Source organism: Plesiocystis pacifica SIR-1, from assembly GCF_000170895.1.
In the GTDB taxonomy this organism is placed as follows: Bacteria; Myxococcota_A; Polyangia; order Nannocystales; family Nannocystaceae; genus Plesiocystis; species Plesiocystis pacifica.
The window spans coordinates 1-56,087 of sequence record NZ_ABCS01000027.1; the positions used below are offsets into that span (position 1 = coordinate 1).

Here is a 56,087-nt window from a genome sequence, read left to right on the forward strand (position 1 = left end):
AGCCGGTTCAGGGCCTCGCGGGCGACCTGGGCCCGGCTGTCGTGCTCGGCCTGGGTCCGCCGCAGGTCGTCTCGCTGCCGCGACAGGGTCAGCACCCGGGCGCGCTGGCCCGCGATGGCCTCGTCCACGGGCGCCGCGTGGGCAGCCGCGGGGTGCTCCTCGGCGCCGCACAGCGGACAGGGCTCGCCAGCGCGCAGATCGGCGCGGTGACTGGCCAGGTCGCGCACGGCCTCCAGCTGACGCAGGGCGCGCTGGGCCTCGTCGAACAGCAGCTCGACGGCGCCCAGGGCCTCGGCCGCCTCCCGGCTGGCCCGGGCTCGGTGGTCGCGCTCGAGCTCGAGGTCCCGGCGCTCGCCCTCGAGGCGCTCCGTGGCCTGCTCGCTCCGGTGGTGGCGCTCCTGCACGCGGCTGAGCGCGGTCCACCGCTCACGGGCCTCGTCGAGGGCGCGCCGACGCAGGCGCAGGGTCGCCAGGGGCGGCTCGGCGTCGATGTCTCGGTCGACCTTCTTGAGGGCGCGACGGGCCGAGCTGCGCTCTTTTCGGGCGACCTCGAACTCCGCCTGGGCCTCCTCGGTCTCGGCCGCCAGATCGCGCAGGCGGGGCTCGAGCACGGCCTGACGGTGCCGACCCTCGGCGCGCCGGCCCAGATCGCGCAGCTGGTGGTGGAGCAGCATCTTGTAGTGCCCCCAGCCGTCGGCGAGGCGAGCCAGCCCCGGGCGCGCGGCCAGCCAGGTCCGCCGCTCGTCCACCCCGGCCCGCGCGAGCGCCACGGAGGCCTCGACCTGCTCGAGCTTGGCCGCGTCCCGGACCCGCGCCGCCTCGAGCCCGACCCGGGCGCGCTCGGCCGCCTCGCGCTCTTCGGCCAGGGCCGCGGCCCGGGTGTCGAGCTCGCGGGCGCGCTCGAGGGCAGCGCCAGCCGGGCCCGCCGCTCCCGCGCGCGGATCAGGGCCTCCTCGCGGGCGGCCCCGTCTCGGACCAGGCGGGCGCGCTGCTCGACCATCCCGCCGAGTTCGCCGGTGATGAAGCGGCGCTCCTCCTCGCGCTCGTCGGCCTCACGGGTCCACTCGCCGCGCTCGGCCGCGCGCTCGCGCCAGGGCAGCGCCGCCTCGATCCAGCCGAGGGTGCGGGCGTCTCCGTCGAGGGCGCGCAAGGCCTGTTCGGCGCCCTCGACCTCGGCCTTGGCCCGCGCCGCGCCGCGCTCGAGCTCCCCGAGGCGGGCGTGCCAGGTCCGATCGGCCTCGGCCTGGGCGCGCGCTCGGGTCAGCTCCGCCCGCGCCTGGGTGAGCGCTTCGACCTGGGCCTTCAGCTGGGTCCGCGCCGCCTCGTCGAGGCTGTCGAGGCCGTCGAGCTCGCGGCGCAGCAGGTCGAGCTCGGCGTCGGCCTGCTTGGCGCGCTCGAAGGCCGCGCGCCCGAGCTCCCGGTACAACCGCGTGCCCGTCATGCGCTCGAGCAGCTCGGCCCGGTCGCTGCCGCTGGCCTCCAAAAAGGCCGCGAACTCCCCCTGGGCCAGGAGCACGGAGCGCCGGAACTGGTCGAAGTCCAGACCCAGCCGGGCCTCGATGGCCTCGAGCACGTCGAGCTTGCGATCGGCCTCGACCGCGCGCCCGGTCACCGCGTCGCTGAGCTTCATCTGCTGGCCCTGGATGCGCCCGTCGTGGCGCCCCCGGGCTCGGCGGACCTCCCAGCGCGCCGTCCAGACCCGATCGTCGACGCCCAGGAAGTCGACCTCGGCCCAGCCATCGACGGCGCCGTGGCGGAGGATGCCGCGGACGTCGTTGGCCCGCAGCCCGCCCTCCCCCGGCGCGCCGCCGGGAGCCCGACCGATGGTCACCCCGCCGCGGTTGGCGAAGCGAGGCGTGCGATCGAAGAGCGCCAGGCAGATGGCGTCGAGGAGCGTCGTCTTGCCCGCGCCGGTGGGCCCGGTGATGGCCACGAGCCCGGCGCGGTCCAGGGGCGGCGCCCGGAAGTCGACCTCGAAGTGGCCGTGCAAGCTGGCGAGGTTCTTGCCCCGCACGGCCAGGATCTTCACGGAGTCTCCCCCTCTTCGAGCTCCGCGGGCTCTTCGACCATCGGCGGCAGCACGGCCTCGCTCGCGTCCCCGCGCTCGACGGCCTCGCGCAGCTCGTGGAAGGCCCCGAGCAGCTCCGCCCCGGGCTCGTCGTCGTAGAGCCGCTCGTAGCAGTCGGCGAAGACCTGCTGGGGGTCGATGCGCTCGAGGGTCCGACGCTCGGGGAAGTCGGCCAGGCTCCCGCCCTCGCCGGCCTGGGTCACGGCGATCTTGAGCAGCCGGACCTCGCGGTTGCGCAGCGCCCGGTCCACCTGCACGCGCAGGTCCGGGACCGGCTCGTCGAGGCTCACGCGGACCTCGAGCCACGGCCACTGCGCCTTGTCCAGGGTCGGGTCGAGGGCCAGGGTGCGCAGCTCGAACAGCACGTCGTCGAGGGGCCGCGGGCCGTCCTTGGGGACGCGCAGCATCTGGACCGTGCGCGGCACCTCGAGGCTCTGGCACAGCTGCAGCTCGGCGCCCTCGAAGTGCGCGAGCAAGACCTGGTGCTCGTAGTCGGACTCGCTCAGCGACAGGGGAATGGGCGAGCCGCTGTAGCGCACCTGCTCGGACTGCTCGACGGCCTGGGCCAGGTGCAGGTGTCCCAGACCCACGTAGGCCCACGCGTCGCCGAAGATCGCCCGGGGAATGGCGTGCTGATTGCCCCCGAGGATCTTGCGCTCGGACAGCTCGGACAGCGCCGTGCCGCGCATGTAGAGGTGACCCGAAGCGATCAGCGCGTGGTCCGGCTCGGCCCGGGCCTGAGCGGCCTCGAGGACCTCGGCGTAGACGCGCTCGACCCCGTGGATCAGCGGGTCCCGGCGCCAGCTCGCCTGCTCGTCGTCGCTGTCGACGTCCCCGCCCCTGGCCGCGCGCGCGTGGGGCAAGTCGGCGACGCGCAGGAAGGGCACCGCCGCCAGCCAGGCCGCGACCGCGCCGCTGCGATCGTGGAGCGGGAAGACCATCTCGCCCCGGTCCTCGGGCACCCCACCCACGGCGTGGACCCGGGCGAAGGCCATCATCGGCGCCATCGCGTCCAGGCGCAGGGCCGAGTCGTGGTTGCCCGCGATCAGCACGATGTCCAGCTCCGGCATGCGCCGACGGGCCTCGGCCAGGAAGGCGTTGAGGGTGTGGATCGCCGACGCCGGCGGGTTGGCGGTCTCGAAGATGTCCCCCGCGACCAGCAGCGCGTCCGCCTCGACCCGCTCGAGGGTGTCGAGCAGCCAACGCAAAAAGGCCTCGTGCTCGAGGCGGCGATCACGGCCGTGGAGCGTGTGCCCCAGGTGCCAGTCGCTCGTGTGCAGGAGCCGGAGCATGGCGCGGGAGAGCCATTGAGACGGACCGCCGGGCTCCGGGCAAGGGGGGCCACCCATCCCCAGCCCCGCGCGAGCGCCGGATCGAGAAATCAGCTTTCATTTCAAGACCTTACAAACCTCAACACACAGCCTGTGGATGAGCTTTGCACAGCCTGCGGTGGATCCGTCGATGCGCCCGACGCCCCATCCGCCAGCCTGAACCCTGGGTTTGCCCCGTCCGGGCCGACTCAGGGGGCGCACTCGTCGAGGCAGTACTCCTCCACGCAGCCTCCGAGCAGCTCCGCGACGGCGCTGCCGAGGGGCGGCCCGCACTGGATGAAGCACGTCACGGACAGGCCGCCCTCGGCCACGCACATCATGAAGCAGGTGCACTTGCCAGGGTCGAGGGAGCAATACTCGTAGACCTCCTCGCAGCAGCTGTCCGCCGCGCACGCGTGGCAGCTGCCCTCTGCGAGCGGCACGCAGGCGGTCATGCCCTCCTCGAAGCCGGTGTCGACGGGGCCCTCCTCCGTGAAGCCCTCGTCGAGGGGGCCCTCCTCCGTGAACGGGCCCTCGTCGAGGGGACCCTCCTCCGTAAAGCCCTCCTCCGTGCTCGTCGAGCCCCCCGAGGTCGAGGTCGAAGCGCCGCTGGACTCGCCCGAGGAGCCCTCCGTGCCCGTGTCGGCGTCGCCCGTGGTCGAGCCCTCGCCCGTGCCGCTGCCCGCCTCCCCAGCGCTCTCGCTTTCGCCCTCGCTCTCCTCCTCGGCCCCCTCGCTCTCGTCCCCGCCCGCCTGCCCGAAGGCGGGGTTGAACTGCTGACAACCCACGGCCATCGCGGCGATCAGCGCGAGGTGATGCCCCCTCAAACCATCCAAGTGCATGTCCTCAGCTTCCCGCGAAGCTGCAGCCCACGCAAGCACCGCACGCGACGATGGGTGGTGCAAAGCCCAGCTTGCTCGCTTCGCGGGCGCCTCGCTATGGTCGCGAGACCATCGAACCCGCGACGAAAACTCGGCTCGCCATCCTCGCCGTACTCGCGGCGGTGCTCGTCGGCCTCCCCGCCTACCTGCACTTCGCCACGGACTACTTCGAGATCAGCCCCAACGAGGTCATCGAGCCGACGCCGTGCAACGTGTGTGGGGAGACCGTGCCCTTCAAGACCCGCCGGGGCCGGGCCCACGCGGTGTGCTCGAGCTGCGGCGCCTACGAGCGCCACCGCCTGCTGACCCACTACCTCGGCCAGGCCCCGGAGCTCAGCGCGGGCAAGCGGGTCCTGCACTTCGCCCCCAACAACGGCGTCGAGGCCTTCATGCGCGGGCGGGCCGAGGCCCTCGCCCTCGACTACGCGACGGCCGACCTGTTCGCCATCGAGGACCTCAAGCTCGATCTCGCCGACATCGAGCAGCCCGACGCGAGCTGGGACGTGGTCATCTGCTACCACGTGCTCGAGCACGTCCCAAACTCCGACGCGGCCATGTCCGAGCTGTTCCGCGTCCTCGCGCCCGGCGGCGTCGCCATCCTCCAGGTCCCCCTCGAGATCGGCCGGACCCAGACCTACGAGGACGCGAGCATCACCTCGCCCGAGGGCCGCCTCGAGCACTTTGGCCAGGAGGACCACGTGCGCATCTACGGCACCGCGGACTTCCCCCGCCGGCTCGAGGCCGCGGGCTTCGAGGTCGAGGCCCTCGACTACCTCGCGACCTTGCCGGCCGAGCGCGTCGCCGAGCACCACCTCGCCCGCGGACCCAGCGAAGACGGGGGTCCGCGCTTTGACGAGCGCATCTTCCTCGCCCGCAAGCCAGACACTCCATGACCGCCCCCCCCCAATCCCACTCTGCCACCGTCGACATGGCCGTCGATCAGGAGGCCCTGCTCCGCGGCATCGCCGACGCCTCTCTCGCGCTGCTCGACATCGAGCTCAACTACGCCGGGGCCATGGACCGCTGCCTCGGCGCGGTCGGCAGCGCCCTGAGCGTCGACCGGGTCTACGTGTTCGAGGCCCACCCCAACACCGCGGGCACCACCTGCGTCAGCCAGCGCTTCGAGTGGTCGCGCGATTCCATCGAGCCCCAGATCGACAACCCTGAGCTCCAGGACCTTCCCTTCGAGATCCTCGGCCCTTGGGAAGCCACGCTGCGCGCGGGCCAACACATGGCCTTCGTGGTCGCCGACTACCCGCATAAAGCGACCCGCGAGCTGCTCGAGTCTCAGGACATCATCTCCATCCTGGTCCTGCCGATCATCCTCCACGGCGAGCTGTGGGGATTCATCGGCTTCGACGACTGCACCCGCCCGAGGCGCTGGCGCGACGCCGAGCTCGCGGCCCTCAGCGCCCTCGGCGGGGCGACCGGCGCGGCCATCGTCCGCAGCCGGGTGCACGAGACCGTGCTCGAGATCAGCGCCCCTCTCCTGCAGGTCTGGGAGGGGGTCATCGCCGTCCCCCTCGTCGGTCGGCTGACCCCCGACCGCGCCAACCGGCTGATCGAGAGCGTGCTCGGGGCCATCCACGGCCGCGACGCACGAGACGTCTTGCTCGACATCACCGGCATGTCGGCCATCGCCCCCGGCGAGCTCGACATGGTCCTGCGCACCTTCCGAGCCGCGCGCATGCTCGGGGCACGCTGCGCCCTCGTGGGGACCTCCGCCGTCGTGGCCCAGGCCATCGTCAACGCCGACATCGACCTCGCTAGCCTCTCCACCCACGCCAGCCTCGAGTCTGGGCTCGCGCAGATCCTCGCGCGCCGCGGCCTCGAGGTTCGCCGCCACGCCTGATTCGAGGCCGTTTCCGCGCCTATACTGGGCGCATGTCTCGAAACTCGATTTTCTTTCTCGCGCCCTGGCTCGCCAGCGTCGCCCTCGTGACCGCCTGCGCGGACGATGGCGGCACCGACTCCGACACCTTCGGAGGTGACGAAATCGGCACGGAGTCCGAGTCGGAGTCCGAGAGCACCGACGCCGACACCGAGACCGGAACGGACGCCGGTACGGAGACGGAGACCGAGACCGAGACCGACTCGGGTACGGAGACCGAGACCGACTCGGAAACAGAGACGGAGACCGAGACCGAGACCGAGACCGAGACCGACTCGGAGACCGAGACCGACACCGGCAGCGTCTGCGGCGACGGCATCCTCGACGACGGCGAAGAGTGCGACGACGCCAACGACGACGACACCGACGCCTGCACCTCCATGTGCACCATGGCGACCTGCGGCGACGGCTTCGTGTGGCTCGACAACGAAGAGTGCGACGACGCCAACGACGACGACACCGACGCGTGCACCTCCATGTGCGCCGCCGCGACCTGCGGCGACGGCTTCGTGTGGCTCGACAACGAGGCGTGCGACGACGCCAACGACGACGACACCGACGCCTGCACCTCCATGTGCGCCGAGGCGACCTGCGGCGACGGCTTCGTGTGGCAGGGCAACGAGGAGTGCGACGACGCCAACGCCGACGACGACGACGGGTGCAACAACATGTGCGCCCAGAACCTGCTGACCGTCGACTTCCCCTCCCCGGGCGACCCCTTCTTCATCTCCTCGGGGACCAAGCCCTGGAACGCCGGCGACTACTACGAGGGCGAGCGCTCGACCCCCTTCGCGGCCATCGACCAGCTCGACATCCACCTGGTCCTCGACGGCAACAACCTGCTCGGGTGCGGCACCCAGACCGCCGCCGTCTCGGTCAACGGCGTCGAGGTTGGCACCTTCTCGGTGGTCCAGGGCGACGCCGTGAAGGACGAGAGCTACGCCATCGACCCGCCCATCGCCGGCCCGGACTTCACGATCCGCTACGAGACCTCGCAGACCGTGCAGGCCGGGTGCAGCTCCTCGGGCTACAGCACCAACGGGTCGACGGTGACCTTCTACCCCAACTAGCCGGGGCAGGCTGGGCGTGAGCCCGAGCGAGAGCTAGATCCGCGGGTGCGGGCACATGTCCTGGTCGACGTCCGCGACGACCATCGTGTAGCCCTGCCCCGCCAGCTGCGCGGCCTTGTTCGCCACCCGGTTCGCGCAGGTGCTGCTGTCGAACAGCGAGGTGAAGTGGCTGCAGCTGACCTTGCCGAGGTAGCGCTTTTTGTAGTGGTCCTGCTGGCCGGCGCAGCTGTGGTCGGACCACGCGTCGACGGTGTAGAACTCGATGTCGACGTCGAACCAGTGCGTGTCGAGGTCGAGGTGGCAGATCTGGCCGGTCGGCTGCGAGTACGCGAAGTCCTCGTTCGCGCAGGTGTCGTAGTCGTCGAAGCACTGGTCCACGCACCAGTTGAACTGCGCCTCGTCGTAGTAGGGGTGGTAGCTGCCCTCGCACTGCATCTCGCACATGTCGAGCTGGTCGCCGCAGGCGGCCTGGCAGCTGGCGCTGCGCTCCTCGACGTCCTCGAGCTCGGCGAGGCCGTCGAGGCCGACGCTCTCCTCTTCGGTGCAGGCGCCGGTGAAGCTCAGCGCGGCGGCGAACAGGACGATGGACTGGATGTTGATCTTGAACATGGGTGGTCGGTCCTTTCACCCGCGTCCATGGCCAAGCCCCGTCCGTCCGTCTCTACGAACACCCAAACCGTGCTCAAAACCGCCTGCTTTTTCATGACGGTAACCTGGGGCGTCAATTTAGATATTTTGGGCAACATCCGCCGCCCGATGACGGGCACCAAATGCAACGACGCCCGCGACCGAGGTCGGCGGGCGTCGTTGGTGCTCGAGGCGGCGCTCGGCTACTTGCGCAGCTGCATCAGCTCGCCCGGCGCCTTGAAGGCGCTCGGCGGCGCGCTCGCGTCGGCGTCGTTGCCCTCGATCTTGCACGCCCCCGGCGTCCCGGCCTCCTCGCAGGCGCAGTCCGTCCCCACCCCGCCGCAGGATCCCCGCAGCGGCTTGTTCGAAAAGATGACCCCCACGGCCATGCCGGTCATGAGCATGGCGAAGATGGCGACGGTCAGCAGGACGACGGCGAAGTTCATGGGTTCAGCTCCTGGTAGGCCGGGGTGCTCTGGGCCTCGAAGCCCTCGGCGGTGCGGATGAGGAAGTATGCAGCGAGACCCTCCCGAGTGGCCAGGGCGAGCCCCTCTTTTGGGCCCAGGACGTTCAGGGCGGTGGCCCAGGCGTCGGCGGCCGCGGCGGACTGTGCGTGGACCACGGTGACGCTGGCCAGGCGGTGGGTGATGGGCCGGCCGGTGCGCGGGTCGATGGTGTGCGAGTAGCGTACGCCGTCCTTCTCCCAATAGTTCCGGTAGTCGCCGCTCGTCGCCACCCCGGCGTCGGTCACGGGCAGGATCGACTGGACCGCGCGGGTGCCCGCGGCGTCGGCGGTGGGGCGCTCGATGCCCACGCGCCACGGCTCGTCCTGGTGGTTTCGCCCGCGCGCCCGGACCTCCCCGCCGACCTCGACCATGTAGTGGCGAAAGCCCTCGGCCTCGAGCACGGCGGCGACGCGGTCGCAGCCGTGGCCCTTGGCGATGGCCGAGAGATCCACGCGCAGCTCGTCGACGGTCTTCTCGAGCGTCTGGGTCTCGACGTCGACGATCAGCTTCTCGTCGCCCACGAGGCGGTCGAGGACGCTCAGGTCGTCGGCGCTGAGGCTCCGGCGGGCGCTGGGGTCGGACTTCGAGCCGAAGCCCCAGGCGTCGACCAGCGGGCCCACGGTGACGTCGAAGGCCCCGCCCGAGTCGGCGCTGACGGCCTTGGCCAGGGCCATGACCTCGACCAGGTGCGCCGAGGCGGCGATCGCCTGGCCCTTGCCCGCGCGGTTGAAGCGGCTCAGCTCCGACTCCGGCCGGTAGGTCGACATCTCGTCGTTGACGGCCTCGAGCTCGGCGTAGATGGCCTCGGCCAGCCCGGCCATGGCCTCGTCGCTGGGCAGCTCGACGGCCTCGCCGTCGGCGTCTCGACCGGCGACGACCACGGTGAAGGTCGTCCCCATGGTCGGGCCGAGGACCAGCGCCCGGCCCTCGACGCTGCGGGCCTCCCAGCGCAGGCCGTCCACGGCCTCGCCGGCGACCTCCGTCAGCGCCCCCGAGCGCACCGCCGGCTCCCGGGGCCACAGCAGGTAGACCATGCCCAAAAGCCCCAGGAGGCCGATGAACACGATCGACAGCCGGCTCCGCCCGGTGTTCACGGTCGAGGTGGTCCGCGGCTCGCTCATCCCAGCGAACCTACCCGAAAAGCGCGCCAAGCCAAGCCTGGTCCCCCAACCACTGCGCCGATCATCTCCGTCAGAGAGCGCCCCCGCTCGCGGGGGCGACCCAATGCCCGCTCGAAGGAACGAACGCCATTGCCCACCAAGCCCAAACGGAGGAGCGGCAGCGACGAAGTGCCCCCAGTCCGAGGCGCCTGCGGGGGCAAAGAAGAAAGGGGCGAGCCTCGCGGCGCGCCCCCTTTTGGGTTTGGTGGTCCGGACTCGGCTCAGCCGAAGTCGTCGAACATCACGTTCTCGGGCTCGACCCCGAGCTCGAGGGCCATCTGGATGACGGCCTGGTTCATCATCGGCGGGCCGCAGATGTAGAACTCGCAGTCCTCGGGGGCCTCGTGCTTGTCGAGGTAGAGCTCGCGGCACACGGCGTGGATGAAGCCCGTGGGGCCCTCCCAGTTGTCCTCCGGGAGCGGGTCCGAGAGGGCCAGGGTCCAGTTGAAGTTCGGGAACTCCTCGGCGATGCCGTCGAAGTGGTCGATGTAGAAGGCCTCGCGCAGGGAGCGAGCGCCGTACCAGAACGAGACCTTGCGCTCGGTCTTGATCCGCTTGAACTGGTCGAAGATGTGCGAGCGCATCGGCGCCATGCCAGCGCCGCCGCCGATGAAGACCATCTCCGCGTCGGTCTCGCGGGCGTAGAACTCGCCGTAGGGGCCCGAGATCGTGACCTTGTCCCCCTCTTTGAGGTTGAAGATGTACGAGCTCATCTTGCCCGGCGGAAGGTCCGGCTGACGCGGCGGGGGCGAGGCCACGCGCACGTTGAGCATGATGATCCCGAACTCCTCGGGGTAGTTGGCCATGGAGTAGGCCCGGGTCACGTCCTCGTCCACGACGGAGGTGAAGCGCCACATGTTGAAGCGGTCCCAGTCGCCCCGGTACTCCTCGCCGATGTCGAAGTCCTTGTAGTGGACGGTGTGCGGGGGGCACTCGATCTGGATGTAGCCGCCGGCGCGGAAGGGGACCTCTTCGCCCTCGGGCAGCTCGAGGATGAGCTCCTTGATGAAGGTCGCCACGTTGTCGTTGGAGCGCACGGTGCACTCCCACTTCTTGACGCTGAAGACCTCGGGCTCGACCTCGATCTCCATGTTCTGCTTGACCTTGACCTGGCAGGCCAGGCGGCAGCCCTCGCGGATCTGACCGCGGCTGAGCCAGCCCTCCTCGGTCGGCAGCACGGCGCCGCCGCCCTCGTGGACGTGCACGATGCACACGCCGCACGAGCCCATGCCGCCGCAGGCGGAGGGGATGAAGATCTTGTTGTCAGCGAGGGTGTTGAGCAGCGTGGCGCCGGCGGGGATCTTGAGCGCCTTGCTGGAGTCCTCGTTGATGAGGATGGTGACGTCCTCGGTGTTGACGAGGCTGTTGCGCGCGACGAGCAGGACCGCGACCAGGGCCAGGATGACGCCCACGAACATCGCCGTGGACAGGCCAACCATGGCGCCCTGGGACAGCTCCGCGGCCAGCAGCATGTTGAGTTCGAACATCGTCGTTCTCTCCTAACTGGACGGGTTCAGAGCGAGATGCCGCCGAACATCATGAAGCCGATGGCCATGAGTCCGGTGACGATGAAGGTGATGCCCAGGCCACGCAGGGCCGGGGGGACGTCGGAGTAGCGCATCTTCTCGCGGATCGCGGCGAGGGCCGCGATGGCGAGGGCGAAGCCCAGGCCCGAGCCGAAGCCGAAGAACAGCGAGTCGACGACGTAGTAGTCGCGGTCGACCATGAACAGGCTCGCGCCGAGGATGGCGCAGTTGACCGCGATGAGCGGGAGGAACACGCCCAGGGCCGCGTGCAGGGCCGGGGCGAACTTCTCGAGGGCCATCTCGACGACCTGGACCGCCGCGGCGATGGTGCCGATGAAGGTCAGGAAGTTGAGGAAGGACAGGTCGACGCCCTCGATGAGCGCGCCCTCCTTGAGGACGTAGTGGTACAGCGCGGCGTTGAGCGGGCAGGTGACCGTCAACACGAAGACCACCGCGGCGCCCAGGCCGATGGCCGTCTTGACCTTCTGGGAGACGGCCAGGAAGGAGCACATGCCCAGGAAGAAGGCCAGCGCCATGTTCTCGATGAACGTGGCTTTGACCAGGAGGCTCAGATAATGCTCGAACATCGGTCTACTGCTCCTCGACCAGGTCGGGGTTGATGGTGCGCATGATCCAGATGGCGACGCCGATCAGGAAGAAGGCCGCCGGCGACAGGACCATGAGGCCGTTGGGGGTGTACCAGCCGCCCTCGGTGACCAGGGGCATGACCGACACGCCGAACACCGCGCCCGAGCCCAGCAGCTCGCGGACGAAGCCGACGGAGATGAGGATCAGGCTGTAGCCCAGGCCGTTGCCGACGCCGTCGACGAAGCTGGGCCAGGGCTCGTTTTGCATCGCAAAGGCCTCGGCCCGGCCCATCACGATGCAGTTCGTGATGATGAGCCCGACGAACACCGACAGCTGCGTGGCGACGTCGTAGACGAAGGCCTTGAGCACCTGGTCCGTGATGATGACCAGCGAGGCGATGATCGTCAGCTGGACGATGATGCGGATGCTCGACGGGATGTAGTCGCGGATCAGGCTGATCGAGAGGTTCGACAGGGCCACGACCACCGTGAGCGCGATGGACATGACCACCGCGGTCTCGAGCTTGGAGGTGACCGCGAGGGCCGAGCAGATGCCGAGGACCTGGACCGCGATGGGGTTGGTGTTGAGCAGGGGATCGAGGAGGACTTCTTTGCTCTTGCTAGCCATGTCCTAGCTCCTCAGTGGGCCTCACCCTCACCGTGGCCGTCGGCCTTGGCGGGTGCGGGTTCGGGGTTGGAGTCGGCGTCGGCGTCGGCGTGCTCGCCGTCGCCCGCGGGCGCGGTCGCGCCGACGATGGCCGGCGGGCCGCTCTCGCGGACCTTGGCCAGGAAGGGCCCGTAGGCGTTCTCCCCGAGCCAAAAGTCCATCATGTTGCTGACGCCGCGGCTGGTGATGGTCGCGCCCGAGAGCGAGTCGACCTCGTGCTCGCCCGAGGCGTTCTTGACCACGGCGATGGCGACCTCGGAGGTCCCGGGGGTGAAGGCCTTCTTGCCCTTCCACAGCCCCTTCCAGCGCGGGTTGTCGACCTCGCCGCCCAGACCCGGGGTCTCGGCGTGCTTGTAGTAGGTGATACCGGCGATGGTCTGGCCGTCGGCCTCGAGGGCCAGGTAGCCGTAGAGGAAGCCCCACAGCCCGTAGCCCTCGATGGGCAGGATGAGCTTCTTGACCGCGCCCTTGTCGTCGACGAGGTAGTAGACTTGACCGACCTCGGGGAGGAAGCGGACCTTGGCCTCGTTGGCCGGGGCGGTCAGCTTGGCGGCCTTGGCGGCCTCCATGGGCTGGTACTCGGCCGGGCCCACGCCGTCGACGTCGGCGACGGGCTCGCCGGTCTTCAGGTTGACCAGCTGGGGCACCAGGCGCTCGTCGAACAGCGCCTGGACCTCGTCGTTGCTCATCTCCTGACCGGGCAGGAGCAGGCCGGCGACGTCGAGGACCTTCTTTTGGCGGTCGACGGTCGCGTTCACCTCTTGGCGCGACTTGAGCATGATCGCCGCGCTGGAGACGCCCAGCGAGCACACCAGGCACACGCCGAGGGCAAAGCCCGCGATGTAGACGGGGGTGTCTTTCTTAGCCATCAGTGAGCCTCCTTGGCCTCAGCCGACTGGCCCTCGGGGAGCCCGGCGGCGTAGCGCTCTTGGCGACGCTTGACGTTGGCCTGGACCACGAAGTGGTCGATGAGCGGCGCGAACATGTTCATGAACAGAATCGCCAGCATCATGCCCTCGGGGTAGCCGGGGTTGACGACGCGGACGAGGACCACGAACACGCCGATGAAGAAGCCGTAGATCCACTTGCCGGTGTCGGTGAAGGCCGAGGACACGGGGTCTGTGGCCATGAACACCATGCCGAAGGCCCAGCCGCCGAGGACCATGTGCCACTCGGGCCCCATGGCGAACATGGGGTTGGTGTCGGAGCCGATGCCGTTGAGGGTCCAGGCCATGATGGCCGTGCCGATGGTGACGCCCGCCATGGTCCGCCAAGAGCCGATCTTGGTGACGATGAGGATGGTCGCGCCGACCAGGCACAAGAGCGTGGAGGTCTCGCCCATGGACCCGGGGATGGCGCCCAGGAAGGAGTCCTTGAGCAGGTGACCCGAGGCGTTGAGCGCCTCCATGCCCTGGTTGGCGTCAGCCGCCACCGCGAGCCAGGTCGCGCCCGTGAACGCGTCGGTGTTCTCGGCCGCGACCCACACCGCGTCGCCGGACATGGCCGCGGGGTAGGCGAAGAACAAGAACGCGCGGGACACGAGCGCGGGGTTCATGACGTTCATGCCCACGCCGCCGAACACCTCCTTGCCCAGGAGCACGCCGACCGCGATGCCGACCCCGACCATCCACAGCGGGATGGTCGGCGGCAGGCTCAGCGCGAACAGGAACCAGGTGACCAGGAAGCCCTCGGTGATCTCGTGCTTGCGGATGACCGAGAAGGCCGCCTCGACGTGACCGCCGATGAGGCCGACGGTCAGCCACACCGGGAGGAAGAACAGGGCCCCGAAGATCGCGCAGGTCACGGGGTTGCTGGCGTCGTAGCCCATGCCCATGGCCTCGTAGAGCCACGCCTGCCAGCTGTGCAGCGGCGCGGCGCCCTGGCCGATGGCGAGGGCCGCCTGGTAGCCGGTGTTCCAGCACGCGAACAGGCAGATGGGCAGCAGCGCCGCCACCACCGTGATCATCATCCGCTTTTGGTCGAGCTTGTCGCGGACGTGAGAGGCGGCCTTGGTGACCGTGCGAGGGGTGTAGAGGATGGTGTCGGGCGCCTCGAAGAGGGGGAACAGGGCCTCGTACTTGCCCCCCTTCTCGAACTGGTGCTCGAGCTTGTCGAGTTGGTCGCGAAGAAAGTCCATTACCCTTCCTTCCAGATGGTTTCGAGGTTTTCGCGCAAGATCGGACCGTAGTCCTGCTTGCCCGGGCACACGAAGGTGCACAGGGAGACGTCCTCCTCATCGAGCTCGAGCAAGCCGAGCTCCTCCGCGCGGCCAACGTCTTTGACCATGATCGCGCGCAGCAAGAAGGTGGGGAGGATGTCGAAGGGGAACACCCGCTCGTACATGCCCAGGGGGACCATGTGCCGGCGGGATCCGTTGAGCGAAGTCGTGAACGCGAACTTCTTGTCCGGGGTCAGGGACGAGGCGTAGGCGCCGGAGGTCGAGTAGAACTCGAAGCCGGGCTTGAGCCAGCCGAACAGCTCGCGCTTGCGGCCCTCCTCGAGGGCCGAGATCTGGTTGTGGTAGCGGCCGAGGAAGCCGTGGATGTCGCCCATGGCCGTGCGCCCCGAGAGCACCGAGCCGGAGATGACCCGGTTCTCGACGTCCCGCAGGCCGCCCGCGACGATCTCGTCGACGCAGGCCCCGAGCCGCGTCCGCAGCAGGCGGGGCTCGTCGACGGTCGGGCCGGCGAAGCTGAGCACGCGCTCGACGTCGAGCTTGCCCGTGGCGAACAGCCGGCCGAAGGCGACGACGTCCTGGTAGCCCACGTGCCACACGGTCTTGGCCCGGCTGACCGGGTCGAGGGTGTGGATGTGGACGCCGACGGTGCCGGAGGGGTGCGGTCCGTGGAACTCCTCGACGCTGACCTTGGCGTGCTTGCCGGTCGAGACCTTCGAGCCCGCGCCCTTGCAGACGTAGACCTTGCCCTCGGTCAGCTGCGCGACCACGGCCAGGCCCGCCTGGAAGTCCTTCTCCCGGCCCTCGAGGGCCTTGTCGACCTTCGCGGCGTGGGGGTTGGTGTCGGCGGCGGTGACGAAGATGGAGCGCGGCGCGTCGCTGTCGGGGGCCGGCACGCGGCCGTAGGGGCGCGTGCGCAGGGCCGTCCACAGCCCCGACTCCTGAAGCAGCGCGACGACCTCGGCGCGGGACATCTTGGCCGCGTCGCCGTGCTTCGCCTCGAAGCTCTGGAAGTCGTCGGGGGCCGGCTCGCCCTTGCGCTCGCTCTCGGCGAGCTCGATGACGACGCTCTGCAGCGCCCGGTACTCGCCGCGGTTGACGGCGGCGACGGTGCCGGCACCGGGGGCCGTGAACATCACGCCCGGCGTCTTGCGGTCTTCGAACAAAATTTGACCGCGCTTGACCTTCTCGCCGACCTTCACGCGCATGCGCGGCTTCATGCCGGGGTAGTCCGCAGCCAAGATCGCCACGCGGGTGACCGCGGCGGCGTCCTCGATCCGCTGCTCGGGGTCCCCCGTGATCGGGAGGTCGAGTCCTTTTTTGATCGTGTGTACGGCCATGCTTGGGGCCTTCTCCTGACAGAGAATTTGGTTGGGCCGGAGCCCATGGTCAGTGGGCGAGCGCGGGCTCGCCAGCGGGCGCTTTGTACCTGGTCGCAAGGCCCAACGGAAGCGTCCTCGGCTGGTGTTTCGCCCAGGTCGAGAGCGCAGGCACCGCGAACCGTGCAACTCCGTGCCCGGCCATGGTCCGGCGAGAGCGGAGCTTCGCGGGTCCGGCCTCGGACCCCTCGCCAGGCGTTGAGCTTGCTCACCGGAGCAGGGGCCGGTCCAGGCGAGGATCCCATCCCGCAGCCCGAGCCTCGCGCGGTACTGATCGCGGCTGATGCCGAGCGGCCCCGAGTCCATCGAAGCCATCCGCGCCGCGCGAGCGGCCATCGCCGAGTGGATCGACGAGACGCCCCTGTGGCGGGCGCGAACGCCCTCGCGCCTGGTTCCCGACACCGCTCCCACGACGCAGGTGTGGCTCAAGCTGGAGCTGTTTCAACGGGCCGGGAGCTTCAAACCACGCGGCGCCCTGACCGTGATGCGCGCCCTCGACTCCGAGGCCCTGGCCCGGGGCGTGACGGCGATCAGCGCCGGAAACCACGCGATGGCGGTCGGCTACGCCGCCCAGGTCCTCGGGACCAGCGCCAAGGTGGTGATGCCCCGCTCGGCAAACCCCGGGCGCGTGGCCGGCTGCCAGCGCTTCGGCGCCGAGGTTGTCCTGGTCGAGGACGTTCACGAGGGCTTCGCGCGGGTCGAGGCCATCGCCCGAGACGAAGGCCGAACATTCGTGCACCCCTTCGAGGGACCGTCCACGGCGCTCGGCACCGCGACCCTCGGCCTCGAGCTCGTCGAGCAGCTCGCGCGGTCGGTGCAAGGCACGCGCGAGCCCGACCCAACTCTCCCCTACCCCGCGCTCTTGGATGCGGTTGTCGTGCCCATCGGCGGCGGCGGTCTGTGTGCTGGGGTCGCGGCTGCGATCAAGCTTGCTCAGCCACAGTGCAAAGTTTTCGGGGTCGAACCGGTGGGTGCGGACACCATGCACCGCAGTTTCGCCTCGGGCGCCCCGGAGTCCATCGACGCCGTGCGCACCATCGCCGACAGCCTCGGCGCCCCCCATGCCGCGACCTACTCCTTCGAGCTGTGCCGGCGCCACGTCGACGAGCTCGTCCACGTGGACGACGACCAGCTCCGCGACGCGATGCGTCTGCTGTTCACCGAGGCCAAGCTCGCCGTCGAGCCGGCGGGGGCGGCCACGACCGCAGCCCTGGCAGGACCCCTTCGAGACCGCCTCGCGGGCGAGCGGGTCGCGCTGATCGTGTGCGGCAGCAACATCGACCCGGACACCTTCGCCGGCATGCTGGGACAGCGCGGCCCGACCACCGACGCGATTTGATGCGTCGCGGTGCCTCCCGGCCGAGGCGAGTTGCAACGCCGGGGGCTCCCGAGGCCGCGTGATCGCGCCTTGGGTCCCGGCCTGTCCCTGGCACCGCGCGTGCAGTCGTTTCGGGCATGACCGGACTCGCGCTCGCGTTCGCGCTGCTCTTCCACCCGCCTTGCTCCGAGTCCGCCCAGGACCTCGAGGCTGCCAAGGCCGCGAACGCCGCGGGGATCGCCTTCGACGAGCCCGTCGACCCCGCCCGGGCCAACGCCGATCTCGTCGACCCCTTCGGCAGCGCGAGCACGCCCCCCGCGCGGCCGCCCACGGGTCGGGGGCCCCACCGGCTCCTCGATCCCTTTGGCGAGGGCGGTGAGGGCAGCGGCTCCCGGACCCCTGTGCCCCACCCCCGGCCCCGCGCGAGCCCGACGCTCGTCGACCCCTTCGCGGGCACCGAGCAGAGCCAGCCCGTCGACCCCGCGACCCTCCTCGATCCCTTTGACCTCGGCGCGCCCCCAGAGCGTCGCGCTGTCGATTCGGCCCCGCCTCGCCCACGCCCAGCCCAGACCCTGGTGCTCCAGGATCCCTTCGCCGGCTGACCCAAACGAGTTCGAGCCTAGCCTTCAAAGCTGGGCTCACTCGTTTGATATCACTCGCCTTTTCAAACTCGACTGACCTTCATTCGAGGGCGCCGTGATCGTCGCCATTGCAAGGCCCCCCGCGCCGACGCAGGGTTGGCCGCCATGACCGAGCGCAAGCGCTTCCAGATCCTCGTGTGCGACGGGCCTAGCTGCGGCATCACCCACGAGAGCGAGACCCTCGTCGAGCACATCGAAGGTCGCCTGGATAAAGAAGCTGCGCTCCAGGGTCGGGCCGAGTGCGCCGCGCTGACCTGCTTTGGGCGCTGCGACGAGGGGCCGAACCTCATGATCCGCGAGCTCGCCCCCGGCGAGGACGGGTCCACGGAGCCCGACTTCGACCTCCTCTATGGCGTCCGCGGCCTCTACCTCGGCGTCGACCAGGCCAAGGTCGACCGCGTCCTCGACAGCCACGTCGCCAAGGACGAGGCCGTCGAGGCGTGGGTCGAGAGCTACGAGTAGCCCTCGCTCGAGCCGTTTTTTTGGACCTGAACATGGGTGCCCTTAGCGTGCGCCCATGGCAGAGGCCCTCGCTGTCCGCTCGTCCATTCGCCGACCGCGTACACACGCGGCGCAGGGCTCGAGCTGCGATCTCCTGATCGAGCTCGCGGCGCGTTCGGGCGGCGTGGCCGAGATCCTCGGCGAGGTCGGCGTGGAGCCGAAGTCCCTCCCGGAGCTGCGCGATCAGATCAAGACCCGCATCGAGCCCGAGCCCGCCGACTGGCGCCTGCGCCTGCAGCAGCGCGGCGGTCGGCCCGGACCCGACGGCGATCTCGACCAGCTCCTGGCGATCGTGCGCAGCGCGGACTGCCACGCCTACCAGGCCCTGCGCCTCGCCGGCGCCGACATGGTCCGGCTGCGCAAGCTGTTGATCGAGCGCGTCCGCGAGCGCGGCCGCGAGCGCGCGACCCGAGGACCGGTGCGCGGCCGCAGCCACCCCGGCAGCCCCAGCTCCAGCTCGCCCGTGCGCATGTCGAGCACCCGCCGGAGCGCGGCGCTGTCGAGCCGCCCCGCCCCGCCCTCTCCGCGCCAGAGTCACCAGCACGGAGCGCCCTACCCCGCGCAGCCCGAGCCCGCGCCGAGCCAGCGCGAGCCCATGGCCCTGCGCCCCGACGCCTCCGCGTCCACCCTCGCCAAGGCCACGCCCGCCCCCGAGGTCCACGAGCGCAGCGCCCCGCGTACGCAAAAAGGTCCGGCCGAGCTGCGCTCGATCCACCCCGGCAGCCTCCCGCCCCTGGTCGGCCGCGAGCGCGAGCTGGCCACCCTCGCCGACGCCCTGCTGCGCCGAGGCCCCCGCCCGCCCCTGCTCGTGGGCGAGCACGGCAGCGGCCGGACCTGCGTGGCCACGCACCTGGCCCGGGTCCTCGACCGCCCGGTGTTTCGGCTCGAGGCGCCGCACTACGACGAGGACGACAACCTGCTCGGCGAGGACCTCGAGCTCATCGCCGAGGCCCAGGGCGTGGTCGTGTTCGACGACCTCGATCGCGTCAGCTCCGACCAGCCCCCGGCCATGCTCCCCGCCCTCGCGCGGGCCTGGGCCACCGGTCAGCCGCGCATCTTGACCGTGGTCTCCCACGAGAGCCGCGCGCGCCTCGAGGCCTGGATGCCGGGGATCCTCGACACCCTCGACGTGCTCCCGCTCAGCGCCCTCGAGGGCGGCGACGTCCACCAGGCCGTCAAGCTGGCCGCGCCCGCGGTGCTCGAGCAGCACGGCCTGGGCCTCGACAACGACGCCCACCTCCACGAGCTGACCCGCATCGCCGAGCGCTTCCTGACCGGCCTGGCGATGCCCGGCCGCGCCCTCGACCTGCTCGATCTGAGCTGCGCCCGGACCACCCGCGAGGGTCGCGCGAGCGTCGGCCGGGACACCTGGCTGACCATCGTCTGCGAGCGCACCGGCCTCCCGCGCAGCCGCGTGGAGGGCTCGAGCGAGCGCGACCTGCTCGACCTCGACGCCGTCCTCGCGCGCCAGGTCGTCGGCCACGAGCACGTGCTCGAAGCCCTCGCCAGCTTGGTCCGACGCAACCGCGCCGGCTTCTCGAGCGGCCGCCCGATCGCCTCGGTGTTGCTGCTCGGCCCCTCTGGCGTCGGCAAGACCGAGATCGCCAAGGCCCTCGCCAGCGCCCTCTACGAGCGCGACGACGCCCTGCTGCGCCTGGACATGAGCGAGTACGCCGAGGCCCACGCCGTCGCCCGCGTGGTCGGGGCCCCGCCCGGCTACGTCGGCCACGAGCAAGGCGGCGCGCTCACGGATCCGCTGCTGCGCAACCCTCACCGCGTGGTCCTGCTCGACGAGATCGAAAAGAGCCACCGCGACGTGCACCAGCTGCTGCTGCAGGTCTTCGACGAGGGCCGGCTGACCGACGGGCGCGGGCGCACGATCGACTTCCGCCACGCGGTGGTGATCATGACCTCGAACCTCGGCGCCGAGCTGATGTTCGACCTCGATCTCGGCCCCAACGGCGACGGCGACGCCCTGCCCGACGACGCCGAGGTCCTCGACCGCGCCCGCAGCCACTTCCCCGTCGAGCTGTGGAACCGCATCGAGGCCCCCCTGGTCCTGCGCCCGCTGACCCGCGAGCAGATGCTGGCCATCTCCCGCCGGCTGATCGCGTCGAGCTCCAAGCGCCTGACCCGAGACCGAGGCATTCGCTACCGCGTCGAGGACGAGGTGCTCGAGCGGCTGATCGAGCGCGCGGGCATCGACCCCGCCCTGGGCGCGCGACCGCTCCGACACCTGATCGGGCGCGAGGTCGAGAGCCTGGTCGCCGACGAGATCCTGCGCGGGCGCGTGCGCGCGGGTGAGGAAGTGGTCGTCCGCTTCGACGAGCGCGGCGCCCTGATCTGTAGCTGACTGGCAGCCTGGGTGCTGCGCCTTGCGCTTTGCCAGCGGGCGTGCATCGTTGGTTGGCATGTGGCCCGGAGAGCGCGAGAGCTTGGCCGTGTGGGCCGACCAGCGCATGGCGGCGGGCGACGCCGTCGGGGAGATCGTCGCCCTGCACCTGCGCGCCGGGCCCGAGCTGGCCCCCGCCGACCGCGAGGAGCTGCTCGCGCGGGCCGAGCAGCTGCGCCTGCGCCACGCCGAGAGCCTGCTCGGGCCCTTGGTGGGTGAGCTGCCCCGGCTGCGCCTGCGCTGGCAGTACGGGGTCATCCGCGGCATCAGCCTCGACCGCCCGTCCACCCAGCGCAGCGCCGGCTCCGAGCGCCCCCGGCCGCGGCTGGTGCTCGAGGTCATGTGCCAGCTCCTGCGCCGCCCGGCCCTGGCCTTCCTCGACGACCTGCAGCTCGACCTGGGCGAGTACGACGACGAGCTCGAGCTGGGCCTGCTCGCCGAGCTCGGATCGGAGCGCTGCCACGCCCGCCCGCGCCGGCTGATCCTCGGCGGCATGCCCCGGCGCTTCCGCGACGTCCACGGCCTCGCCCAGCGCGGTCCGGCCCAGGCGGCCCGCCACGCCCGGGAGGACCACCTGCACGCCGACCTGCTCGCCCCCGCGACCGCGCGCGGGCTGACTTGGTTTTGCCGCTGGGGCCGACCCCAGTCCCTGCCCTGGACCCCCGGCGACGCGGGCTCGCGGGTCCAGGCCCTCCACCGCCTGCTCGGCCAGCCGTGGACCGAGGGCCTCGAGCGCGCCCTGGGCTGCGCGATGTGGGACACCAGCGTGGCCGTGCGCCGGGACCTGTTCTTCGCCCTCGACGACCTGCCCGACGCCGCCGCCCCGCTGTGGCTCGCGGCCCTGGCCATCGAGGGCGACATCCGCCACGGCCTGCGCCCCGTCCTCGAGCGCGGCCTGACCCGGGTCAGCGGGCGCCCGGCCGTGGTCGCGGCCATCGCCCAGAACTTCGCCGCGAGCGAGCCCTGGGTCGCCACCTGGCTCGGCGGCGTGAGCATCAAGAGCCGCGCCCGGGCCCAGCTGGCCGCGCCGCGCATCGAGGCCATGCTCGACGGCCCCGTCGGGCGCCACGGCCGGGGGGTGTTCGAGCGCAGCCTCGTCGCCCTGAGCCGGCGCGCGGCCAAGGACGCCGGCGCCAGCGGCCGGGGCGGGGCCCTCGAAGAGAGCATCGCCGAGCTCCTCGACAAGCGCGGCGATCATGAGATCTGAGAGCCGGTCCGTCTCGGGCGCCCGACACCGCGTCCCCGTCAAACAGCCGGTTAAATATGATGACTTCATTCGATGTAGGTTGGGGCCCTAACCGGGGGTCGGGGGTCGCTGGTCTGAGTCGGGCATCGAGCCGCTAACGCTGCGCAAAAGAGGCGAAATCGTGACCCCCCGAGGGGTGTCGGGAGGATGGTCGGAGGCCACCATCCGCGGGTATGCATATCGAAATTCAACACATCTCCACTCGAATGAGCGCGCTCGTCGGCTGCCTTTTCCTCGCCCCGCTCCTGATGGCTTGCGGTCCAGAGGCGGACACGGCGAGCGAGGCAGGGCCGTCGCTGCGCGCGCTCGCGGACTCCGAGGGCTTCGTCGTCGAGACCCAGCTCACCAGCTTCGGCGGCTGGGAGGGCCTGTGCGTCGTCTACGTCCTCGACGATCACGGATGGACGGGGTTGGCGGTCGAGCGCAACCTCGACGACGGGCCGGCGGAGCAGTGCGGCCCGCTGCAGCCCTACCTCGATCGCATGGATCTGATCGTCGGCTGGGGCCCGGAGGCGCTCCCCCCCATCGCTGACCAGGGCCTCGTTCAGACCCTGAGCGAGACCTACGATCAGCCGACCGGTCGCCAGGTCGACTACGCGTGGGCCTGGGGCAGCCTGAGCGCGGACTTTTGGGGGACGATCTACGGCGAGGTCGAGCAGAGCAGCGTCGCGGGCCTCGGTGAGGTGTGCGCGCGCTACCTCGAGACCGACGAGGGGACGCCCTTCGGCCTGCTGGAGCCCGAGGGCGCGGGCGGGGCGTGCCCCATCCTCGACACCCTCCCCAACTACGCGACGGTACGGACCCCCCTCGAGGGGCTCACGGAGCTCACCGACGCGGGCGTCATCCAGGCCCTCGACGCGACCTTCTTCGGCAGCGCTGAGGCGCGCTACCTGCTCTTGAGCGAGGCCCCGACCCAGCTGTGAGCCTCGCCGCTGGGAGGCCGCGGCGAACACCCGACGCGCGGCGGGGTTGAGGGTCGCCGCGCGTCTCTCAGCTGCCGCTGGGTAGTATCTTCAGCCTGGGTCGCATCAGGCGCTCCGAGGTCTTCCACGATGACGTGGTGGCCCGTCGTGCCCAGGCCGCGAGCGTCGAGCTCGGGGTGAAGGTCTGATCGTTCGAGGTCACGACACGGCCCCCTCGCTGCCCGCGGCTCGAGGCCCCAACAGCTCGGCCAAGCGCGCGCTCAGGCTCGCGTAGAGCGCTCCCGCGGCCGCCCCCCTGTCCCCGAGGCCGCGCAGGGCCTCGACGTGAGCGGCGACCGTGGCCGTGTCCCCGCGCGAGAGCGGGCCCGTGACCCCAGCCGGGACCCCGAGGGCGAGCAGGTTCTCGAGCGAACCGAGCATCAAGTCCCCGAGGGCCGCCCGAGCCGTCGCAGACTCGGAGGCGCCCACGAGGGTCGTGAGCACCTCGGCCGCCCCAACCTGGAGCACGGCTTGGTGGTTGGCCACGAGGGCACAGGCGCCGTGGTAGGCCAGCCGACCCTCGGCGTCGAGGCTGCGCAGGTCCAGCCAGCGCTGCTCGCCGACCAAGGTTCGCGCGAACGCATGGGCCTGCGCGTCTCCGCCGATGCCAAAGCCCGCGTGTTGCAGGCGCGAACCCTCGCGCTCGTTTCGAAGCGAGCAGATCGGGTGCAGGGATCCGACGGGGTGACCCGCCGCGGCCAGGGGCGCGAGCACCTCGCTGGCCAACTTCGCGCCCGCGCCGTGGAGCACCGGCACGCCCGGCGGCAGCCGCCCCGCGAGGGCCTCCGCGACCGCGCTCAGGGCCCCGTCGCGGGCGAGGATCCAGACCCCCGCCGGCGGCCCTTCGTCGATGGTCGGCAGCTCCAGCGGCGTCGCGCCGGGCTGCGCCCCCTCGACGAGGGCCCGGGCGCCGATGGTCTCCACGCGAAAGCCCCGGTCCCACAGCCAGGGCACGGCGTGGTGCGCCACGTGACCCAGGCCGACGACCCACACCCGCGGCTCGCCCCCCGCGATCCACCGCAGCAGGGCCTCGGCGACGGCCCGCGGGACCTGACGCTCGAGCAAGCTCCGAGCCTTGGCTGCGCCCGCCTCGTCCCCATCGGCGACGTGGCGGCGCAGGCGATCGAGCTGCTCTCGAACCACGGTGCTGCTGACCTCTGGCAAGCTCGCCGAGCCGGCCTCGCACCAGCCCGCCCGGGGCACGACGATGGGCTCGAAGCCCGCGACGATGTCGGACCAGCGATGCCAGCGCTCGGTCTCGCCGCTCTCGATGATGTCCGAGCCCACGACCAGCCGGACCCGGTGCCCGGGGTAGCGCGCGGCGATGGCCTCGAGCAGCTCGAGGCTGTAGCTCGGCTTGCCGTCGCGCGCGGCCGCGAGCTCGCCCTCGATGGCGCTCACGATCACGCCGCCTCCGCCGGCGCGCAGCTCGGGGGCGAGGGCCAGCCGCGTCCAGCTCATGCGCCGGGCGAAGGGAGTCAGGCGCTTGCCCAGGGGGTGGTCGGCGCAAGGGCAGACCAGCACGGCGTCGACCTCTCCCGTGCTCAGCAGGTAGCGGGGCAAGAGCGCGTGGCCGACGTGCGGGGGGTTGAAGCTGCCGCCGACGACGGCCAGCACCGGCTTGGGGCGGGGCACGGCCCGACCATACCGCGCCACCGCTCGGTCTCGCTCGCCCTGCTCGGGACGGAACCTCCCCGCTTCAGCGTTGCCCAGGCGGCGTGCTGCCCTCGACCTGGCCCCGCGCGTCCGCGCTCGCCGTGGCGTCCGTCATCGGCTGCGCCTGTGTCATCGGCTGCGACCCTAGGCCACCGCGAGAGCCCTCCCCAGCGCCCGAGCTCGCCGTCGGGCCCACCCAGGCGCCGTGGCGCTTCCCCGACCAAAGCTGCCGTACAGACGACGACCGCCCCCACCTCGCCCGGCTCCACGACGAGGACCAGACCGGCCGGGCGCGGGAGCGCCTCGTCGTCCCCCTGCGCGTCACCCCCGAGCTCGAGGTCCCGGCGATGTGGGTGGTCCGCGGCTCCGAGGAGGTCGACATCAGCCCCTTCACCTGGGGCCGCTGGGTCCACGAGGACCCCGAGACCCGCTACCCACGACCGATGCGAGTCGGAGTGTGCCACGAGCAGTCGGGCGCCCTGAGCGTGGACGTCTTGCCCGTCGAGTACGGCACCGGCGGCTACGTCGTGCGCGCGCTCCTCGAGCCCCCGACGGACGCCGAGCCCGAGCCCACCGCCACCATGTCTGGCTATTGGTTCACCGACATCCCGCCCTACGGCGGCTACTCGAGCCGACTCGGCGGCGAGCTCCGAAGCTCGGCGGCGAGCTGGTCGGCGGGCTCCGAGCTCGCGCTCCAGCTCGAGCTCTCGATCGCCCACGGGCGGAGCTGCGCCGGCGTGCGCGTGACCGTGCCCGCGCAAGGAGAGTGCGAGTCGGTCCGCGTGCCGATCACCATCGGGCCGCGGCCAGGAGACTGAAGGATCAGGACCCGATCAGGACCCGATGCTCACGAAGCCCTGCTGGATCAGCCACAGGAACACCGCGACCCTGGGGATGCGCAGCAGCGAGACCACGATGAACTGCCAGTAGGGCAGCTCCGTGGCCCCCGCGGCCCAGCAGGTGATCGAGTAGGGCACGGGGGTCACGGCCGCGACGGCCAGGAACCACCGCCCGCCGCGGTTGATCTGAGCCCGCATCTGGTCCCCGCCGCGGCGGCGCATGAACGCGGCCAGGCGCTCGCTCCGGGCGATGAAGTAGCGGCCGATCAGCCAGCCCACGCTCCCGCCGCACAGGCTGCCGAGGCTGCCCCACGCGACCACCTCCCAAAAGGGCATGCCGCCCCACAGGCCGAAGGCCGTGAACGCGTCGTTGGGCACGGGCACAGTGAAGGCGTCGGGGAAGAAGAAGCCCACGGCGATGCCCGGGCCGCCGAAGTTGTCGACGAACCATCGCCCGACGCTCAGCAAGGGCTCGCGGAACAGCCAGCCGAGGATGGCCACGAACACGGTGAAGCCGGCGACGCCGAGCGCGGCCGTGATGACCACCTTGCGGATGCTCAGCTCCTCGACCTCGACCTCGGGCACGACGACCTCGCCCTCCGCGCTGCGCTCACGGGCGTCGCCAGCGAGGTCGGCAGAGGAAGGAACCATCGGGCATCCGATAGCTCCCTCGCCGCCCGCGGTCAACGACCTCCCTGCCCAGAGCCCTCGGTCCCGGCTGAGCAGGCCCCGGTGTCCGATCCAGGCCCGTGCGAGCCTGACGGGTGCTCCCCTATGGCCGCCCCGCGGAGCGCGCTATCCTGTGCTCATGGCTTCCACGACTTCGACGCCGAGAACACGCCGCCTCGCCCTGGCCTCTCTCGCCCTGGCCTCGCTCGCCGCCCTCGCTTGGTACGCCCTCGGGCAGCGCCCTCCCCACGCCTCGGCCTCCGTCGCCGAGCCAGCGGAGGGAGAGGACTCGGGTAGAGAAAGCTCGAGCGACCCCCGACCCCGCGCGAGTGACCCTGCCGGCCTCGGCGCGCTCGCCAGCGCGCCCACGCTGGAGTCGCCCCCGAGCCCCGCGCCTCCCAAGCCTCCCCGCGCCCTGACCCCGCGTGAGCGGGAGATCGCCGACGGACTCGGCGCGCTCCTCGACGACGAGCTCTCGACCCGCGCCTTCGTCGATCGCAACTTCGACGCGAGCGCCACCCACGTCCACGACTGGCTCGACGAGAACCTGGAGTTCCTGCGCCCGCGCATCGGCGAGTGCGGGGAGCCCGAGCCGATCATCGCGGGGTCCGAGCAAACGCGCCTGCTCTACCCCTGCGGAGACGCCACCGTCGAGGCCGCCTTCTTCATGGAGGAGGACGGCGACAAGCTCCGCCACATCGTCCTCGGTGGCCGCGACCTCGAGCCCAACGCCGCGGTCACCGAGGCCGCGGAGCTGGTCCTCTCGCTGATCGTCGAGTGGCAGCGCGAGCGCTTCCTCGAGGGCTTCACGGAGGCCTTCGAGGAAGACGAGACCCGGGACTTCTTCGCCTCGGTCCGCGCCGAGCGGGGGCGCTGCACCCTCGGCTCCGTCGACCTCGCCTCGCCCCAGGGCGCGCTGTGGTTCATCGAGTGCGAGGACGGACCCGGGCTGCTCAAGGTCAGCCTCGACGACGACGACCGCATCCGCAAGCTGCTGATCCGCGACCGACGCAACATCCGGCTCGATCCTTGAGCTCTGCTTTGCCCCCACGGACGCCTTGGGACCGGGGGCGTGCGCTATGCTGCGAGCGTGGCTTCCACGAGTTCGACGCGGAGCGCCTCCGCGCTCCTCCTGGGGGGCCTCGCCCTGGTCTGCGTCGGCGCCCTCGCCTGGTACGCCCTCGGGCGCCCCGCCGACGCGTCGGCGCTCGCCAAGGACACCGCGGCACCCAAAGCCTCGAGTCGAGACAGCTCGAGCGAGCCCCAGGCGCGCACGAGCGATCCCGCCGGATACGCGGGACTCGACGGCGCCGACGCGGCCGACTCCTCCCCTCCCCCGGCGCCCCAAAAGCCCGTCCGGGCCCTGAGCGCGCGGCAGCGCGAGCTCGCCGACGAGCTCGGCCGCCTGCTCGACAACGAAGAGTCGACCCGCGCCTTCGTCGAGCGCAACTTCGAACGCGGCGGCGTCCACGACTGGCTCGACGAGAGCCTCGAGTTCCTGCGCCCGCGGATCGGCGCGTGCGACCAGCCCGATCCCATCGTCGTCCAGGGCCCCCAGCGCGCGCGCCTCCTCTACCCCTGCGAGCGAGGCAGCGTCGAGGCCACGCTGATCCTCGAACAGGGCGGCGGCAAGCTCGAAGGCATCCTGTTCGGCGGCCGCGACATCGAGCCCAACCCCGCCGTCACCGAAGCCGCCCAGCTCGTCCTCGCGCTGATCATCCACTGGGACCGCGAGCGCTTCCTCGCCGGCTTCACCGAGGCCTTCGACGAAGGCGAGACCCGGGACTTCTTCGCCTCCGTCCGCGGCGAGCGAGGCCGCTGCGTCCTCGACGGCATCGACCTCGCCTCGGCCCAGGGGGCGCTGTGGTTCATCGAGTGCGACAGCGGGCCCGCCCTGCTCAAGGTCAGCCTGGACGACGATGATCGAATCCACACCTTGCTGATACGCGCGCGCCGCAAGGTCCGCCCCGGGCCGTGAGCGCGTCGAGCTCGGGGGACCAGAGAGCAGGGATCAGATCAGGGCGAAGCCGCACTTGTGGTCGAAGGCGGTGCACGCCTCGACCCGACCATGTCCACGCCACGCCCTCACCGCGCCCCCCTCCTGATCCTCGCCAGCGTCGGCCTGCTCGGCTGCGATCCGATCGTCATCGAGTGCGACGGCGTCAGCGATCAGACCCCGGAGATCCAAGCCGCCTTCGACGGCGCGGATCCGGGCTCGGTGATCACCTTCACCACCGACAAGGCCTGCCTCATCAGCGAGAGCATCGACGTCGAGAAGTCGCTGATCATCACCTCGGACCTCCAGAGCACCGACCGCGCCGAGCTCGTCCGCATCGACGACGGCGCGGCGCTGCCTCGCTACAAAGCCTGCGAGGGGAACGCAGACGGAGCCATCTTCAACGTGGTCGCCGACGACGTCAGCATCGCCAGGCTCCGCCTGACCGGCGCCGAGTATGGGCCCGTGGGCGCCCGCAACACCCACGGCATCTGGGCCGCGGGGCCGGACCAGGGACGCATCAAACACCTCACCGTCTCCGACGTCGAGATGAGCAAGTTCCGCGGCCGGGGCGTCAGCCTGGTCCGGGTCGACGACTTCGTCGTCGAGCACAGCGCCATCGAGGACGTAGGCTACGCCGGCATCGCCGTCGAGGACAGCAAGCGCGGCCGCATCCACGGCAACACCGTGCTCGACATCGGCAACCCGGACGTGTGCCAGCAGGCGCCCGAGTGCTCCCTCTGCGACAAGTGCGAGTGCCAGGAGACCACCCCCGGCCAGGCCAGCGTCTACGGCATCGTGGTCACCGGTTGCACGACCGAGACCAACTGCTCCGAGGACATCGTCATCTCGAGCAACACCGTGCGCGAGAACATCCACTGGGCGGGGATCATGAACCACGGCGCCCAGCGGGTCCTGATCGTCGACAACCTCGTGGAGGACGCCGAGATCCTCTACGCGAACACGGTCAGCGCCCCCGCCCAGGGCCACGAGCGCCAGGCCTCCCACGAGACCTGGTTCGTCAACAACGTCGGCGACGTCCTGCCCAAGTCCGCGGGCGGGCGCTACGACCCCCGCCTCTACGGCCTCGCCCAGTGGCTCGTCGGCACCAACGAGACCCTGACCACGGACCTCGGGGTGATCGGCAACATCTACCGAAATTCGGGCTTTCGCTTCAACCCCACGGACGATCACGTGCCCCTGTCGAGCGCGATCGTGTTCCCCGTCGACGACCTGACCTTCACCTACAACGAGTTCACGACCACGACCGAGCTCCCGAGGCAGGTCGTGCGCATGCTCGAGCACTTCCTCGAGCCCGCGGGCGTGCCCGTCAGCAACGCGACCTTCGCCCACAACCTGTTCTCCGACGCGACGAACGCCGCGGTCAAGAGCGAGTGTACCCCCGAGAACATCCTGGTCACGGACAACGTCACCGAGGCCGACACCCTCGCCAACATCACCCTCGGCGGGACCTGGACCTTCGACGCCAACTCGTTCGTGGCCCAGGAGGTCGTGGGAGCCTACGACGAGGCCATGCTCGCCGACCACGGCGCCCCCCCGGCCCCGACCCTCACGGCCGTCGCCACCACCCCGGGGACGGTCGAGCTGCGCTGGGACGGCTACCCGAGCACCACCACGACCGACCACGACAGCTTCTTCATCGCCGACTTCTTCGGCGGCGAGTTCCATCGCATCGCCCATCGCCCGGCCAACGACCCGCGCTGGAGCTTCGCGTCCTCGAACCCCCAGTACCAGGCCTTCGACACCCTCGGCTACGTCGCCGAGGACCTGCACCCCGGCGAGCACTGGTTCATGCTCCGGGCTCAAAACGGCAACGCCATGTCGGGCTGGTCCGTCGCTCAGGTGTTCGTGAACTGACCCGCTCCGCGCCCGGCTGGGCTAGCCTCCCCCCATGCGCGACCCCGATCGCATCCCCGAGCTGTGCGCCCTGCTCGAGCGAGCCTGGCGGCTGGATCCCGACATGCGCCTGGGCCAGCTGATCGTGTGCGCCATCTGCCCGAGCACCCCCTGCCCGCAGATTTTCCACCCTGAAGACAGCCACACCCAGCGGGGCCTCGAGCACTTCATCGCGAGGTGCGAGGGCAAGCTCCCCGCGGCCTACGCCCCCCGCCCCGATCCCGACACCTTCGCCCTGAGCTGGGCCGAGCGCGGCCCCGCCGTCGAGTCCACGGTGCGCCTCGAGAGCGCCCGCGAGGCCCAGTTCGACTGCACCGTCCCCGGCCCCCACGGAGCGCCCATCGCCAGCGCCGGTCACATCCTCGAGCTGCGCTACGTCGGCGAGTACCGCCCGGGCAGCCAGGGCAAACCCGACGCCGCGGCCATGCGCGCGGCCATGCTGCCCCACGTCCTCGAGACCTGCCCCGACGTGGTCCTGTTCGACTTCTCCGAGCTCGACTACAGCTGGGGCGACGGCATCCTCGGCCTGCTCCAGACCCTCGCCGAGCTCGACCGCGACGAGCCCATGCACGCCGTGGTGCTCGCGGGCGAGGGCAGCTGGCGGGGCCTCGACGGCCTGCTCGTGGGCGCGATGTTCCGCGACCGCCAGCACGCCGTGAACGAGGCCAAGCGCCTCGCCTACCAGCGCTGCGTGCAGGTGGGCTGAGCGTGCTAGCGTGATCCGGTGCGCGTGGTCCAGCGGCCAGTCCGAGCCGAGCTCGCCCCCTTCGTTCGCTCGATCTGGCTGTTCGAGGCCGAGCTCGCCCACGGCCGCGAGCACATCTTGCCCGCGGGCGCGAGCCAGCTCCTGGTCAACCTCGTCGACGACGAGCTTCGGGCCTGGCGCGGCGACGACCTGAGTCGGCTCGGGGCGGTCGAGGGCGCAGCGTTGACTGGGGTGACCGACGAGCCCTTCGCCATCGACACCGCCCAGCAGCGGCGCATCGCTGGCGTCGCCTTCCGCCCCGGCGGCGCGCGGATGTTCTTCGCGCTGCCCATGTCGGAGATCCGTGATCGGGACCTGAGCCTGAGCGCGCTGTGGGGCCCGGCGGGGACGCGGCTGCGCCTGCGCATGCTCGAGGCCTCCGACGACTCAACCCGTCTGGCGCTGCTCGAGGAGGCCCTGCTCGCGCACCTTCGGCCCGACCGAGACCGCGCCATGGAGCTCGCCGTCGCCGCCCTCGAGCGCGGCCAGAACGTGGGCAGCCTCGCCCGCGTCCTCGACTCAAAGGATGTGCCGCGATAGGTCGCGGTCCTCGAGCAAACCACCGATGCGCTCGCGGACGTAGCTGGCCGTGATCTGCACCGTCGCGTTGCCGACCTCCGAGGCCTCGAAGCTGAGCTCGTCGAGGACCTGCTCGAGCACGGTGTGCAGCCGGCGGGCGCCGATGTTCTCGAGCTGGTCGTTGGCCGTGGCGGCGACCTTGGCCAGCTCGGCGATGGCGTCCGCGCCAAACTCCACGGTCACGCCCTCGGTGCCGAGGAGCGCGGCGTACTGCTTGAGCAGGGAGTTGTCGGTGTCGCGGAGGATCTGCACGAACTCGGCCTCGCCGAGGCTGTCGAGCTCGACGCGGATCGGGAAGCGGCCCTGGAGCTCGGGGATGAGGTCGCTGACCTTGGCCATGTGGAAGGCCCCGGCGGCGATGAACAGCACGTGATCGCTGCGCACCGGGCCGTACTTGGTCGACACGGTGCTGCCCTCGACCAGTGGCAGCAGGTCGCGCTGGACCCCCTCGCGGGACACGTCGGCCCCGCGGGCGTTCTCGCGGGAGCAGATTTTGTCGATCTCGTCGAGGAAGACCACGCCGAGCTCTTCGGCTCGACGCACGGCCTCGCGCCGGACCTCGTCGCGGTCGACGAGCGAGCGCGCCTTTTGCTGGGCGAGGAGCTCCCGGGCCTCGGCCACGGTCGTCTTGGTCTTCTTGGTCCGCTTGCCCAGGCCGCCGAGGAGCTCGCCGAGCTGGTCGCTGAGCCCGTCCATGCCGCCTCCCGGGCTGCCGCCGCCCAGGCCGGGCCCCCCGAGGCCGCCGGGCAAGCCGGGCAGACCCTGGAGTCCGCCGCCCTCTTCCTCGATCTCCACCTCGACCTCGCGCAGGTCGAGCTTGCCCTCGGCCAGCAGCTTGCGCAGCTTGTCGCGGCTGGCCGAGTTCTTGGGCTTGGCCGAGGCCTTGGCCGCGTCATCGGGGCGCTGCGTGTAGCCGTGGTTGCCGTAGCCCGCCTCGCCCTTGCCGGAGCTGGTTCCGGTTCCGGGCGAAGGCGGGAGCAGGATGTCGAGGATGGCCTCGTCGGCCTCGGCCCGCGCGGCCTCCCACACGTCGCGCTCTTTCTCCTCGCGCACGAGCTTGGCCGCCATCTCGACCAGGTCGCGGATCACCGAGTCGACGTCGCGGCCGACGTAGCCGACCTCGGTGAACTTGCTGACCTCGATCTTGACGAAGGGCGCCCCGGTCAGCTTGGCCAGGCGCCGGGCGATCTCGGTCTTCCCGACCCCCGTGGGCCCGACCATGATGATGTTCTTGGGCGAGATTTCGTCGCGCAGGTCGCCCTCGACCTGCTGTCGCCGCCAGCGGTTGCGCAGCGCGATGGCCACGGCGCGCTTGGCCTTGTGCTGGCCGATGACGAAGCGGTCGAGCTCCTTGACGGCGCGCCGCGGGGTCAGCTCGCGGGCGTCGAAGGTCTTCGAGATGGGCGTGTCGCTCATGGGTTGGCCTCCAGCTCGAGCACGGTCGCGCTGTGGTTGGTGAACACGCAGATCTCCCCGGCGACCTGCAGCCCGGCCTCGACCAGGCCGCGGGCGTCCATCTCGCTGTGGCGCAGCAGGGCCCGGGCGGCCGCGAGGGCGTAGTTGCCCCCAGAGCCGATGGCGAGGATGCCGTCCTCGGCCTCGATCACGTCGCCGGTGCCCGAGAGCAGCAGCGAGCGGTCCTTGTCGGCGACGATCAGCAGGGCCTCGAGGCGACGGTAGCGACGATCGAGGCGCCAGTCCTTGGCCAGCTCGACGCAGGCCCGGGTGAAGTTGCCGCCCACGGCCTCGAGCTTGGCCTCGAGCAGCTCGCACAGGGTCAGGCCGTCGGCGGCCGAGCCCGCGAAGCCCGCCAGGATCTTGCCCCGCGCCAGCGCCCGCACCTTGCTCGCGCTGCCCTTGACGATGGTATTGCCCATGGACACCTGCCCGTCGGCGCCCAGGGCCACGCGGCCGTCGCGGCGCACGCACAGCACCGTGGTCGAGCGGATCACCGTTCCTGGTGCCAGGTCAGGCACCCCAGCGGGGTTCGACGGAGTCGGGGGGGAGCTCATGGCCGGCGAGTATAGAGCCCAGGCCGCGCTTGGGGTATGAGCTCCGGCGATGGTCGACGCGAACGCGCCCTCCGGTCCCGCGAAGCCTGCGCGCCTCGCCGTGCTCGCGTCCGGAGGCGGCAGCAACCTCCAGGCGCTGATCGACGCCCACGCCCGCGGCGACCTGGCCTGCCCCGTCAGCCTCGTGATCTCCAACAAGGCCTCCACCGGCGCCCTCGAGCGAGCGCGCCGCCACGGGATCCCCGCGCACCACGTCGGCCGGCGGACGGCCCCCGACCCCGACGGCCGCATCGTCGAGCTCCTCGCCGAGCACGACATCGACGTCGTCGTGCTCGCGGGTTGGCTCAAGCTCGTCGACGCCCGGATGCTCGAGGCCTTCCCCGATCGCGTGGTCAACATCCACCCTGGACCCCTGCCCCGCTTTGGCGGCAAGGGCATGTACGGGCACCACGTGCACGCGGCGGTGCTCGCGGCGGGCGCGTCCCACTCGGGCCCGACGGTGCACCTGGTCAACGCGCGCTACGACGAGGGTCCAATCCTCGCCCACGTCGAGGTCCCCGTCGTCGACGGAGACACGCCCGAGACCCTCGCCGAGCGGGTCCTGCGCGCCGAACACCAGCTGTTTTGGCGGGTGATCCAGGACCACTTCGGCTCTTGACCCAGGTACCTCGCAGGTGGGGTGCGTACCGGCGTGATCGATCCGCCTCGGCGGTGTGACACCCACCTTGGATGGGCGCGCGCAGCCACAGCCATCGAGACAGTTTCGCCGAAGGATTCGACCGTCGGCGGACATCCATGCAGTCGGAGCTCTGCGCGGCCCTGGAGCCTGCTTTCACCCCCAACTTCGCGTTGGGTCCCGCTCTTCGCTTTCCAATTGAGGTTATGCCACCATGACCGCTGCCATGTCCTCGTCCAAGCTTCGCTCGATCCTTGGTCCGCTCTCGCTCCTGCTCCTGACGCAGGTCAGCTGCGGACGCACGGACGGCGTCCTGATCCTCGACCCCAACGCCAGCGACGGCGACACCTGGACCTACGAGGAGACCAACGACGACGAGGCCACGACCATCGCCGACGACACCACGGAGGACGAGACCGACGACTGGCAGACCGGCGACTGGGGCGACGAGGCCCCGGACACCTGGGGCGAGGACACGGACTCGGTCGACTGGGGTGACGAGAGCGACTCCTTCGACTGGGGCGAGGAGACGGAGTCCGTCGACTGGGGCGAGGAGACCGACACCTTCACGGACACGACCGATACGACGACGGACACCACCGACACGTCGACGGATACGACCGACACCACGGACACGACCGATACGACGGACACGACCGACACCACGGACACGACCGATACGACGGACACGACCGATACGACGGACACGACCGACACGACCGACACGACCGACACGACCGACACGACCGACACCACGGATACGACGGACACGACCGACACCACCACCGACACGACGACGGACACCACGTCGACGACGACGAGTAGCGGCGGCACCTGCTCGGAGGCTTCAGAGTGCCTCGTGGACTGCGGCAACTTTGGCAACGCGTGCGTGGACGCGTGCACCACGGACCTCGGCGACGACGAGTCCGACGCCCTCTTCGACCTGCAGATCTGCGCGATTCAGAGCTGCTTTTTCCTCGGCGAGTGCTCCCTCGATGACTTCAACACGCCCGAGTGCCTCGCGTGCCGCTTCCTCGTCAACGAGGACCCAGGCGGCTTCGGCTGCGCCGACGAGGGTGCCGCCTGCGGCATCTGAAGCGACTTCCCCCAACAAAGAAAGGACGCCCTGCTCGCGCGGGGCGTCCTTTCTCGTGGGTCCGGTGACCTACTCCGAGCAGGGCTCGGCCTTGGGCGCGAGGCCGCACAGCTCGTCGAGCACGGCCTGGGTCGCGGGCTCGCCTTCGAGGCCCGCGGCGACCCGCGCTTCGACCACGGCCCCGAGGGTATTGGCCGTGCGCCAGCTGCCCTGCGCGAGAGCCTCGGCGTCCTCGAGGGCCGCGTCGAGGCGACCGTCGGCGAGGTAAGCCCGGACGCGGTCGGCCCGGGCGTCGCCGTTGGGACGCAGGGCGAAGTTGGCCTCGGCCAGCTCCACGGCCCGCGCCGAGGGGCCAAAGTCGATGTAGTGGCCGAGGGCGTGACCCACGGCCAAATCGGGGTGCGCGGCGAGCTGGGCCTCGTAGGCCGCGGCGGCCTGCTCGATCCACGGCTGGGCGTCGGCCGGGTCGCCGTGCTCGAGGTGCAAGCTGGCCACGGCGTCCATGAACTCCGGGCTCTGGGTCCGATCGATGACGTCGAGGTAGAGACCCAGGGCCTCCTCGGTCCGACCCAGCCGCACCCAGACCTCGGCGATGTGCTCCTCGACGAGGTAGTAGCCCGAGAGCTCGGCGTTGGCGGCCATGAAGTCCGCGAGCGCGGCCTCGTCGTCGTCGCGCTCGAGGTCGAGGATGCCCAGCTGCAGGTGCGCCCACGCCCGCACGCTCGCGTCGGGGCCGTGGTAACGCGCGAGGCTCTCGAGGTAGCCGGCCTCGGCGCTGGCGTAGTCGCCCCCGCGCCAGCGCACCTGGGCCAGGCGCGACATGGTCGTCGGCGAGGCGTAGGTGGCCTCGGCCTGGCTGATCAGCTCCAGGGCTTGCTCGACGTCCCCGCCCTGCAGGCGCAGGTCTCCGCGCAGGCCGTGGATCGCCGCCCAGGTCGGGTCGTCGATGAGGATGCGCTCTTCGGCCTGGTCGAGGGCTGCCTCGGCGGCCGCGAAGCGGTGCAGGGAGAAGTCGACGCCCGCCTGGCTCAGGAACGGCCCGGCGCCCTCCCCTGCCCTGGCGAAGGCCTCGGCCAGGGCCGCCTCCGCGGCCGTGTAGTCCTCGACCTCGCCGGTCAAGCGCCCGCGCCGGGCGTGCGCGTTGGCGAGGCGCTCGAGCACCATGTAGCTGTTGGGCTTGGCCTCGGCCTCGGCCTCCAGCGCCTCGATCTGCTGGTCGAGGTCGGCGAGCAGCTCGTCGTGGCGCGCGGCCCCCTCGGGCAGGGAGTAGGCCCCGGGCTCGAGGGCGCTGGGCGGCGCGTCGCTGGAGCCGGGCGCGGGGCTGCACGCCATCGCCGACAGGGCGAGGGGGAGCGCGAGGAAGGGAGCGTGGGCGGGCTTGGTCATGGCGTTCGGCAAGGGTCGAGGGGAAAAGTCAGGGGGCCCGGCCGCGCGCGGCCGGGCCTCGGGGAGCCCTCAGTTGGGGTCCGCGAGATAGGGGAAGTCGCTCTGGAAGGGCACGTCGTTGGCCTCCGGGTTGAGCACCCCGACGAGCGTGGTCAGCTCGTGCACGTTGAGGTCGAGGAGCACCACGGCGAGGGTCACGTCCATGACGGGGTCCTCGAGGCCGCGCCCGTTGGGGAAGCCCGCGGCCGCCTCGAGGTCGAGGGTGAGGGTGTCCGGGATGACCAGCGGTCCGGCCTGGGCCACGCAGTCGGCGGCCACGCATGGGGTCAGGCTGAAGCCGAGCAGGTCATCGTCGAGGGCGACGTGGAGCGCCGTCACGTTGGCGATGATCTCGTCGACGTAGTCGCCGTTGATGTCCGACTCGGGGTTGTCGGCGTTGTACTCGTCCTTCGAGGTGATCACCGCGGTGTTGACCGCCGGCATGCCCATGCGGTCGACCTGCGCGTACTCCGAGGGGTCGTTGTCGGCGAAGGAGAAGGGGTCCTCGCCGGTCGTGGTCTCCTCCTCGCTCGTCGTGTCCTCCTCGGAGGTCGTGTCCTCCTCGCTCGTCGTGTCCTCCGAGGTCTCCTCGGTCGTGTCGTCGGTGGTGTCGTCGGTCTCGCCGATCTCGTCGTCGCCGGTGCCGTCGTCGCTGGGGCAGCCGGTCACGACGAGGGCGAGGGCGAGGGCGAAGCTCGTGCCGAGCAGGCGGGTCATCTTGGTGCTTTCGATGGTCATGGTCGCAGTCCCGTGGGTGTCGTCGGCGCTCACAGGCGCGAGCTCGTGGCCCAGATGTCGATCACCGAGCTCCCGTCGCCCACGGCGAGGGCGTCGGTCTCGATGACGATGGAGGTGACGTTGGTCCCGGCGAAGCTGTCGTTCATCGGGTTGAACATCACGGTCCCCGTGTCGAGGGTGGCCAAGAAGCCGTCGAAGTCGAAGAAGAAGGGATCCTCGCGCAGGCCCGCGTAGACCATGGAGCCGCCGGGGCTGGTCAGGACCTCCTCGACGGGGCCGGAGAAGGCCTCCTCGCCGGGCAGGCCGATGACCTGCACGCCCCAGTCGCCGCCGCCGTTTTGGCCGAAGCGGACCCAAAAGTCGTGGTCCGAGACGCCGTCCTCGTCGCGGTCGACGTGGATCCCGTAGAGCAGCTCGCCGTCGTAGGTGGCGCTCCCGCCCGCGCCGGTCAGACCGGCGAAGTTGAGGGCCAGGACCAGGTTCCCGCCGCCGTCGTGCCAGGCGTAGAAGTCCGAGATGTCCGCGGCCGGATCGGCGGAGGCGCTCGGCGAGTCGGTGTGGTCGGCACCGGTGGCGGTGCCGGGAACGAAGGACACCGCCAGCATGACGGCGCCCAAGCCAAGGAGGGGCGTGATGGTTCGTTTCATGGTCATCCTGTTCCGCGTCGTCGCGGTCGACACGTCTACGAAGCTCGCGCGCAGGCGGATCACCGGAGAGTTAAAAAAATCGACGTGCCCGCGCGCCGGTGCCCGGCCGTGGTCAGAGGGACAGCCCCGAGGCTCGGAAACGACCCCTCCCCCACCCCGAGCCCGGTGCCAATTTGGATCCCGAGTGATCCATGTGCCCAAGCGACACGTAGCTCCAGAGGTGCTCGTCCTCGCACACTCGCGCCCCTGCTCCATGGTGGTGTCCAGCACACGGCAACGATCCGGGCTCGCCCGCCTCGTGCTAGCGTGGCCGACCTCTCCCATGGACGACGCGACCTTGCTCGAGGCCATCGGCCAGCGCCGGGACACATCGGCCTTCGAGGAGCTGTGCCGGCGCTACGCGACCAAGCTGCGCCGCTACGTCGCCGGCCGCGGGGTGGGCGACGCCGAGTCGATCGTGCAAGAGGTGATGCTCGTGGTCTGGCGCCGGGCCGACCGCTTCGACCCCGGCCGCGCGAGCGTGGCGACCTGGCTCTACACCATCGCCCGCAACCGAGCGACGGACGCCCTGCGCAAGCGCGGTCGGCCCGTGCCCGACCCCCGCGACCCGGCCTTCGTCGTCACCCAGGCCCGCACGCCAGACCCTGCGCCCGACGCCGCGACTGCCCGCCACCAACAAATCGCCGCGATTCGCTACGCGATGACCCACCTGCCCGCCGAGCAGCGCGCGCTCTTGAACCGCGTCTATATTGATGGTCAGACCATCGCCGAAGCCGCCCGCGCCATGAACGTGCCCCTGGGCACCGCCAAGTCCCGACTGCGCCTGGCCCTCGCCAGCGTGCGCACCCAGCTCTCCGTCAGCCATGGCTGAGTACCACCTGCCCGATGCGATCCTGCTCGAGTACGCGACCGGCGTCGCGGACCCCGGGCACGCCTTGATCGCGGCTTGTCACCTGACCCTGTGCCCGCGCTGCCGGGCGCGGGTGGCCGAGCTCGAGGCCTTCGGCGCGGCCTTGGTGCTCGGCGACGACGAGGGGGCCCCCGCCGACCCCAGCCCCGACGCGTTCGCCGACCGGCTGCTCGCCGAGGTCTTCGACACCAGCAGCGCGGCGCAGCTCGACGCCGCGAGCGAGGCCCTCGGCTCCGACCTTGACCTCGTCGAGCCCGCCCTCGCCCTCGAGCCCCCGGAGCAGCGCCCCCGCGAGGGCGTGTTCCCCTGGCCCCTCCAGCGGGTCATCGGCCCCTTCGAGGACATCCCCTGGCGGACTCCCCTGCCCGGCCTCCAGACCTTCGACTTTCAGCTCCCCGGCGCGACCACGATCACCCGCATGACCCGGGCCCGGGCTGGCATGAAGGTCGCGCGCCACGACCACCGCGGCCTCGAGCTCGACCTCATCCTCGCGGGCGGCCTCCACGACCGCACCCGCGGCGGCGAGTTCGAGCGCGGCGACATCCAGAGCGCGAGCGAGGGCGTCACCCACTCCCTCGAGATCCTGCCCGGCGAGCCGTGCCTGATCCTGAGCGTCAACGAGGGCAACTTCGTCCCCGACGGCCTGGTCTCGCGCCTCCTCTACCGCTACCTCGGCTGGAGCTGAGTTTCTGCTTTGCCCCCACAGGCATTTGAGGACCGGGGGCGCTTCGTCGCTGTCCGCTCCTCCGCTTTGCTTGGTGGGCAATCGAGTTCGTGCCTATGAGAGGGCATCGGGTCGCCCCCGCAAGCGGGGGCGTGGACCGACCCTCTGAGTCGAAGACTGGCTCCCGCTAGCCTTTGGCGTCTTCCCAGTTGGCCCCAGCGCCGCCCTCGACGAGCAGCGGCACGTCGAGGCTCGCCGACTTCTCCATGGCCGGCTTGACCAGCCCGATGAGCTCCTGAACCTTGTCGGTCTCGCACTCGAAGATCAGCTCATCGTGGACGGTGAGCAGCATGCGGGCCCACGGCTTGTCGTCGAGCAGGCGCTCGACCTCGACCATGGCGATCTTGAGGATGTCAGCGGCGCTGCCCTGGATGGGCGTGTTGCGGGCGATGCGTTCGCCGTAGCTGCGGGCCACGGCGCCGCGCCGGCGCAGCTCGGGGATGCGTCGGCGCCGACCGAAGATGGTCTCGGCGAAGCCGGTGTCCTTGGCGGTGTCGATGAGCGCGTTCATGTAGCTCGACACCCCGGGGATTTTTTTGAAGTAGGCCTTGATGTACTTGCCCGCCCGGCCCTGGGGGATGCCCAGCTGGCGGGCCAGGCCAAAGGCGCTCTGGCCGTAGATGACGCCAAAGTTAACGGCCTTGGCGACCCGACGCTGCTCCGAGGTGACCTCGGCCTCGGGGACCTCGAAGACCTCGGCGGCGGTGCGCCGGTGGACGTCGGCCCCGTCGGTGAAGGCCTTGACCAGGTTGGGGTCCTTGGACAGGTGGGCGAGGACCCGCAGCTCGATCTGCGAGTAGTCGAGGGTGACCAGCTGCATGCCCTCGGGGGCGACGAAGCCGCGGCGGATGCGTCGGCCCTGCTCCGTGCGGATCGGGATGTTCTGGAGGTTGGGCTCGCGGCTCGACAATCGCCCGGTCGCGGCCACGGCCTGGCGAAAGTGGGTGTGCAGCCGGCCCGTGTTTGGGTTGACCAGCTTGGGCAGGGTGTCGAGGTAGGTGTTCTTGAGCTTGGCCAGGCTGCGGTAGTCGAGGATGACCTTGACGATGGGGTCGAGCAGGCTGAGCTCCTCGAGGGTCTGGGCGTCGGTGCTGTAGCCGGTCTTGGTCTTCTTCTTGGCCGGCAAGCCGCGCTCTTCGAACAGCAATTTGCCGAGCTGCTTGGGCGAGTTGGGGTCGACGGCGTAGCCCGCTTCTTCTTGCAGGGTCGACTTGAGCGCGTCGATCTGCCCGCCGAGCTCGTCGTTTTGGCGCTGCAGCTCGGCCTCGTCCAGGAGCACGCCGCGGCGCTCGAGCCGAGCCAGGACCCGCGCCAGGGGCAGCTCGACCTCGGCGTAGAGCTTTTGGGTCTGCTCCCCGGCGGCCTTGGCCGCCGCCACCATGTGCGGCCCCAAGGTCGCGGCCAACCCGGCGCGCTCGCCCGCCCACGGGCCCGCGACGGCCACGGCCACCTGGTCGAAGCCGACGCGCTTTTTGCCCTTGCCGACGATCGACTCCCGGTCCCCGACCAGGCGCCCGCCGATGTCCTTGGCCAGGCCCTCGAGGTTGTGGTCCGAGCGGGCCGGGTCGAGGGTGTAGGAGGCCAGCAGGGTGTCGCCGACGACGTTGCGGACCTCGACGTTCAGATCGGCCCGGGACAGCACGACCTGCTGATCCTTGAGGGCGTGGGTGTACTTGGGCAGCTTGGCGTCGCTCAGCAGCGGGCCGACCTTGGCCAGGACCTCGCTGGGCTTCCACTGCTGGACCGCGCCGTCGCTGAGGCTGCGGTGCGCCATGGGCAGGTAGATGGGCGCGCGCTCGAGGGCGCCGGGGGCCTCGGCCTTGGCCTTGGGGATGGCCAGGGCCAGGCCGATGGGGTCGGCGCGCAGCGGGTCGTCGCCGGACAGCTCCAGCTCGAAGGCCAGGCCCTCGGCCGCCCGCGCCTGGGCCAGGAAGGCGTCGAGGGTGGCCACGCCCGCCTCGTCGGCGTTGAGCACCTCGACCGCCTCCCGATCGACCTCGAGCTCCTTGATCTTGGCGATGGTCTCGACCAGGGTCCGCGGCGCCACGCGGCGCGAGCCCCCGCCCGCGCGCACGGCCCCCGTCAGCGTCGCTTTGAACCCCAGGGGCGTGAAGAAGGCCTCCATGGTCGCCCGCTTCGGCCCCTTGTCCGCCACGTCCTCGATGGGCCGAGGCAGGTCGTAGTCGGTGCGCAGCGCGACGAGCTTGCGGCTCATGCGGGCGTCCTCGGCGTAGGTCTCGAGGTTCTCGCGCCGCTTCTTTTGCTTGATCTTATCGGTGTTGCTGAGGATGCCCTCGAGGTCCCCGTAGGTCTCGAGCAGGCTCGTGGCGGTCTTGGGCCCGATGCCCTTGACCCCCGGGATGTTGTCGGAGCTGTCCCCGGCCAGGGCCAGCAGGTCGCCGAGCTTCTCGGGCCCGACCCCGAACTTGGCCACGACCTCCGCCGGCCCGACCCGGCGGTTCTTCATCGTGTCCCACAGCCGCACGCTGCCCTCGCGGACGTCGTCGGGCCCGGCCACGAGCTGCATCAGGTCCTTGTCGCTCGACACGATGACGACCTCGAGCTTGGCCTCGACCCCGGCCTGGACGTAGCGGGCGATGAGGTCGTCGGCCTCGTAGCGCGGGTCCTCGAGCCACGGGATGCTCAGCGCGTCGGTGGCCTCGCGGACCAGGGGGATCTGGGGCTGAAGGTCCTCCGGCGGCGGCGGTCGGTTGGCCTTGTACTCGGCGTAGAGCTCGCGCCGCCAGCCCTTGGAGCCCGAGGCGTCGAACACCGCGAGCAGGTGCTGGGGGGCGAACTCCTTGCGGATCGCCTGGACCATGCGCACGTAGCCGTGGACGGCGTTGACCGGCCGCCCGTCGGGCGCCGTCAGCATGGGCAGGGCGTGGTAGGCCCGGAACAGGAAGTTGTTGGCGTCGACGAGGAACAAGCTCCCCGCCCCACCTCGAGGTCGGCCGCTCATCGCCGACTTGTACCATCTTGCCCTCGCAGGCGCCTTGGGCCGGGGTCGCTCCGTCAGCTCGCCCGCGATGCCAAGCTCTCGGTGAACGACGCGAAGCCCTGACGCGGCGATGCTCGGGCCGGGTCACCGCCCGCGCCTTTGCACCCGCCGCGGGGGCGGCTCACACAGCGCACGAAGTGCCTCGGGAGTTCGCACCCAAACGCAGAGCCGGCGCATGCGGGAACGCCGCATGCTAGCGTTTGCCGGCGGGTCGCGCAGGTCCGCGGAGGAGACGATACGTGGCACACCTGATCCGTGGACACCGCTGGCCGAGCAACCGCATCGCCTACGACTTCACCAAGAAGCTCGAAGGCAACGCCAAGATCGTAAACAGGATCGATGACGCGATCGAGATCCTCGAGCGCGACACGATCGCTCGCTTTGAGCGGCGCTCGACGTCGAAGAGCTCGCTGCTCTTCGACGAGTGGGATCGAGGCTTTTGCCAGAGCCCCGTGGGCCACCAGGGCAAGCGTCAGAAGATCCTGATCAGCGAGAAGGGCTGCACCACCGCCACGGTCGTCCACGAGATCGGTCACTCGATCGGCCTGTGGCACGAGCAGCAGCGCCGCGACCGGGACGACTTCGTCACCCTCCACGAGGATCGCATCGCCTCGGGCCAAAAGCACAACTTCGCCACGAAGAAGGCCAAGCACAGCGAGCACTATGGCGTCTACGACCACGGCTCGCTGATGCACTACAAGTGCGGGACCTTTGCCAAGTCCTGGACGCGAAACTGGACGACGGGCTGGAGCTCGCTGCGTACCTTCAGCGTCGGCGGCCAGCTCTACCTGCTGATGGTCAAGGCCCGGGGCTACAGCGGCTCGGGGCACAACGTCCACATCCACCGCATCAACGGGGACGGGACGATCGGCGCCGCCGTCCGCCGCTACCGCTGGAGCGAGGGCTGGACCAGCGTCGAGCCCTTCGTGGTCGGCGGCAAGCCCTTCCTGTTCCTGCTCAAGAAGCAGGGCCGCTCCGACTCGGGCTACAGCGTGCACATCCACCGGCTCGAGGGCGGCGGCAAGATCGGCGCGCGCGTGGCCGGCTACGGCTGGACCGGCGGCTGGACGAGCGCCCGCTTCTTCCGCTCTGGCAGCAAGGTGTTCCTGATCCTCGTCAAGGCCCGGGGCCAGAGCGGGGCCGGGCAAAACTTCCACGTCCACCGCATGACGGGCCAGGGCAAGGTCGGCGACAAGGTCGCTGGCTACGACTGGAGCGAGGGCTGGACCACGGTCGAGACCTTCGTGGCCGGGGGCAAGCCCTACCTCCTTTTGCTCAAGAAAAAGGGCTACTCCAACGACGGCAAGAACGCGATCGTCCACCGCCTCGGGTCCGACGGCAAGATCGGCGCGCGCAGCTGGACGGCGCGCTGGACCGAGGGCTGGACCGCGGCCCACTTCTACGCGGGGCGCATGCTCTTGCTGCGCTCGAGCGGCAAGAGCGCCTCTGGCCACAGGGTCCACGTTCACGGGGTCAACGGCAACGGCACGATCGGCGGGAAGCGCTGGGGCGACAGCTGGAGCGCCGGCTGGACCCACGCGCTCCACTACAGCCGCGGCGGGACCGATCACATGCTGATCGCCAAGCAGCGCGAGGGGAAGTTCCAGCTGCGCGTCGTGGAGAACGGGGAGCCCCGCGAGGCGCTCAAGCTCGAGCCCGTGATGGAGTCCAAGAACCCTGAGGGGGCGACCCTCGGCGGCAACGCGCTCTCAACGACCGATCGCCGCGCGATCAACTACGCGCTCGGCCGCAACGTGACGATCCACCGGGTGAACGGCAACGGGACGGTCGGCCACTGGGTCCGGGACTACCGCTGGACGGAGGGCTGGACGAGCCTCGCCACCTACGAGGTCGGCGGCAAGCCTTACCTGCTCATGCTCAAGCGCAGCGGCGAGAGCAACTCGGGCAACAACGTCCACGTCCACGAGCTGATGACCAGCGGCAGCGTCGGGCGGCGGGTCTACGACGCGAAGTGGACCGAAGGCTGGACCACGGCCCGAGGGTTCGAGGTCGGGGGCAAGCCTTACCTGCTCTTGATGCGCAGCAAGGGGCTGAGCGGCTCGGGCAACAACGTCCACGTCCACGAGCTGAAGGCCAACGGCGCGGTCGGCCGCCGCGTCGCCGGGGAGCGCTGGACCTCCGGCTGGACCTCGGCGGCCTTTTTCGAGGCTGGCGGCAAGACCTACCTGTTCGCGCTCAAGCGCAGCGGCACGAGCAACTCGAACCACAACGCGATCGTCCACCGCATGAACCCGAACGGCTCGATCGGCCCTCGCGTCGACGCCCGCGACTGGACCAACGGCTGGTCGACGATCGAGACCTTCGTCGCGGGGGGCAAGCCCTACCTCTTCATGCTCAAGAAGCAGGGGACGAGCGGCTCGGGCCACAACGTGATCGTCCACCGCCTCGGGACGACGGGGAAGATCGGCGCGCGGGCTTTCCAGGACCGCTGGACGGAGGGCTGGACCAGCGCCTGCTTCTACGAGATGCAAAAGAAGACCTACGTGATGCTGTTGCGCTCGCGGGGGACGGGGAACGACGGCAACAACATGCACCTGCACAAGGTCAACGCGAGCGGCTCGATCGGGGGGATGATCGACAGCCGGCGGTGGTCGAGCGGGTGGACGGGGGTCGTCAGCTGGGTGCGCGGCGAGGCGCGCTCCTTGCTGCTCTTGAAGGCGAAGGGGCGCTGAACTAGTACCGCGTGTCCGAAGTCCGTGCCGGGTTTGGGGTGGAGCTGGGACCCGAGGGCACGAAGCCGCGACGACGCTGTGGTGGACCCCACTGCGAGGAGCGGCGACACAGCCATTCGGGTTCCAGTGCCGCTCCAAACCCGGCACGGACTTCGGACACGTGGTACTAGCGACCCGAGCCAGGGCCTCAGCTGCCCTCGCCAACGATGGCCAGGGTCTCGTAGGGCATCTCGATCTGAGCGTCGCGCAGGGCCTCGAACAGCCGCTCTCGCAGCTCCAGGCGCGCTTGGGTGTGGGTCCGCTCATCGTCGAGCCACACGCGCAGCTCCATGGCGACGTTGTAGTCGTTGAGCTCGGTGACGACGACCACGGGCTCGGGCGCGTCGAGGTAGCGCACGTCATCGGCGACGACCCCGAGGGCGAGCGCGCGGGCCCGGCCGATGTCCTCGGTGACGCCGATGGTGAACGGGATGTCGAGGCGGAGGTTGGGGAAATTCGTGTACGAGGCGATGACCGTGTTGACGATCTGGCTGTTGGGGATCGCCAGCATCCGCCCGTCGACGGTCACGACCCGCGTCGAACGCATCGTGATGTTCTGGACCTTCCCGTAGGCGCCGTCGATCTCGACCAGGTCCGAGATCACGAACGGACGATCCCAGAAGATGAACAGGCCGGAGATGATGTTCGACAAGGTGTCGCGGGCTGCGAAGCCGATCGTCAGCCCGACCACCCCCAGGCTCGTCAACAAGGAGGCCGTGTCGACCCCGAGCTGGGCGAGGGAGGTCACGACCCCAATGGTCAGCACCACGTACTGGAGCACGGTGAGGATGAAGGTCTGGGCGGTCTCGTCGAGCTTGGACTGGGAGAGGACCGTCGAGGTCCCGCGGCGCAACAACCTCCACCCCAGCCACGCCACGATCAGCGTCACGCCAGCGACGACGAGGTCTGGGAGGAGGTCGTCGACGAGGTAGGCGGCGATGCGGGTGGGTGAGAAGAGCTCGATGAGTCGCTGGAGGATCTGTTGCATGGCTCAGTCGTGCTGCGAGGGCTCGGGCTCGAGGTCCGGGTCCACCGGCGACGAGCGCGAGGCCGAGGCGCTCGAGATCGTCGACCAGCCCCCGGTGTTGCGCTTGCGTTCTCGGGTGGGCTTGCTGCGCTCGAACTTGCCCGAGCGCCGGCGCAGGTAGAGGAACACGGTCTGGAACACGCTGGCCACGGGGATGGCGAGCACGGCCCCGAGCAGGCCGCCGACGTCCAGGCCCGCGAGCAGGGCGAAGATCAACACCACCGGGTGAATGTTGGACGCGATGCCGATGATCTTGGGGTTGAGGTAGTTGGTCTCGAGCAGGTGGATGCCGACGAGCCAGCCGAGCACGGCCGCGGACTTGCCGAAGGCCAGGCCCGCCTCGAGGCCCAGGTCCCCCGAGAGCAGGGCCACGCCCATGACCGGGATCGTCGCAATCAGGATGCCGGCGACGGGGATGATGCTCAGCATCGCCGCGACCATGGCCAGCAAAAGGCTGTAGTGCACGCCGAAGATCAGCAGGCCGATGTAGGTCAGCGTCCCGTTGATCACGCAGATCAGGATCTGCCCCCGGGCCACCCCGGCCATGCCCTCGTCGATGCCCGCGGCCAGGTCCTCGAACTCGCCGAGGTAGACCTCGGGGACCAGGGAGCGGGTGAAGCGACCGATGCGCTGGGTGTCGACCAGCACGAAGGCGGCGATCAGGAAGGCGAGGATGAAGTCGGCGAGGAAATTGGCGACGCCGGAGATGAAGCCGCGGACGCCGGCGGCGGCCAGGTCCGTGAGCTCGTCGCCCTTGCTGGCCACGATCTCGCGGATGATGTCGGACAGGCTGTCCTGCTTGGGCGGATCGGCCTCGATCACCCATCCCCCGCCCTGCTCGCGGACCTCGAGGTGGGCCTCGCTCAGGTCGACGCGGAAGCTGCCGTCGGCGCGCGGCTCGACCACGACCTCGCTGAGCCCGGGGTCACGGCTCGCCCCCGCAGCGGCCCCGACCTCTTGGGCCACGTCGTCCGCCGTGCTGCCCGGGAGCAGGCCCGGGAAGGTGCGCTCGAACCACTCGCTGGCCTTGGGCAGCCACTCCTCGTTGAAGGTCGCCACGGCCTCGGGGGTCGAGTCGCGCAGGGCCGAGAGATCGGTGACCACTCGGGGCAACAGGCCGCCGAAGAAGCCGGCGAGCATGGCGAAGAGCACCAGGTAGACCACCCCGACCGCGCCGAAGCGGCCGATCGCCGGGGCCAGGCGCCGAACCACGGGCTCGAGCATGTAGGCGATCAGCGCGCCGAACACGAAGGGCAGCACCACCCCGTGGAAGAGCGCGAGGATGAGCAGGAGGAACAGCGCGAAGCCCCACAGCTTCGAGAACTCGCGGACGGTGGCCAGCAAGCCCTCGCGGGGGGCCTCCTCGGCCTCCGCCTCGCCCTCTTCGGGTCGGTCCGTGTCGGATCCGCTCACCGGCGGAGAGTATCAACTAGGCCGCGAGCACGCCGACGCTCGTGCTGGGGTCGTCGGGGTCGTGAAACACTCGGATCGGCGCGCCGACCTCGAGCTTGGCGATCAACAGGGAGTCGCGGCTATAGGCGTAGCCGCTGTGACGGGTCCCCTCGACCGCGTACTCGTAGTCGACGTAGGTGCCCGTCTGGCCGGTATTGGCCCCGGTGACCTCGCCCTGGACCTCGACGCCGGAGGTGTAGAGATTGCGCGCGCGTCGACGGCCGCCATACAGGGTGTAGAGCACCGTAGCGACCATCAGCGCGGGCCCCGCCGCCAGGCTCGCCATTCCCACGCTCCCGCCCACCATGGCCCCGATCACCCCCAAGGTCATGAACGCGATCGCCGGGATCATCGCCCGGTTGAGCTCGTGCGGATGGGAGGTCCGGATGGCGAGCTCCTTCGAGACCTGCGGCGTGAGCTCCCGGCCGCCGGTGGGCGCGAGGGTCCCCGGCCCGGCGGGCGCGACCTTGGCCAGCGCGGCCCCGGGCTTGCTGCCTCCCACGGGGACCAAGCTGCGCCCGCCGTCCTCGCTGTCGAGGATCTCGAGGGCCTGCGCCGCCGACTGGGGCCGCGCCGTGGGGTCGACGCGGGTGAGCCCCAAGAGCAGCTCGCGGACGGAGGCGGGCAGCTGCTCGAGGCTCGCGGCCTCGATCTGCATGCTCGCGTCGAGCAGCGACTGGGGGTGGCGGTGGCTGAAGGCGTGGGCCAAGGTCGCGCCGAGGCCGTAGAGGTCGGAGCGCGCGTCGGCCCGGCCCAGGGACTGCTCCGGGGCCATGTAGCCCGGCGTCCCGAGCACGGTCATCCCGCCGGTGATCCCGGGCACGGCGAGGTCTCGGACCGCGCCAAAGTCGACGAGCACCGGCTCCCCCGAGCCGCGCAGCACGATGTTGTCGGGCTTGATGTCGCGGTGGATGACCGGCGGCAAGAGCCCGTGCAGGTAGCTCAAGATGGCGAGCAGCGCCCGGCACAGCGCCTCGGCCTCGTCGCCCGTCCAGCGCCGGCCTGCCTCGATCTCCGCGCCGAGGGTCGGGCCGAAGACGCGCTCGCTGACGATGTAGAAGTGGACGCCGCCTTCGGCCTCGCGCTCGGCCTCGAAGGCCTCGATGAAGCGCGGGATCCCGGCATGCGCGAGGGCGCCGAGGACCTTGGCCTCGCGCTCGAACTGCTCGACGGGCTTCCAATTGGGCACCTCCCGGAGCAGCAGCTCCTTGATGACCACCGGCTCCCCGGTCTCGCGCAGCGTCGCGGCGTGGGTCTTGCCAAAGCCCCCCTCGCCGAGGAGCTCGCCCAACTCATAACGCTCGAGGGCAGACACTTCGTCCTCCACCTCCCTACCCCACGTCCACGACTCAGTCGCTCCCGGCGGCGATCGCCGAGTCCCACGCGCCACAGTTGCCGCAGCGGAAGGTGAAGCGCTCCATCTTCGTGCCGCAGCGCCGACACAGCAGGCTGGAAGGCTGGGCCTGACGCATGGCGGACTCTCGGGCGAGCTCCCGCTGACCCCGGGACAGGCGCAGGCGGACCAGGCTCAGCTGGGCGGCGGGGCTGCGCTCGGCGACGCGGTCGAGGGCCGCGGCGGCCTGGTCCGGGTGCTGGCGGGCGACCTTCTCGGCCAGCGCGACGACCAGCAGGGGCTCCCGGGCGATGCGCAAGCTCGACAGCATGCGCTCCATCAGGTCGCCGTGGCGCCGGTTCTCGCTCGCCCACTCCCACGCCTCGGGCACGATCGAGCGGGCGCCGGCGGGGCTGAGCTCCCAGGCGCGCTGCCACGACTCGAGGGCCTCCCCGGGGTCGCCCAGGGCCGACTCGACCCGGGCGCGCACGGCCCAGCAGTGGCCGCTGTCCGGGGCCAGGTCCACGGCCCGCTCGGCGAGCTTGCGGGCCTTCTTGTCGACGCCGTCCTCGAGGGCCTCGCTGGCCTGGCCGGCCACGGCGTGGCCCCGGCCGACGCGGGCGTCGAGGGCCCGGCGCCCCTCGACCTGCTTCTCGAGCCGCTCCCAGGCGGCCGCGGCTCGCTCCCAGGCCCCCGCGCGCTCGAGGGCGCGCGCCAGGGTCTCGAGGGTCGCGACGCTGCGCGGGGCCAGGCTCACGGCCCGGACCAGGGCGCCGACGGCCGCGCGCTCGTTGTTCTCGGCGAGCAGGTCCCGGCCCAGGCCGACCAGCGCCGCCACGCGCTGCTCCGCCGGCAGGTCCGCCGAGGCGAGCACGGTGCGGTGCACGGCCTTGGCCCGCTCGATGCGGCCGCGCCGACGATCGAGGGCGGCCAGGGCCAGGAACACCGTCGGATCCCCGGGCTCGGTCTCGCAGATCCGCTCGAGCTCCTGGGCGACGTTCTCCCGGTCGCCCTCGGCGAGCTCGTAGAGCACGCGCTTGCGCCGGGCGAGGTGCTCGACGGCCGCCCGCTGCGGGGCCACGTACCACCAGCCCACGCCAAAGCCGACGAGCAGGCAGACCAGGGCGATGATCACGAAGCTCACGCGGGCGCCCCCGGCTCATCGTCGGACTTCTCGCCTGGCGGGCCGAAGCGCTGCTGGCCGTTGGCCGCGCTGTTGGGCCCGACCCGCGGCCGCCACACCCCCGCTTGGGTGTCGAGGGTGGTCAGCTCCGCCCCGCTCTCCCCCAGCATCCGCTCGCGGCGCATCTTCTCCGTCATCACCTTCTTGGCCCGACTCTCGAGCCGGGCCTCGGCCGCGAGGATCTCGTCCTCCTCCTGCTGGCGCAGGGGCAAGGTGCGCAGCTCGAGGATCTCGCGCTCGAGCTCCCGGCGGCGGCGCTGGTCGATGGCCTGCGAGCGGACCCGAAAGGGCGCCGCGACCAGCAGGGCCAGGAGCAAGCTCGCGCAGCCTCCCCAGCCCGCCATCACCAGGGCGACGTTCATCTCGACCCGCTTGCGGACCAACGGATCGACGAAGTCGAAGCGTGGCACCAAGAGCACGACCTCGACCCAGGCCCGGTTCTCCTGGAGCACGAGCGAGAACCAGATCAGCCCGAGGGTGAACAGGATGAGGCTGACGCCCACGTATGCCTTGCCGAGGACGGTCACGATTTCGGCGCGGACCATAGCATGGGCAAGACCGAGCACGGCTTGCTCCCGACCTCACGCGGATCCGTGCGAGCCCCTGCACACCCCGCCAGGGACGTTGTATTCTCCGCTCATGCTCTGGTCCCCTTCCCCCCGAGGCTCCTCCCTCGCCCTGGCCCTGGCCTTCGCCTTCACCGGCGGCCTCGTGGTCGGCTGCACCACCACCGACGGAAAGAGTGAAGTCGACAAGGAGCTCGAGAAGGCGCGGGCGGAGGCCGGCAAGCGCAAGGCCGCGGAGTGCTACCCCTCCAGCAAGGAGCCCTGCTACTTCCTCGCGGACGGCAAGGTCGGGCCCGAGGGCACCGCCGGCCGCGGCATCTGCAAGGAGGGCCTCCGGGTCTGCGACGAGGGCGGCTTTTGGGGGGCCTGCGACGGCGCCGTGCTCCCGGCCGCCGAGCTGTGCAACAAGATCGACGACGACTGCAACGGCCGCGTCGACGACGGCTTCGAGCGCGACGGGACCAAGTGCTTCGCCGGCGAGGGCGAGTGCCGCGCCGAGGGCACCTACTCGTGCAGCCCCGACGGCAGCCAGTCGGTGTGCAGCGCCACCGCCAAGCAGCCCTCCCCCGAGGTCTGCGACGGCCGCGACAACGACTGCGACGGCACCATCGACGACGGCGACGTCGAGGGCACCGGCGACAGCTGCAAGACGGGCCAGTCCGGCATGTGTTCCGAGGGCGTCAAGCAGTGCGTCGCTGGGGCCATCAAGTGCATGCCCAGGCACACCCGCACCGTCGAGATCTGCGACAACAAGCAGGACGAGGACTGCGACGGCAAGGTCGACGAAGAGGGCTGCATCTCCGAGGAAGAGGCCCGCCAAGCTGGCGTGCTGAAGTAGGCGCCTCCCCTGCTGCTCTCGACCCGCGCAGGCGCTCTCGGGCGCCCAGCGCGGGTTTTGCGTGAGTCCGCTCCCTCCGCCGCCTCCGCCGCCCGCTGCTCGCGCAGTCTCGCCCTGGGCCGCCATCGCGACTACCCTCCCCGGCCATGACGACGGGACACGAGCGCACTCGGTTGGTCATCGGCATCGCGGGCGGGAGCGGCTCGGGCAAGAGCACCGTCGCCAACGCGCTGGGCTCGGCCCTGCCCGACGGCAAGGTCGCGACCTTGCGCCACGACAGCTACTACTGCGACCGGCCGGACCTGACCCTCGCCCAGCGCCACGAGCTCAACTACGACCACCCCGAGGCCCTCGACACCGCCCTGCTCGTCGAGCACATCCAGCACCTCAAGGCGGGCAACCCCGTCGAGGTCCCGATCTACGACTTCAAGACCCACCGCCGCCTCGCGGAGACCCGCCGGGTCGACCCGGCGGCGGTGATCATCGTCGAGGGCATCTTGGTGTTCGTCGACGAGCACCTCACCCGCGAGCTCGACATCAAGATCTTCGTCGACACCGAGCCCGACATCCGGGCCATCCGCCGCATCCGCCGGGACATCCGCCAGCGCGGCCGCGACTTCGAGTCCGTGCGCAAGCAGTACTACGAGACCGTCCGGCCCATGCACATCCACTTCGTCGAGCCGAGCAAGCGCAAGGCGGACCTGATCATCCCCGAGGGCGGGGAGAACCGGGTGGCGATCGACGTGCTGGTGGCCCGGCTGCGCGCCGCCAGCGACGAGCAGTAGGGCCAGCCGATAGCAGTCGCCCACCCCGGCCGTGCCGGGACCCATGATCCACGAAAGCGTCGTCTACGGACTCAGCTGGCGTTGAACCCGTGGGCGGCTGTCTTTCTCGGTAGGCTGCTGAAATTCGCCGCGCGTCGTCAGGTGCGTCGCTACGCGTCGAGGCCAAGGAGCAAAACCGCCGCTGTATCGGGCATACTAGAGGCGTACCTGACGTCGTGGGGTGATTTTCAGCAGCCTGCTAGGCTCAACGCGTATCGAGCAGCATGCCCTCGCCGTCGGTGATCACCACCTTCGTATTCGGCGACTGGGCCAGCTCGCGGAAGGCCTCGATGCCCAGGAATTCCAGCACCCGCGCGTCGAGGCTGTCGCTGAGCATCTCGTTGGCCTCCTGCGTGCCCGCGGCCTCGATCTTCGTGGCCTCGGCCGTGGCCCCGGCGTCGATCAGCTTGGCGTCTCGGCGGCCCTCGGCCTGAATCTGGACGATCTGCCGATCGGCCTCGGCGGCGATGATCCGCCGGTCGGCCTCCTGGCGCTCTTGCTGAAGCACGAACTGCATGCGCTGGGACTCCTGCTCGGCCTCGAGCTTCATCTCGATGGCGCGGGCGAGACCGGGCGGCAAGGAGATGCTCTTCATCAGCACGGACTCGATCACGAAGCCGCGCTCCTCGACGACCTCCATCATGCGCGCGGCGATGGCCTGCTCGATGGCCGAGCGCTGGGCGCTGTGCATGTCCTTGGCGAAGTAGCGGGCGCACACGTCCGCGGACGCCGAGCGGAACACCGGGAGGATCAGCGACTGCTCGTAGTTGGGCCCGATCTGGCGCAGGATCTCGGGCGCCTGCTCGGGGTTGATGCGGTAGAGGATGGAAATCTCCGAGCTGATCGTCAGGCCTTCCTTCGAGGGCAGGCCCAGCATCAGCTCCAAGTTGACCGTGCGCGTCGGCAGGCGAAACACCTTGGTGTTGAAGGTGTTGACCGAGTTGACGCCGGGGTACAGGACCTCGTCTTGGATCTCGCCGAGCTTGCGCTTGACGCCGACCTCGTCCTGCATGACGCGAACACAAGCCGACATGCTCAGGCATGCCAGCACAGCGGGGAACAACCTTGCGATTTTCATCGCAGCAATTGGTAGTACGAATTGCATAAAGATCGCATGCGTGAAAACCCTGACACTCCCCGACGACCAGGCAGGCGGATTGCCCCCTGGTCTTTCGCGCATCGCCTGGGAATCCCAGCTCGATCCTGGGCGTAGGGCCGCCGATGCTGCCCCTCTCCTCCTCCCTTCGAAGCCTGCTCCTCGGCGCCCTGGCCCTCGCGGCTTGCCAGACCGCCCCGAGCGAGGCCCGGGTCGCCGGTGACGCCGACGCCCCAACGAGCCCGAGCTCCGACCCCGTCGCGTCGACAGCCAAAGCAACCGAAGCGCCCGGGCTCCGCCCCTCGTCCGAGGACGCCGAGGCGGCCCTCGACGCGGCCTTCGCCAGCTTCGAGGGCGCCGGGGCCGTGGTCCTCCTCGACGTCGACAGCGGCGAGCTGCTCGGCGCCCGCGAGCGCCCCGGCCCAGACCTGGCCCACCCCCTGCTTCAGGCCCACTCCCCCGCGTCCACGGTCAAGCCCCTCATGACCCTCGCGGCCCTCGACGCCGAGGTCATCGACGCCGACCTGCGCGTGCCCTGTGGCGGCCGCGAGCAGGACCTGCGCGAGGCCCTGGCGACCTCCTGCAACCAGTTCGCCTACGTCGTGGGCGACCGCATGGGCGCCGCGCTCGTCGCCAGCACCTACTCCGAGCTGGGCTTCGGCGCGGCCACGGGCCTGCACCCCGACGAGTCCCCCGGCAAGCTCCCCACCACCGACCAGATCAGCGCCGAGCTGGCCGCCGCCGCCACGGGCCACGGCGCGCTCGAGGCCACGCCCTTGCAGCTGGCCCAGGCCTACCGCGCCCTCGCGCGCTCGAGCTCGTCCAACCGCGCCGCGGTCTTCGAGGGCATGCTGGCCGCGGTCGAGGACGAGATCGGGACCGCGCGGGTGGCCCGGATCCCGACGATGCGCATCGCCGGGAAGACGGGCACCGCGACCCTCGAGGGCTCCAGCTCCGAAGGCGAGGACCGCTACGACGGCTGGTTCGTCGCCCTCGCCCCAGCCGGGGATCCCGAGATCGTCGTCGTCGTGTTCGCCCACGACGGCGGCATCGCCAGCAACACCGCCGTGCCTGCGGCCCGTGCCCTGCTCGAGTCGCTGATCACCGACTAGTCGGCGGAGGCGGCATGCCCTTGGCGAAGGAGGCGTCCGGCGTGCCCCGAAAGCAGCCGATCACGTAGGGGTAGCCCTCGGTCACGTAGTAGCCGTAGACGCCCGCGACGCTCATTCCGTTGCAGGCGTCGAGGTCTCCGGCGCCCGTGAATTCGTAGTCGTCGATGAAGGTCCCGTCGTAGTCCCCGCCGGGGAAGGCCGCCTCCCCCGGCTGGCTGACCCGCGCCCCTTGCCGGAGGCTGTAGCCCGACACGGCCTTGCGCACGATCCCGCCGTCGTCGAAGTAAGGCCCGTAGATCGGGACGCCGTCCGCGGCCCAGCCGATCAAGCCCGAGGGCGCGGCCCCGCTCGGGTCGTACATCGCGTTGGGGTCGCCGTGGTAGTGGTAGGCCCCGTCGGGCTGGGTGTGGGCGTGGTGGCTGTCCTCGCCAAAGGCGGTGCTGGGGCTGATGGGGTCGTAGCGCCAGGGCGTGCCGTCCTGGAAGCAGCCGATCTTCTCCTGGCCCAGCGGGTCGGGCCCCACGCCGTAGCACGCCGCCGCGAGCAGGTCGATCTTGACCCCGTTGCGCAGCACGCCGTCGTCGAGCATCAAGCTCAGCGGCGCGCTCGCGTCGTTCAGGCTCGGCTTCGCGGCGAGGGTGAAGCTCTCTTGGACCTGCCCGACGGGCGTGACGAAGGGGCCCAGGTCGCCAAAGTCGTGGTTGGGGATGCCGTTGGAGCTCAGCGTGCAAGTGTCGCCAGCGGCTTCGCCCCCAAGCTCGATCCGGACCTGCGCGGCGAAGCTGGTCCCCGTGCTCAGGTCCTTGGCGACGGCCGTGTAGTCGCCCACGTAGGCGTCGCAGCCCGGGGTCCGGTCGCTGAACTGGGCGTCGGTGATGTCCTGGATCGAGCTGCCCGTGGTCGAGCTGCCCTCGTCGTCGGCCTCGCCCGCGCCCGCGTCTCCGCAGCCCACCAACGCCGCGAGCAATGCGATCGACGAGCACATGCAGCGAGCGCGACCCATGCCCCATTAGAACACGCGCCGCGCTCGCGCCCCCGTCGAACAGGTCCTCCCCTTCCCGATCAGAGACCGTCAACGAAACCACGCCCCCGCTTGCGGGGGCGACCACGAGCCTTCTCCAAGGCACGAACTTCATTGCCCACCAAGCCCAAGCGGAGGAGCGGAGCGACGAAGCGCCCCGGCCCCAGGCGGCTGTGGGGGCAATACAGGCTCAGCCTCCGATGGCTTCGAGGGCTTCCTTGAGGCCCTTGTGCGTCGAGTCTTCCTCGACGCCGCGGCGCAGCATGGCCTGGGCCTTGGGCTTCTCACCCAGGCCCATGTGGACCCGCGAGAGGCTCAGGTAGATGTCGCCGCGCCGGAGCAGCCCGGACTTGTCGGCGTTTTGC

At 70.7% G+C, this 56,087-nt stretch carries 50 protein-coding genes and 2 pseudogenes (1 of these 52 running past the window's edge); 23 read left to right on the forward strand and 29 right to left on the reverse strand.

Annotation, left to right across the window (positions count from 1 at the left end):
- From PPSIR1_RS49320 to PPSIR1_RS42840, 4 genes and pseudogenes are all read right to left on the reverse strand, one after another.
- Nucleotides 1-770, reverse strand: a pseudogene (locus PPSIR1_RS49320) (hypothetical protein); the annotation flags it as partial.
- Nucleotides 771-1,321: 551 nt separating this feature from the next.
- Nucleotides 1,322-2,029: pseudogene (locus PPSIR1_RS51240) on the reverse strand (AAA family ATPase); the annotation flags it as partial.
- Entirely contained in the window at nt 2,026-3,360 is a 1,335-nt protein-coding gene (locus tag PPSIR1_RS15740) for an exonuclease SbcCD subunit D C-terminal domain-containing protein (protein WP_006972078.1), read from the reverse strand. The pseudogene PPSIR1_RS51240 and the gene PPSIR1_RS15740, both read right to left, overlap by 4 nt.
- A gap of 227 nt (nt 3,361-3,587) precedes the next feature.
- Nucleotides 3,588-4,220, reverse strand: coding sequence for a hypothetical protein (locus tag PPSIR1_RS42840; RefSeq protein WP_157595604.1), 633 nt, complete (start codon nt 4,218-4,220; stop codon nt 3,588-3,590).
- 161 nt (nt 4,221-4,381) lie between these two features.
- Here PPSIR1_RS42840 and PPSIR1_RS15750 point away from each other — a divergent pair, with 161 nt between their 5' ends.
- Genes PPSIR1_RS15750 through PPSIR1_RS15760 form a run of 3 tightly spaced genes read left to right on the forward strand, consistent with a single transcriptional unit; the run spans nt 4,382 to nt 7,220 of the window.
- On the forward strand, nt 4,382-5,152 hold the full coding sequence (locus PPSIR1_RS15750; RefSeq protein WP_006972080.1) for a class I SAM-dependent methyltransferase: 771 nt from the start codon (nt 4,382-4,384) through the stop codon (nt 5,150-5,152).
- A gap of 35 nt (nt 5,153-5,187) precedes the next feature.
- Nucleotides 5,188-6,111, forward strand: a complete 924-nt coding sequence (locus PPSIR1_RS42845) for a GAF domain-containing protein (RefSeq protein ID WP_157595605.1) — start codon at nt 5,188-5,190, stop codon at nt 6,109-6,111.
- 32 nt (nt 6,112-6,143) lie between these two features.
- On the forward strand, nt 6,144-7,220 hold the full coding sequence (locus PPSIR1_RS15760; RefSeq protein WP_006972082.1) for a DUF4215 domain-containing protein: 1,077 nt from the start codon (nt 6,144-6,146) through the stop codon (nt 7,218-7,220).
- Nucleotides 7,221-7,253: 33 nt separating this feature from the next.
- On the opposite strand, the gene PPSIR1_RS42850 is transcribed toward PPSIR1_RS15760, so the two are convergent.
- The 9 genes from PPSIR1_RS42850 to PPSIR1_RS15805 form a co-directional block, all read right to left on the reverse strand.
- Nucleotides 7,254-7,829, reverse strand: a complete 576-nt coding sequence (locus PPSIR1_RS42850) for a hypothetical protein (protein ID WP_006972083.1) — start codon at nt 7,827-7,829, stop codon at nt 7,254-7,256.
- A gap of 221 nt (nt 7,830-8,050) precedes the next feature.
- Nucleotides 8,051-8,293: a (Na+)-NQR maturation NqrM gene (nqrM, locus tag PPSIR1_RS15770; protein ID WP_006972084.1), complete on the reverse strand. Its 243-nt coding sequence runs from the start codon at nt 8,291-8,293 to the stop codon at nt 8,051-8,053.
- Nucleotides 8,290-9,474: an FAD:protein FMN transferase gene (locus PPSIR1_RS15775; protein WP_006972085.1), complete on the reverse strand. Its 1,185-nt coding sequence runs from the start codon at nt 9,472-9,474 to the stop codon at nt 8,290-8,292. The genes nqrM and PPSIR1_RS15775 overlap by 4 nt, the downstream gene beginning before the upstream one ends.
- Nucleotides 9,475-9,734: 260 nt before the next feature.
- Nucleotides 9,735-10,967: an NADH:ubiquinone reductase (Na(+)-transporting) subunit F gene (gene nqrF / locus PPSIR1_RS15780; RefSeq protein WP_420813362.1), complete on the reverse strand. Its 1,233-nt coding sequence runs from the start codon at nt 10,965-10,967 to the stop codon at nt 9,735-9,737.
- 59 nt (nt 10,968-11,026) lie between these two features.
- Nucleotides 11,027-11,626 carry an NADH:ubiquinone reductase (Na(+)-transporting) subunit E gene (nqrE, locus tag PPSIR1_RS15785; protein WP_006972087.1) on the reverse strand — a complete coding sequence of 200 codons (600 nt, stop codon included), beginning with the start codon at nt 11,624-11,626 and terminating at the stop codon, nt 11,027-11,029.
- Between the two features lie 4 nt (nt 11,627-11,630).
- Nucleotides 11,631-12,254: an NADH:ubiquinone reductase (Na(+)-transporting) subunit D gene (locus tag PPSIR1_RS15790; RefSeq protein WP_006972088.1), complete on the reverse strand. Its 624-nt coding sequence runs from the start codon at nt 12,252-12,254 to the stop codon at nt 11,631-11,633.
- Between the two features lie 11 nt (nt 12,255-12,265).
- A complete protein-coding gene (locus PPSIR1_RS15795) occupies nt 12,266-13,162 on the reverse strand; it encodes a Na(+)-translocating NADH-quinone reductase subunit C (RefSeq protein WP_006972089.1) in 897 nt (298 codons plus the stop codon).
- On the reverse strand, nt 13,162-14,430 hold the full coding sequence (locus tag PPSIR1_RS15800) for an NADH:ubiquinone reductase (Na(+)-transporting) subunit B (RefSeq protein ID WP_006972090.1): 1,269 nt from the start codon (nt 14,428-14,430) through the stop codon (nt 13,162-13,164). Before PPSIR1_RS15800 ends, PPSIR1_RS15795 begins: the two co-directional genes overlap by 1 nt.
- Nucleotides 14,430-15,809: a Na(+)-translocating NADH-quinone reductase subunit A gene (locus PPSIR1_RS15805; RefSeq protein WP_006972091.1), complete on the reverse strand. Its 1,380-nt coding sequence runs from the start codon at nt 15,807-15,809 to the stop codon at nt 14,430-14,432. The genes PPSIR1_RS15800 and PPSIR1_RS15805 overlap by 1 nt, the downstream gene beginning before the upstream one ends.
- Nucleotides 15,810-16,131: 322 nt before the next feature.
- Here PPSIR1_RS15805 and PPSIR1_RS15810 point away from each other — a divergent pair, with 322 nt between their 5' ends.
- The 6 genes from PPSIR1_RS15810 (at nt 16,132) to PPSIR1_RS15835 (ending at nt 22,869) form a co-directional block, all read left to right on the forward strand.
- Nucleotides 16,132-17,187, forward strand: coding sequence for a threonine ammonia-lyase (locus PPSIR1_RS15810; RefSeq protein ID WP_006972092.1), 1,056 nt, complete (start codon nt 16,132-16,134; stop codon nt 17,185-17,187).
- 116 nt (nt 17,188-17,303) lie between these two features.
- Nucleotides 17,304-17,768: a hypothetical protein gene (locus tag PPSIR1_RS15815; RefSeq protein ID WP_006972093.1), complete on the forward strand. Its 465-nt coding sequence runs from the start codon at nt 17,304-17,306 to the stop codon at nt 17,766-17,768.
- A 144-nt stretch (nt 17,769-17,912) separates the two neighbouring features.
- Nucleotides 17,913-18,269 carry a (2Fe-2S) ferredoxin domain-containing protein gene (locus tag PPSIR1_RS15820; protein ID WP_157595606.1) on the forward strand — a complete coding sequence of 119 codons (357 nt, stop codon included), beginning with the start codon at nt 17,913-17,915 and terminating at the stop codon, nt 18,267-18,269.
- Nucleotides 18,270-18,324: 55 nt separating this feature from the next.
- Entirely contained in the window at nt 18,325-20,661 is a 2,337-nt protein-coding gene (locus PPSIR1_RS15825; RefSeq protein ID WP_157595607.1) for an AAA family ATPase, read from the forward strand.
- Nucleotides 20,662-20,719: 58 nt separating this feature from the next.
- The gene (locus PPSIR1_RS15830) at nt 20,720-21,907 is read left to right on the forward strand and encodes a hypothetical protein (RefSeq protein ID WP_006972096.1); all 1,188 of its coding nucleotides are present in this window, start codon (nt 20,720-20,722) and stop codon (nt 21,905-21,907) included.
- Nucleotides 21,908-22,152: 245 nt separating this feature from the next.
- Nucleotides 22,153-22,869, forward strand: coding sequence for a hypothetical protein (locus tag PPSIR1_RS15835; protein ID WP_006972097.1), 717 nt, complete (start codon nt 22,153-22,155; stop codon nt 22,867-22,869).
- Between the two features lie 198 nt (nt 22,870-23,067).
- Here the strand turns inward: PPSIR1_RS15835 and PPSIR1_RS42855 are convergent, their stop codons facing one another.
- A complete protein-coding gene (locus tag PPSIR1_RS42855; protein ID WP_006972098.1) occupies nt 23,068-24,543 on the reverse strand; it encodes a DUF2520 domain-containing protein in 1,476 nt (491 codons plus the stop codon).
- A gap of 83 nt (nt 24,544-24,626) precedes the next feature.
- On the opposite strand from PPSIR1_RS42855, the gene PPSIR1_RS15845 reads away from it, so the two are divergent.
- Complete coding sequence (locus PPSIR1_RS15845) at nt 24,627-25,382, forward strand: hypothetical protein (protein ID WP_006972099.1); 756 nt, start codon at nt 24,627-24,629, stop codon at nt 25,380-25,382.
- A 15-nt stretch (nt 25,383-25,397) separates the two neighbouring features.
- On the opposite strand, the gene PPSIR1_RS15850 is transcribed toward PPSIR1_RS15845, so the two are convergent.
- The gene (locus tag PPSIR1_RS15850; protein WP_006972100.1) at nt 25,398-26,054 is read right to left on the reverse strand and encodes a YqaA family protein; all 657 of its coding nucleotides are present in this window, start codon (nt 26,052-26,054) and stop codon (nt 25,398-25,400) included.
- Between the two features lie 157 nt (nt 26,055-26,211).
- Between PPSIR1_RS15850 and PPSIR1_RS15855 the strand changes: the two genes are divergently transcribed.
- From PPSIR1_RS15855 to PPSIR1_RS15875, 5 genes are all read left to right on the forward strand, one after another.
- Nucleotides 26,212-27,105: a hypothetical protein gene (locus PPSIR1_RS15855; RefSeq protein ID WP_045116095.1), complete on the forward strand. Its 894-nt coding sequence runs from the start codon at nt 26,212-26,214 to the stop codon at nt 27,103-27,105.
- A gap of 57 nt (nt 27,106-27,162) precedes the next feature.
- Nucleotides 27,163-28,050, forward strand: a complete 888-nt coding sequence (locus PPSIR1_RS15860) for a hypothetical protein (protein WP_045116096.1) — start codon at nt 27,163-27,165, stop codon at nt 28,048-28,050.
- Between the two features lie 90 nt (nt 28,051-28,140).
- Nucleotides 28,141-29,946 (forward strand): right-handed parallel beta-helix repeat-containing protein, encoded by a 1,806-nt coding sequence (locus PPSIR1_RS15865; RefSeq protein WP_006972103.1) that lies wholly within the window; start codon nt 28,141-28,143, stop codon nt 29,944-29,946.
- 34 nt (nt 29,947-29,980) lie between these two features.
- Nucleotides 29,981-30,691 (forward strand): hypothetical protein, encoded by a 711-nt coding sequence (locus tag PPSIR1_RS42860; RefSeq protein ID WP_006972104.1) that lies wholly within the window; start codon nt 29,981-29,983, stop codon nt 30,689-30,691.
- Nucleotides 30,692-30,715: 24 nt separating this feature from the next.
- Nucleotides 30,716-31,270 carry a DUF6597 domain-containing transcriptional factor gene (locus PPSIR1_RS15875; RefSeq protein ID WP_157595609.1) on the forward strand — a complete coding sequence of 185 codons (555 nt, stop codon included), beginning with the start codon at nt 30,716-30,718 and terminating at the stop codon, nt 31,268-31,270.
- On the opposite strand, the gene hslU is transcribed toward PPSIR1_RS15875, so the two are convergent.
- Complete coding sequence (gene hslU, locus PPSIR1_RS15880; protein ID WP_006972106.1) at nt 31,250-32,725, reverse strand: ATP-dependent protease ATPase subunit HslU; 1,476 nt, start codon at nt 32,723-32,725, stop codon at nt 31,250-31,252. The two genes, PPSIR1_RS15875 and hslU, sit on opposite strands and share 21 nt — an antisense overlap.
- Entirely contained in the window at nt 32,722-33,321 is a 600-nt protein-coding gene (gene hslV, locus PPSIR1_RS15885; protein WP_086001371.1) for an ATP-dependent protease subunit HslV, read from the reverse strand. The genes hslU and hslV overlap by 4 nt, the downstream gene beginning before the upstream one ends.
- A gap of 49 nt (nt 33,322-33,370) precedes the next feature.
- On the opposite strand from hslV, the gene purN reads away from it, so the two are divergent.
- A complete protein-coding gene (gene purN, locus PPSIR1_RS15890) occupies nt 33,371-33,979 on the forward strand; it encodes a phosphoribosylglycinamide formyltransferase (protein WP_006972108.1) in 609 nt (202 codons plus the stop codon).
- A 232-nt stretch (nt 33,980-34,211) separates the two neighbouring features.
- Complete coding sequence (locus PPSIR1_RS49325) at nt 34,212-35,093, forward strand: hypothetical protein (RefSeq protein ID WP_006972109.1); 882 nt, start codon at nt 34,212-34,214, stop codon at nt 35,091-35,093.
- Between the two features lie 69 nt (nt 35,094-35,162).
- On the opposite strand, the gene PPSIR1_RS15900 is transcribed toward PPSIR1_RS49325, so the two are convergent.
- The 3 genes from PPSIR1_RS15900 to PPSIR1_RS49330 all read right to left on the reverse strand — a co-directional run bounded on the left by PPSIR1_RS15900 (nt 35,163) and on the right by PPSIR1_RS49330 (nt 37,903).
- Nucleotides 35,163-36,479, reverse strand: a complete 1,317-nt coding sequence (locus PPSIR1_RS15900) for a tetratricopeptide repeat protein (protein WP_045116098.1) — start codon at nt 36,477-36,479, stop codon at nt 35,163-35,165.
- A gap of 69 nt (nt 36,480-36,548) precedes the next feature.
- Nucleotides 36,549-37,256: a DUF4331 family protein gene (locus PPSIR1_RS42865; RefSeq protein WP_157595610.1), complete on the reverse strand. Its 708-nt coding sequence runs from the start codon at nt 37,254-37,256 to the stop codon at nt 36,549-36,551.
- A 29-nt stretch (nt 37,257-37,285) separates the two neighbouring features.
- Complete coding sequence (locus PPSIR1_RS49330) at nt 37,286-37,903, reverse strand: DUF4331 family protein (protein WP_198154521.1); 618 nt, start codon at nt 37,901-37,903, stop codon at nt 37,286-37,288.
- Between the two features lie 322 nt (nt 37,904-38,225).
- Here PPSIR1_RS49330 and PPSIR1_RS47880 point away from each other — a divergent pair, with 322 nt between their 5' ends.
- Nucleotides 38,226-38,774 (forward strand): sigma-70 family RNA polymerase sigma factor, encoded by a 549-nt coding sequence (locus PPSIR1_RS47880; RefSeq protein WP_006972113.1) that lies wholly within the window; start codon nt 38,226-38,228, stop codon nt 38,772-38,774.
- The gene (locus tag PPSIR1_RS42875; RefSeq protein ID WP_006972114.1) at nt 38,767-39,498 is read left to right on the forward strand and encodes a cupin domain-containing protein; all 732 of its coding nucleotides are present in this window, start codon (nt 38,767-38,769) and stop codon (nt 39,496-39,498) included. Before PPSIR1_RS47880 ends, PPSIR1_RS42875 begins: the two co-directional genes overlap by 8 nt.
- A gap of 166 nt (nt 39,499-39,664) precedes the next feature.
- Here PPSIR1_RS42875 and polA read toward each other — a convergent pair whose 3' ends face one another.
- Complete coding sequence (gene polA, locus PPSIR1_RS15930) at nt 39,665-42,499, reverse strand: DNA polymerase I (protein WP_045116100.1); 2,835 nt, start codon at nt 42,497-42,499, stop codon at nt 39,665-39,667.
- Between the two features lie 278 nt (nt 42,500-42,777).
- Here polA and PPSIR1_RS42880 point away from each other — a divergent pair, with 278 nt between their 5' ends.
- Entirely contained in the window at nt 42,778-45,231 is a 2,454-nt protein-coding gene (locus PPSIR1_RS42880; protein ID WP_006972116.1) for a M12 family metallopeptidase, read from the forward strand.
- 187 nt (nt 45,232-45,418) lie between these two features.
- Here the strand turns inward: PPSIR1_RS42880 and PPSIR1_RS15940 are convergent, their stop codons facing one another.
- From PPSIR1_RS15940 to PPSIR1_RS49335, 5 genes are read right to left on the reverse strand one after another with little or no spacing between them, the layout of a single operon-like run.
- Nucleotides 45,419-46,258, reverse strand: coding sequence for a mechanosensitive ion channel family protein (locus PPSIR1_RS15940; RefSeq protein ID WP_006972117.1), 840 nt, complete (start codon nt 46,256-46,258; stop codon nt 45,419-45,421).
- Nucleotides 46,259-46,261: 3 nt separating this feature from the next.
- Nucleotides 46,262-47,710, reverse strand: a complete 1,449-nt coding sequence (locus tag PPSIR1_RS15945; protein ID WP_006972118.1) for an AI-2E family transporter — start codon at nt 47,708-47,710, stop codon at nt 46,262-46,264.
- Nucleotides 47,711-47,726: 16 nt separating this feature from the next.
- The gene (locus PPSIR1_RS42885; RefSeq protein WP_006972119.1) at nt 47,727-49,040 is read right to left on the reverse strand and encodes a protein kinase domain-containing protein; all 1,314 of its coding nucleotides are present in this window, start codon (nt 49,038-49,040) and stop codon (nt 47,727-47,729) included.
- 58 nt (nt 49,041-49,098) lie between these two features.
- On the reverse strand, nt 49,099-50,226 hold the full coding sequence (locus PPSIR1_RS15955) for a tetratricopeptide repeat protein (protein WP_006972120.1): 1,128 nt from the start codon (nt 50,224-50,226) through the stop codon (nt 49,099-49,101).
- The gene (locus tag PPSIR1_RS49335; RefSeq protein WP_198154522.1) at nt 50,223-50,792 is read right to left on the reverse strand and encodes a hypothetical protein; all 570 of its coding nucleotides are present in this window, start codon (nt 50,790-50,792) and stop codon (nt 50,223-50,225) included. The genes PPSIR1_RS15955 and PPSIR1_RS49335 overlap by 4 nt, the downstream gene beginning before the upstream one ends.
- Nucleotides 50,793-50,904: 112 nt before the next feature.
- Between PPSIR1_RS49335 and PPSIR1_RS15965 the strand changes: the two genes are divergently transcribed.
- On the forward strand, nt 50,905-51,669 hold the full coding sequence (locus PPSIR1_RS15965) for a MopE-related protein (RefSeq protein WP_006972122.1): 765 nt from the start codon (nt 50,905-50,907) through the stop codon (nt 51,667-51,669).
- Nucleotides 51,670-51,815: 146 nt separating this feature from the next.
- On the forward strand, nt 51,816-52,454 hold the full coding sequence (udk, locus tag PPSIR1_RS15970) for a uridine kinase (protein ID WP_045116101.1): 639 nt from the start codon (nt 51,816-51,818) through the stop codon (nt 52,452-52,454).
- Nucleotides 52,455-52,698: 244 nt separating this feature from the next.
- Here the strand turns inward: udk and PPSIR1_RS15975 are convergent, their stop codons facing one another.
- Entirely contained in the window at nt 52,699-53,505 is an 807-nt protein-coding gene (locus PPSIR1_RS15975; RefSeq protein WP_006972124.1) for a prohibitin family protein, read from the reverse strand.
- A gap of 209 nt (nt 53,506-53,714) precedes the next feature.
- On the opposite strand from PPSIR1_RS15975, the gene PPSIR1_RS15980 reads away from it, so the two are divergent.
- Nucleotides 53,715-54,701, forward strand: coding sequence for a penicillin-binding transpeptidase domain-containing protein (locus PPSIR1_RS15980; protein ID WP_006972125.1), 987 nt, complete (start codon nt 53,715-53,717; stop codon nt 54,699-54,701).
- Here PPSIR1_RS15980 and PPSIR1_RS15985 read toward each other — a convergent pair.
- Nucleotides 54,691-55,704: a YHYH protein gene (locus tag PPSIR1_RS15985; RefSeq protein ID WP_006972126.1), complete on the reverse strand. Its 1,014-nt coding sequence runs from the start codon at nt 55,702-55,704 to the stop codon at nt 54,691-54,693. The genes PPSIR1_RS15980 and PPSIR1_RS15985 overlap by 11 nt on opposite strands.
- A gap of 208 nt (nt 55,705-55,912) precedes the next feature.
- Nucleotides 55,913-56,087: the 3' end of a tetratricopeptide repeat protein gene (locus tag PPSIR1_RS15990; RefSeq protein ID WP_006972127.1), read on the reverse strand. 10,664 nt of this gene lie beyond the right edge of the window; the window shows 175 of its 10,839 coding nt (coding positions 10,665-10,839); the start codon falls outside the window, past its right edge; its stop codon occupies nt 55,913-55,915.

Excerpts from the sequence above, each read along its gene's own strand:
- PPSIR1_RS15740 (WP_006972078.1), bottom strand. The coding sequence starts at position 3,360 with ATGCTCCGGCTCCTGCACACGAGCGACTGGCACCTGGGGCACACGCTC.
- PPSIR1_RS42840 (WP_157595604.1), bottom strand. The coding sequence starts at position 4,220 with ATGCACTTGGATGGTTTGAGGGGGCATCACCTCGCGCTGATCGCCGCG.
- PPSIR1_RS42845 (WP_157595605.1), top strand. The coding sequence starts at position 5,188 with ATGGCCGTCGATCAGGAGGCCCTGCTCCGCGGCATCGCCGACGCCTCT.
- PPSIR1_RS15760 (WP_006972082.1), top strand. The coding sequence starts at position 6,144 with ATGTCTCGAAACTCGATTTTCTTTCTCGCGCCCTGGCTCGCCAGCGTC.
- PPSIR1_RS42850 (WP_006972083.1), bottom strand. The coding sequence starts at position 7,829 with ATGTTCAAGATCAACATCCAGTCCATCGTCCTGTTCGCCGCCGCGCTG.
- nqrM (WP_006972084.1), bottom strand. The coding sequence starts at position 8,293 with ATGAACTTCGCCGTCGTCCTGCTGACCGTCGCCATCTTCGCCATGCTC.
- PPSIR1_RS15775 (WP_006972085.1), bottom strand. The coding sequence starts at position 9,474 with ATGAGCGAGCCGCGGACCACCTCGACCGTGAACACCGGGCGGAGCCGG.
- nqrE (WP_006972087.1), bottom strand. The coding sequence starts at position 11,626 with ATGTTCGAGCATTATCTGAGCCTCCTGGTCAAAGCCACGTTCATCGAG.
- PPSIR1_RS15790 (WP_006972088.1), bottom strand. The coding sequence starts at position 12,254 with ATGGCTAGCAAGAGCAAAGAAGTCCTCCTCGATCCCCTGCTCAACACC.
- PPSIR1_RS15795 (WP_006972089.1), bottom strand. The coding sequence starts at position 13,162 with ATGGCTAAGAAAGACACCCCCGTCTACATCGCGGGCTTTGCCCTCGGC.
- PPSIR1_RS15800 (WP_006972090.1), bottom strand. The coding sequence starts at position 14,430 with ATGGACTTTCTTCGCGACCAACTCGACAAGCTCGAGCACCAGTTCGAG.
- PPSIR1_RS15805 (WP_006972091.1), bottom strand. The coding sequence starts at position 15,809 with ATGGCCGTACACACGATCAAAAAAGGACTCGACCTCCCGATCACGGGG.
- PPSIR1_RS15810 (WP_006972092.1), top strand. The coding sequence starts at position 16,132 with ATGCCGAGCGGCCCCGAGTCCATCGAAGCCATCCGCGCCGCGCGAGCG.
- PPSIR1_RS15815 (WP_006972093.1), top strand. The coding sequence starts at position 17,304 with ATGACCGGACTCGCGCTCGCGTTCGCGCTGCTCTTCCACCCGCCTTGC.
- PPSIR1_RS15820 (WP_157595606.1), top strand. The coding sequence starts at position 17,913 with ATGACCGAGCGCAAGCGCTTCCAGATCCTCGTGTGCGACGGGCCTAGC.
- PPSIR1_RS15825 (WP_157595607.1), top strand. The coding sequence starts at position 18,325 with ATGGCAGAGGCCCTCGCTGTCCGCTCGTCCATTCGCCGACCGCGTACA.
- PPSIR1_RS15830 (WP_006972096.1), top strand. The coding sequence starts at position 20,720 with ATGTGGCCCGGAGAGCGCGAGAGCTTGGCCGTGTGGGCCGACCAGCGC.
- PPSIR1_RS15835 (WP_006972097.1), top strand. The coding sequence starts at position 22,153 with ATGAGCGCGCTCGTCGGCTGCCTTTTCCTCGCCCCGCTCCTGATGGCT.
- PPSIR1_RS15850 (WP_006972100.1), bottom strand. The coding sequence starts at position 26,054 with ATGGTTCCTTCCTCTGCCGACCTCGCTGGCGACGCCCGTGAGCGCAGC.
- PPSIR1_RS15855 (WP_045116095.1), top strand. The coding sequence starts at position 26,212 with ATGGCTTCCACGACTTCGACGCCGAGAACACGCCGCCTCGCCCTGGCC.
- PPSIR1_RS15865 (WP_006972103.1), top strand. The coding sequence starts at position 28,141 with ATGTCCACGCCACGCCCTCACCGCGCCCCCCTCCTGATCCTCGCCAGC.
- PPSIR1_RS42860 (WP_006972104.1), top strand. The coding sequence starts at position 29,981 with ATGCGCGACCCCGATCGCATCCCCGAGCTGTGCGCCCTGCTCGAGCGA.
- hslU (WP_006972106.1), bottom strand. The coding sequence starts at position 32,725 with ATGAGCGACACGCCCATCTCGAAGACCTTCGACGCCCGCGAGCTGACC.
- hslV (WP_086001371.1), bottom strand. The coding sequence starts at position 33,321 with ATGAGCTCCCCCCCGACTCCGTCGAACCCCGCTGGGGTGCCTGACCTG.
- purN (WP_006972108.1), top strand. The coding sequence starts at position 33,371 with ATGGTCGACGCGAACGCGCCCTCCGGTCCCGCGAAGCCTGCGCGCCTC.
- PPSIR1_RS49325 (WP_006972109.1), top strand. The coding sequence starts at position 34,212 with ATGACCGCTGCCATGTCCTCGTCCAAGCTTCGCTCGATCCTTGGTCCG.
- PPSIR1_RS15900 (WP_045116098.1), bottom strand. The coding sequence starts at position 36,479 with ATGACCAAGCCCGCCCACGCTCCCTTCCTCGCGCTCCCCCTCGCCCTG.
- PPSIR1_RS42865 (WP_157595610.1), bottom strand. The coding sequence starts at position 37,256 with ATGACCATCGAAAGCACCAAGATGACCCGCCTGCTCGGCACGAGCTTC.
- PPSIR1_RS49330 (WP_198154521.1), bottom strand. The coding sequence starts at position 37,903 with ATGAAACGAACCATCACGCCCCTCCTTGGCTTGGGCGCCGTCATGCTG.
- PPSIR1_RS47880 (WP_006972113.1), top strand. The coding sequence starts at position 38,226 with ATGGACGACGCGACCTTGCTCGAGGCCATCGGCCAGCGCCGGGACACA.
- PPSIR1_RS42875 (WP_006972114.1), top strand. The coding sequence starts at position 38,767 with ATGGCTGAGTACCACCTGCCCGATGCGATCCTGCTCGAGTACGCGACC.
- polA (WP_045116100.1), bottom strand. The coding sequence starts at position 42,499 with ATGAGCGGCCGACCTCGAGGTGGGGCGGGGAGCTTGTTCCTCGTCGAC.
- PPSIR1_RS15940 (WP_006972117.1), bottom strand. The coding sequence starts at position 46,258 with ATGCAACAGATCCTCCAGCGACTCATCGAGCTCTTCTCACCCACCCGC.
- PPSIR1_RS15965 (WP_006972122.1), top strand. The coding sequence starts at position 50,905 with ATGCTCTGGTCCCCTTCCCCCCGAGGCTCCTCCCTCGCCCTGGCCCTG.
- udk (WP_045116101.1), top strand. The coding sequence starts at position 51,816 with ATGACGACGGGACACGAGCGCACTCGGTTGGTCATCGGCATCGCGGGC.
- PPSIR1_RS15975 (WP_006972124.1), bottom strand. The coding sequence starts at position 53,505 with ATGCAGGACGAGGTCGGCGTCAAGCGCAAGCTCGGCGAGATCCAAGAC.
- PPSIR1_RS15980 (WP_006972125.1), top strand. The coding sequence starts at position 53,715 with ATGCTGCCCCTCTCCTCCTCCCTTCGAAGCCTGCTCCTCGGCGCCCTG.
- PPSIR1_RS15985 (WP_006972126.1), bottom strand. The coding sequence starts at position 55,704 with ATGGGTCGCGCTCGCTGCATGTGCTCGTCGATCGCATTGCTCGCGGCG.